The sequence below is a fragment of the Conyzicola sp. genome (assembly GCF_057073975.1).
Map to the genome: position 1 here is coordinate 1 of NZ_JBXMIS010000001.1, position 48,004 is coordinate 48,004.

44 protein-coding genes and 1 tRNA gene are annotated in these 48,004 nt (G+C 68.1%); 34 read left to right on the forward strand and 11 right to left on the reverse strand.

Going from position 1 to position 48,004, the window contains the following annotated elements; genetic code table 11:
- Window positions 1-75: 75 nt before the first annotated feature.
- Both AC14A7_RS00005 and AC14A7_RS00010 read right to left on the reverse strand, forming a co-directional pair.
- The gene (locus AC14A7_RS00005; RefSeq protein ID WP_484005763.1) at window positions 76-372 is read right to left on the reverse strand and encodes a hypothetical protein; all 297 of its coding nucleotides are present in this window, start codon (window positions 370-372) and stop codon (window positions 76-78) included.
- 3 nt (window positions 373-375) lie between these two features.
- Window positions 376-600, reverse strand: a complete 225-nt coding sequence (locus AC14A7_RS00010; RefSeq protein ID WP_484005764.1) for a DUF3107 domain-containing protein — start codon at window positions 598-600, stop codon at window positions 376-378.
- Between the two features lie 85 nt (window positions 601-685).
- Here AC14A7_RS00010 and AC14A7_RS00015 point away from each other — a divergent pair, with 85 nt between their 5' ends.
- A complete protein-coding gene (locus AC14A7_RS00015; RefSeq protein ID WP_484005766.1) occupies window positions 686-3,802 on the forward strand; it encodes a PD-(D/E)XK nuclease family protein in 3,117 nt (1,038 codons plus the stop codon).
- Window positions 3,795-6,971 (forward strand): ATP-dependent helicase, encoded by a 3,177-nt coding sequence (locus AC14A7_RS00020; RefSeq protein ID WP_484005767.1) that lies wholly within the window; start codon window positions 3,795-3,797, stop codon window positions 6,969-6,971. The genes AC14A7_RS00015 and AC14A7_RS00020 overlap by 8 nt, the downstream gene beginning before the upstream one ends.
- Window positions 6,972-6,982: 11 nt before the next feature.
- Here AC14A7_RS00020 and AC14A7_RS00025 read toward each other — a convergent pair whose 3' ends face one another.
- Window positions 6,983-7,933 (reverse strand): phosphotransferase, encoded by a 951-nt coding sequence (locus AC14A7_RS00025; protein ID WP_484005769.1) that lies wholly within the window; start codon window positions 7,931-7,933, stop codon window positions 6,983-6,985.
- Between the two features lie 67 nt (window positions 7,934-8,000).
- On the opposite strand from AC14A7_RS00025, the gene nudC reads away from it, so the two are divergent.
- Together nudC and AC14A7_RS00035 are read left to right on the forward strand one after the other, a co-directional pair.
- Complete coding sequence (gene nudC / locus AC14A7_RS00030) at window positions 8,001-8,891, forward strand: NAD(+) diphosphatase (protein WP_484005771.1); 891 nt, start codon at window positions 8,001-8,003, stop codon at window positions 8,889-8,891.
- Window positions 8,888-10,573, forward strand: a complete 1,686-nt coding sequence (locus AC14A7_RS00035) for an ATP-dependent helicase (RefSeq protein WP_484005772.1) — start codon at window positions 8,888-8,890, stop codon at window positions 10,571-10,573. Before nudC ends, AC14A7_RS00035 begins: the two co-directional genes overlap by 4 nt.
- On the opposite strand, the gene AC14A7_RS00040 is transcribed toward AC14A7_RS00035, so the two are convergent.
- Both AC14A7_RS00040 and AC14A7_RS00045 read right to left on the reverse strand, forming a co-directional pair.
- A complete protein-coding gene (locus AC14A7_RS00040) occupies window positions 10,570-11,394 on the reverse strand; it encodes a TOMM precursor leader peptide-binding protein (protein ID WP_484005774.1) in 825 nt (274 codons plus the stop codon). The two genes, AC14A7_RS00035 and AC14A7_RS00040, sit on opposite strands and share 4 nt — an antisense overlap.
- Before the next feature lie 52 nt (window positions 11,395-11,446).
- Complete coding sequence (locus tag AC14A7_RS00045) at window positions 11,447-12,793, reverse strand: zinc-dependent metalloprotease (RefSeq protein ID WP_484005775.1); 1,347 nt, start codon at window positions 12,791-12,793, stop codon at window positions 11,447-11,449.
- A gap of 147 nt (window positions 12,794-12,940) precedes the next feature.
- On the opposite strand from AC14A7_RS00045, the gene AC14A7_RS00050 reads away from it, so the two are divergent.
- The 3 genes from AC14A7_RS00050 to AC14A7_RS00060 all read left to right on the forward strand — a co-directional run bounded on the left by AC14A7_RS00050 (window position 12,941) and on the right by AC14A7_RS00060 (window position 17,872).
- Window positions 12,941-14,050, forward strand: a complete 1,110-nt coding sequence (locus tag AC14A7_RS00050; protein ID WP_484005777.1) for a YlbL family protein — start codon at window positions 12,941-12,943, stop codon at window positions 14,048-14,050.
- Window positions 14,051-14,138: 88 nt separating this feature from the next.
- The gene (locus AC14A7_RS00055) at window positions 14,139-17,009 is read left to right on the forward strand and encodes a UPF0182 family membrane protein (protein WP_484005778.1); all 2,871 of its coding nucleotides are present in this window, start codon (window positions 14,139-14,141) and stop codon (window positions 17,007-17,009) included.
- Window positions 17,010-17,011: 2 nt separating this feature from the next.
- Window positions 17,012-17,872 carry a class I SAM-dependent methyltransferase gene (locus tag AC14A7_RS00060; RefSeq protein WP_484005780.1) on the forward strand — a complete coding sequence of 287 codons (861 nt, stop codon included), beginning with the start codon at window positions 17,012-17,014 and terminating at the stop codon, window positions 17,870-17,872.
- Here AC14A7_RS00060 and AC14A7_RS00065 read toward each other — a convergent pair.
- Window positions 17,869-18,336: a VOC family protein gene (locus AC14A7_RS00065; RefSeq protein WP_484005782.1), complete on the reverse strand. Its 468-nt coding sequence runs from the start codon at window positions 18,334-18,336 to the stop codon at window positions 17,869-17,871. The genes AC14A7_RS00060 and AC14A7_RS00065 overlap by 4 nt on opposite strands.
- Before the next feature lie 37 nt (window positions 18,337-18,373).
- Here AC14A7_RS00065 and AC14A7_RS00070 point away from each other — a divergent pair.
- Window positions 18,374-18,447, forward strand: a tRNA-Met gene (locus tag AC14A7_RS00070).
- Between the two features lie 70 nt (window positions 18,448-18,517).
- Here the strand turns inward: AC14A7_RS00070 and AC14A7_RS00075 are convergent.
- Window positions 18,518-18,811 carry a MerR family transcriptional regulator gene (locus tag AC14A7_RS00075; RefSeq protein ID WP_484005783.1) on the reverse strand — a complete coding sequence of 98 codons (294 nt, stop codon included), beginning with the start codon at window positions 18,809-18,811 and terminating at the stop codon, window positions 18,518-18,520.
- 125 nt (window positions 18,812-18,936) lie between these two features.
- Here AC14A7_RS00075 and AC14A7_RS00080 point away from each other — a divergent pair, with 125 nt between their 5' ends.
- From AC14A7_RS00080 to AC14A7_RS00095, 4 genes are all read left to right on the forward strand, one after another.
- Window positions 18,937-19,377: an Hsp20/alpha crystallin family protein gene (locus AC14A7_RS00080; protein WP_484005785.1), complete on the forward strand. Its 441-nt coding sequence runs from the start codon at window positions 18,937-18,939 to the stop codon at window positions 19,375-19,377.
- A 105-nt stretch (window positions 19,378-19,482) separates the two neighbouring features.
- Window positions 19,483-19,710: a hypothetical protein gene (locus tag AC14A7_RS00085; RefSeq protein ID WP_484005786.1), complete on the forward strand. Its 228-nt coding sequence runs from the start codon at window positions 19,483-19,485 to the stop codon at window positions 19,708-19,710.
- A 52-nt stretch (window positions 19,711-19,762) separates the two neighbouring features.
- Window positions 19,763-20,221 (forward strand): hypothetical protein, encoded by a 459-nt coding sequence (locus AC14A7_RS00090; RefSeq protein WP_484005787.1) that lies wholly within the window; start codon window positions 19,763-19,765, stop codon window positions 20,219-20,221.
- Window positions 20,221-20,442 carry a helix-turn-helix transcriptional regulator gene (locus AC14A7_RS00095; RefSeq protein ID WP_484005789.1) on the forward strand — a complete coding sequence of 74 codons (222 nt, stop codon included), beginning with the start codon at window positions 20,221-20,223 and terminating at the stop codon, window positions 20,440-20,442. The genes AC14A7_RS00090 and AC14A7_RS00095 overlap by 1 nt, the downstream gene beginning before the upstream one ends.
- Before the next feature lie 15 nt (window positions 20,443-20,457).
- Here AC14A7_RS00095 and AC14A7_RS00100 read toward each other — a convergent pair whose 3' ends face one another.
- Window positions 20,458-22,371, reverse strand: a complete 1,914-nt coding sequence (locus tag AC14A7_RS00100; protein WP_484005791.1) for a BglG family transcription antiterminator — start codon at window positions 22,369-22,371, stop codon at window positions 20,458-20,460.
- A 142-nt stretch (window positions 22,372-22,513) separates the two neighbouring features.
- On the opposite strand from AC14A7_RS00100, the gene AC14A7_RS00105 reads away from it, so the two are divergent.
- The 8 genes from AC14A7_RS00105 (at window position 22,514) to AC14A7_RS00140 (ending at window position 29,796) form a co-directional block, all read left to right on the forward strand.
- Window positions 22,514-22,861 (forward strand): PTS sugar transporter subunit IIB, encoded by a 348-nt coding sequence (locus AC14A7_RS00105; protein WP_484005792.1) that lies wholly within the window; start codon window positions 22,514-22,516, stop codon window positions 22,859-22,861.
- 13 nt (window positions 22,862-22,874) lie between these two features.
- Window positions 22,875-23,138, forward strand: a complete 264-nt coding sequence (locus tag AC14A7_RS00110) for an HPr family phosphocarrier protein (RefSeq protein WP_484005794.1) — start codon at window positions 22,875-22,877, stop codon at window positions 23,136-23,138.
- Between the two features lie 62 nt (window positions 23,139-23,200).
- Complete coding sequence (ptsP, locus tag AC14A7_RS00115) at window positions 23,201-24,805, forward strand: phosphoenolpyruvate--protein phosphotransferase (protein ID WP_484005829.1); 1,605 nt, start codon at window positions 23,201-23,203, stop codon at window positions 24,803-24,805.
- A gap of 28 nt (window positions 24,806-24,833) precedes the next feature.
- A complete protein-coding gene (locus AC14A7_RS00120) occupies window positions 24,834-26,366 on the forward strand; it encodes a PTS mannitol transporter subunit IIBC (protein WP_484005795.1) in 1,533 nt (510 codons plus the stop codon).
- A gap of 3 nt (window positions 26,367-26,369) precedes the next feature.
- Window positions 26,370-26,834, forward strand: coding sequence for a PTS mannitol transporter subunit IIA (locus AC14A7_RS00125; RefSeq protein ID WP_484005797.1), 465 nt, complete (start codon window positions 26,370-26,372; stop codon window positions 26,832-26,834).
- Entirely contained in the window at window positions 26,831-27,967 is a 1,137-nt protein-coding gene (locus AC14A7_RS00130) for a mannitol-1-phosphate 5-dehydrogenase (RefSeq protein ID WP_484005798.1), read from the forward strand. Before AC14A7_RS00125 ends, AC14A7_RS00130 begins: the two co-directional genes overlap by 4 nt.
- Before the next feature lie 76 nt (window positions 27,968-28,043).
- The gene (locus AC14A7_RS00135) at window positions 28,044-29,498 is read left to right on the forward strand and encodes an LLM class flavin-dependent oxidoreductase (RefSeq protein ID WP_484005800.1); all 1,455 of its coding nucleotides are present in this window, start codon (window positions 28,044-28,046) and stop codon (window positions 29,496-29,498) included.
- Between the two features lie 40 nt (window positions 29,499-29,538).
- Window positions 29,539-29,796, forward strand: coding sequence for a hypothetical protein (locus AC14A7_RS00140; RefSeq protein WP_484005802.1), 258 nt, complete (start codon window positions 29,539-29,541; stop codon window positions 29,794-29,796).
- Here the strand turns inward: AC14A7_RS00140 and ku are convergent.
- Window positions 29,793-30,653, reverse strand: a complete 861-nt coding sequence (ku, locus tag AC14A7_RS00145) for a non-homologous end joining protein Ku (RefSeq protein WP_484005804.1) — start codon at window positions 30,651-30,653, stop codon at window positions 29,793-29,795. The two genes, AC14A7_RS00140 and ku, sit on opposite strands and share 4 nt — an antisense overlap.
- Window positions 30,654-30,721: 68 nt before the next feature.
- On the opposite strand from ku, the gene AC14A7_RS00150 reads away from it, so the two are divergent.
- The 10 genes from AC14A7_RS00150 to AC14A7_RS00195 are packed head-to-tail and all read left to right on the forward strand — an operon-like array spanning window position 30,722 to window position 41,039.
- Window positions 30,722-33,163, forward strand: coding sequence for an ATP-dependent DNA ligase (locus AC14A7_RS00150; RefSeq protein WP_484005805.1), 2,442 nt, complete (start codon window positions 30,722-30,724; stop codon window positions 33,161-33,163).
- A 17-nt stretch (window positions 33,164-33,180) separates the two neighbouring features.
- Window positions 33,181-33,972 carry a carbon-nitrogen hydrolase family protein gene (locus AC14A7_RS00155; protein ID WP_484005806.1) on the forward strand — a complete coding sequence of 264 codons (792 nt, stop codon included), beginning with the start codon at window positions 33,181-33,183 and terminating at the stop codon, window positions 33,970-33,972.
- Between the two features lie 51 nt (window positions 33,973-34,023).
- Window positions 34,024-35,085 carry a response regulator gene (locus tag AC14A7_RS00160; protein WP_484005807.1) on the forward strand — a complete coding sequence of 354 codons (1,062 nt, stop codon included), beginning with the start codon at window positions 34,024-34,026 and terminating at the stop codon, window positions 35,083-35,085.
- A complete protein-coding gene (locus AC14A7_RS00165; protein WP_484005809.1) occupies window positions 35,082-36,080 on the forward strand; it encodes an ATP-grasp domain-containing protein in 999 nt (332 codons plus the stop codon). The genes AC14A7_RS00160 and AC14A7_RS00165 overlap by 4 nt, the downstream gene beginning before the upstream one ends.
- Entirely contained in the window at window positions 36,080-36,811 is a 732-nt protein-coding gene (locus tag AC14A7_RS00170) for a PHP domain-containing protein (protein WP_484005810.1), read from the forward strand. The genes AC14A7_RS00165 and AC14A7_RS00170 overlap by 1 nt, the downstream gene beginning before the upstream one ends.
- Window positions 36,808-38,307, forward strand: coding sequence for a glycosyltransferase family 2 protein (locus AC14A7_RS00175; protein ID WP_484005812.1), 1,500 nt, complete (start codon window positions 36,808-36,810; stop codon window positions 38,305-38,307). The genes AC14A7_RS00170 and AC14A7_RS00175 overlap by 4 nt, the downstream gene beginning before the upstream one ends.
- Complete coding sequence (locus tag AC14A7_RS00180; RefSeq protein ID WP_484005814.1) at window positions 38,304-38,519, forward strand: hypothetical protein; 216 nt, start codon at window positions 38,304-38,306, stop codon at window positions 38,517-38,519. The genes AC14A7_RS00175 and AC14A7_RS00180 overlap by 4 nt, the downstream gene beginning before the upstream one ends.
- Window positions 38,516-38,884 (forward strand): response regulator, encoded by a 369-nt coding sequence (locus AC14A7_RS00185; RefSeq protein WP_484005815.1) that lies wholly within the window; start codon window positions 38,516-38,518, stop codon window positions 38,882-38,884. The genes AC14A7_RS00180 and AC14A7_RS00185 overlap by 4 nt, the downstream gene beginning before the upstream one ends.
- Complete coding sequence (locus AC14A7_RS00190; protein ID WP_484005816.1) at window positions 38,881-39,291, forward strand: response regulator; 411 nt, start codon at window positions 38,881-38,883, stop codon at window positions 39,289-39,291. Before AC14A7_RS00185 ends, AC14A7_RS00190 begins: the two co-directional genes overlap by 4 nt.
- Complete coding sequence (locus tag AC14A7_RS00195; RefSeq protein WP_484005817.1) at window positions 39,288-41,039, forward strand: sensor histidine kinase; 1,752 nt, start codon at window positions 39,288-39,290, stop codon at window positions 41,037-41,039. The genes AC14A7_RS00190 and AC14A7_RS00195 overlap by 4 nt, the downstream gene beginning before the upstream one ends.
- A gap of 23 nt (window positions 41,040-41,062) precedes the next feature.
- On the opposite strand, the gene AC14A7_RS00200 is transcribed toward AC14A7_RS00195, so the two are convergent.
- Complete coding sequence (locus tag AC14A7_RS00200; protein WP_484005819.1) at window positions 41,063-42,259, reverse strand: pyridoxal phosphate-dependent aminotransferase; 1,197 nt, start codon at window positions 42,257-42,259, stop codon at window positions 41,063-41,065.
- A 36-nt stretch (window positions 42,260-42,295) separates the two neighbouring features.
- Between AC14A7_RS00200 and AC14A7_RS00205 the strand changes: the two genes are divergently transcribed.
- The 4 genes from AC14A7_RS00205 (at window position 42,296) to AC14A7_RS00220 (ending at window position 46,407) form a co-directional block, all read left to right on the forward strand.
- Window positions 42,296-42,880, forward strand: coding sequence for a hypothetical protein (locus tag AC14A7_RS00205; RefSeq protein ID WP_484005821.1), 585 nt, complete (start codon window positions 42,296-42,298; stop codon window positions 42,878-42,880).
- Window positions 42,881-43,023: 143 nt separating this feature from the next.
- Window positions 43,024-43,668 (forward strand): PKD domain-containing protein, encoded by a 645-nt coding sequence (locus tag AC14A7_RS00210; RefSeq protein ID WP_484005823.1) that lies wholly within the window; start codon window positions 43,024-43,026, stop codon window positions 43,666-43,668.
- 97 nt (window positions 43,669-43,765) lie between these two features.
- Complete coding sequence (locus AC14A7_RS00215) at window positions 43,766-45,361, forward strand: S1C family serine protease (RefSeq protein WP_484005824.1); 1,596 nt, start codon at window positions 43,766-43,768, stop codon at window positions 45,359-45,361.
- Window positions 45,358-46,407, forward strand: coding sequence for a glycosyltransferase family 2 protein (locus AC14A7_RS00220; RefSeq protein ID WP_484005826.1), 1,050 nt, complete (start codon window positions 45,358-45,360; stop codon window positions 46,405-46,407). The genes AC14A7_RS00215 and AC14A7_RS00220 overlap by 4 nt, the downstream gene beginning before the upstream one ends.
- A gap of 44 nt (window positions 46,408-46,451) precedes the next feature.
- On the opposite strand, the gene AC14A7_RS00225 is transcribed toward AC14A7_RS00220, so the two are convergent.
- Window positions 46,452-48,004, reverse strand: a 1,553-nt coding sequence (locus tag AC14A7_RS00225) for a CDP-glycerol glycerophosphotransferase family protein (RefSeq protein WP_484005828.1), incomplete at its 5' end; no start/stop codon positions are given.

Here is a 48,004-nt window from a genome sequence, read left to right on the forward strand (position 1 = left end):
CCCCGCCTCCCCCCCCCCCCCCCCCCCCCCCGATGCGCAGGAGTCGGCTGGCGATCCTGCCGAGCGGATCGGAGGCTACGCCTTGCCGCCGGAGAGCCTGGTCAGCAGCGCGCGGTCGTTGGCGCGACGGCGCGGCGGAAGGGCGAGGGCGACGACGAGCGCCGCGGTGCCGGCAGCCACGAGGCTGATGACCCAGATCCAGCCGCCGTCGAAGGTGAAGCCGAGCCACAGCAGCGAGACCCAGATGACGGATGCGACGATGGCGGCGATGGCGCCGAGCAGCAGGGATCCGCGGGTCTCACGACCAGGCAGCGCGTAGTGCGCGAGGAATCCGAGGCCCGCGGCGATGAGGACGACGAAGAGGAGCTCCATGGTCTACGCCACGAACCCGACGCGACGCGACGACTCGGAGCCGATCTCGATGTAGCCGAAGCTGGCGGTCGGCACGATGAAGACCTTGCCCTTGTTGTCGCTCAGCTTGATGAACGCGCTCGACGCCTCGAAGGCTGCGGCGACGAGCGCCTCGACCTCCGCGGCCGTCTGGCCCGACTCGAAGGTGATCTCACGGGGGCTGTTGGTGATGCCGATGCGAATGTCCACGAGGCAAGATTACGACACCGCGAGGATGCCGCATCGCCCCGTTCACCGTGGGCGTACTGTCTGCCCCTCCCGCTAGCTTGTACTCGTGGCAATCAAGGGATTCGAGCGAGCGGCGTCTGGCGCCGTCGCGGTCCCGGTGCTCGATGACTCGCAGCGCGCGGTGCTCACCCTCGCCGACACGCAGTCGGCGGCGGTGATCGGGGCTCCCGGCTCTGGCAAGTCGACGGTGGTGGTCGAGCTCGTCGCCGATCGGGTGCTCGGCCGCGGCTGGGGCGCCGACGAGATCGTCGTGCTCACGCAGGGTCGCGCTGGGGCATCCCGATTGCGCGACCAGCTCGCGCTGCGACTGAATGCCGCGACCAACGGCCCTCTTGCCCGCACGGTCAACTCGCTCGCCTTCGAGATCGTCACAGAGGCAGCGCGTGCCGCCGGAGCGCCGCTGCCCCGGCTCGCGACGGGCGGCGATCAGGACAGCGACATCGCCCAGCTGCTCGAGGGGCACCTCGAGGAGGGCACCGGCCCGGCGTGGCCGGATCCGCTGAACGACGACGTGCGGCGCCTGCGGGTGTTCCGCACCGAGCTGCGCGAGCTCATGGGGCGAGCCACGGAGTACGGCGTGACCCCGGCGGCTCTCGCCTCGCTCGGGGCGTCGAGCGGGCATCCGGAGTGGGTGGCCGCCGCGGCTTTCATCGACGAGTACCTCGAGGTCGTGGCGAGCGCGCGGGAGTACCAGCTCGACGCGGCAGAGCTCGTGCGCTTCGCGATTGCCGCTATCGAGTCGTCGGATCGCGTCTCTCGACTGCGGCTCGTCGTCGTCGACGACCTACAGGAGGCAACGGAGTCGACCGTCGCCTTTCTTCGCGCCCTCGCCGCCAGAGGCGTAGCGATCATCGCCCTCGGCGATCCGGATGTCGCGGCGAACGCCTTCCGCGGCGGCGAGCCCGACGTGCTCGGCCGGCTCTCGAGTGTTCTCGCCATTCCCGCACTGACGACCATCGTGCTCTCCGCTGTGCACCGCCAGCCCTCTGCCCTTCGCGAGCTCACCACCCGGGTCACAGAGCGCATCGGCACAGCGGCCGCGGGGCCGCAGCGCGCCGCGCCGGGGGTGCGAGAGCCGCAGCTCGAGCTGCCCGCCATCCTCACGGTCGAGGCGCCGAGTGCCGGCCGGGTCTGGTCGTCGGTCGCACGGGTGCTGCGAGAGCACCATCTCGTGCGCGGGGTTCCGTGGTCGCGCATGGCCGTCGTTCTCCGCTCCGGCGCATCCGTGGCGCCGGCGGCGCGGGCCCTCGCCCTCGCCGAGGTGCCGAGCCGCACCGCCGTCGGCGGGCGACCGCTGCGCGACCTTCCAGCCGCGCGGGCCCTGCTCCTCGTCGTCGACGCGGGTGCCGGCCGCACCCCGCTGTCTCCCGCGCTCGCGACCGAGCTGCTGCTCGGACCCATCGGCGGGCTCGATCCGCTCGCGCTGCGACGGCTGCGGCTCGCCCTCCGGGCAGAGGAGCTCGCGGGCGGGGGCTCCCGCCCGAGCGACGAGCTGCTCGTCGAGGCGCTGGGCGCGCGCGACCGGCTGGCAACGATCGACCACCGGGTGGCGCGAAGCGCTGACAGGCTCGCCGGCATCCTGTCGGATCTCGGCGACCTGGCCGCGGCTGGCGCGACGATCGAGGAGCTGCTGTGGCTCGCCTGGGAGAAGAGCGGGCTGGCCAAGCCGTGGTTCGACGCCGCGCTCGCGAACGGCATCGTCGCCGACGAGTCCAACCGCAACCTCGACGGCATCGTTGCCCTCTTCAGCGCGGCGAAGCGCTTCGTCGAGCGGGAGCCTGCCGCCGGGTACTCCGTGTTCCTCGCCAACGTGCTCGATGCCGAGGTGCCGGAAGACACCCTGTCGCCCCAGCCGGCGACCGACGCGGTCTTCGTCTCGACACCGCCAGGCGTGGTCGGCGCGGAGTACGACATCGTCGTGGTCGCTGGGCTGCAAGACGGCGCGTGGCCGAACCTGCGCCTCCGCGGCTCCCTGCTGAACCCGCAGGAGCTCGTGCGGGTAGTCACGGGGGTCGACTCCTCGACGGTCAACGAACGGGCCCTCGTGCTCGGCGACGAGCTGCGCATGTTCGCGCTCGCGGTCTCGCGCGCGACCACCCAGGTGGTCGTCGCTGCGGTCGCCAACGACGACGAGGCGCGCAGCGTGTTCTTCAGCCTGCTGCCCGCCAGTGCTGTTGCGGCCGACGTGTCGAATCGTCCGCCACTGTCGCTGCGCGGGCTCACCGGCAGGCTGCGACGGGAGCTCATCGCCCCTGGTCGTTCGCTGCGCGAGCGGGCGGCCGCCGCATCCGCGCTGTCCCGTCTTGCCGCCGAGCGGGTGCCCGGTGCCGACCCGACCGAGTGGCACGGGCTGCTCGAGCCCTCGACGGTCGACCCGCTGTTCGGACCAGATGACACTGTACCGGTCTCGCCATCCCAGCTCTCCCGCTTCGAGGAGAGCCCGCTCGACTGGTTCGTCGAGTCGATCTCTGGCTCGCAGTCGTCGACGGCCATGGCCGTCGGCACGCTCGTGCACTGGGCCATGGAGACGGCAACCGACCCGAGCGTGGATGCCGTGTGGGCCGCGATCGAGGCACGCTGGGGAGAGCTCGCCTTCGAGTCCGCGTGGATGGCGGAGCACCAGCGACGAGCGACGCGCGTTCTCGCGGCCGGCGTCGCGGAGTACCTCGGCGACTTCCAGCGCGATGGCAAGCTGCTCGTGGCGGCCGAGGGCAGGTTCTCGCTCGATGTGCCCCCCGCGAAGGTCAACGGCTCGATCGACCGCGTCGAGCGCCACCCCGACGGCTCCGTCGTCATCGTCGACCTCAAGACCGGCTCGCCGGTCACCAGGCAGGACGAGATCGACGCACACCCGCAGCTCGGCGCCTACCAGCTCGCCTATGCAGAGGGCGTGCTCGACGAGTTCCTCGCCGAGCACGGGGAGCACGCGAGCGGGGGAGCGAAGCTCCTGTTCGTCAAGCAGGGGGTGCGCAGCAAGCTCTACCGCGAGGCGGCCCAGGCACCGCTCACCGAGGAGCAGCTCGATGGCTTCCGCACCCGCATCCGCCAGGCCGCCTCGCTCATGGCGGCCGCGTCGTTCGACGGTGTCATCGAGCTGCCGACCCGAGGCCCCAGTGTCGCGTCGCGGTCGCTGCACCGGGTGAGGGCGGTGTCGAGTGACTAGCTCCGTCGAGATCGCCGACGCCCTCGAGCGCCCCCGCCCCACTGCCCAGCAGCAGGCCGTCATCGAGGCGCCCCTCGCCCCTGCCCTCGTGATCGCCGGCGCGGGCAGCGGCAAGACAGAGACGATGGCCAACCGGGTGCTGTGGCTGCTCGCGAACGGCCACGTCTCGGCGAGCGAGGTGCTCGGCCTCACCTTCACGCGCAAGGCCGCCGGCGAGCTCGCCGCCCGCGTGCGGGAGCGCATCGAGCAGCTGGCAGCGGTCGGGCTCATCGCCGAGGGGCGGGGCTATGACGCCTTCGACCCGCCCAGCATCTCGACCTACAACTCCTTCGCCAACACGATCTACCGCGACCACGCCGCCCTGCTCGGCCGGGAGAGCGATGGCACCGTGCTCGGCGAGGCGTCGGCGTGGCAGCTCATGCGCGGCATCGTCGTCGCGAGCACCGACGACCGGCTGCCCGACCTCGACCGCAACGCCGACACTGTGACGAAGGCGGCGCTGCAGCTCAGCCACGCGGTGAGTGAGAACGTCGTCGATGTCACGGCGGTCGCATCCATGGCAGAGCAGTTCGCCGCTCTCGCCGACCTTCCCCCCGGAGGCCGCGGGGAGTACGCGGAGGCCGCGATGCTCGCGCAGCGGGTCGGGGCGCTTCCCGTGCTGCTCGGTCTCGCCGCGGAGTTCGAGCGGGCGAAGGCCAGTCGTGGCTTCGTCGAGTACTCCGACCAGGTGGCGCTCGCACTCGAGATCGTGCGGCGAACCCCCGGTGTGGTCGCCGACTTCCGCGAGCGGTTCCGGGTGGTGCTGCTCGACGAGTACCAGGACACGAGCGTCGTGCAGTCGTGGCTGCTCTCCGAGCTGTTCGCGCACCATCCGGTCATGGCGGTCGGCGATCCGAACCAGTCGATCTACGGATGGCGCGGAGCGAGCGCCGCAAACCTCGAATCCTTCCCGTCGCAGTTCGCCTCGAACCGGGCGGCCACGTTCTCGCTGTCGACGAGCTGGCGCAACGGGCAGCACATCCTCGACGTGGCCAACGGCCTCGTCGAGCCGCTCGTGGCGACCACCCGGGTGCGGGTCGAGCGGTTGCAGCCGGGCCCGTCGGCCAGTGCCATCGCGGTCGACGTTGCCGTCGAGGAGACGGTGCGCGACGAGGCGAACGCCGCCGCTGTCTGGCTCAAGCAGCGCATCGTCGCGAACGAGGCGGGAGAGCTGCCGAGTGCCGCGATGCTCTTCCGCACCCGATCGAGCCAGCGCTTCTTCATCGACGCCCTTCGCGCGCACGAGGTGCCGTTCCACGTGCTCGGCATCGGCGGGCTCATGATCGAGCCGGAGATCGCCGACCTCGTCTCCGCCCTCACCGTGGTCAACGACCCGACGGCCGGCTCAGAGCTCGTGCGCCTGCTCGCGGGCTCGCGCTGGCGGCTCGGTGTGCGCGACCTGCACGCCCTCAGCCGAGTCGCCTCCTGGCTTCGCGACCGCGACTACCGCCACCAGATGCTCGACGAGGAGATCAGGGAGAAGCTGCGCAACTCTGTTGCAGAGGGGGAAGGCGGCTCGATCGTCGACGCCCTCGACTTCGTGGCGACCGCGAAGCCGGGCCACGTCGCGCTCGAGAACTTCAGTGAGGCTGGCCTGGAGCGGCTGCGGCACGCCGGTGCCCTGTTCGCGCGGCTGCGCGCGCGCTCCGGTCTTGAACTGCTCGACTTCGTCACCTTCGTCGAGCAGGAGCTGCTGCTCGACATCGAGGTCGCCGCCAACGAGGCGCGCCCTCTCGGCGGAGCGACGATGGAGGCCTTCTTCGACGCCCTCGGGGGCTACCTCTCGGTCGGTGCGTACAACCACGACGACTCGGCGAGCCTCGGCGGGTTCCTCGGCTGGCTGCGGGAGGCGGAGAACCGCGAAGGGCTCTCCCCGCGCACCGAGGATGCCGAGCCGGGCACCGTGCAGCTGCTCACCATCCACGGCTCGAAGGGCCTCGAGTGGGACCACGTGGTCGTGCCTCGCCTCACCGACGGCGAGCTGCCCGGCACTCCCAACGAGGGCTTCACGGGGTGGCTGAGCTTCGGCACCCTTCCCTACGAGTTCCGCGGCGATGCGGCAGAGCTGCCGGAGTTCGAGTGGCGCACCGCGACGACCCGCAAGGAGCTGATCGACGCCAAGGGTCGCTTCAGCGATGCCGTGCGGGCGCGCAACGAGCAGGAGGAGCGCCGCCTCGCCTATGTCGCAGTGACGAGGGCGCGGCACGGGCTTCTCGTCTCCAGCTCGTTCTGGTCGACGCAGTCGCGGCAGCGGCCGCCGAGCCCGTTCCTGCGCGAGCTCTCTGATGCCGGCGTGATCGGCCCGCTGCCGACGGCGAGCGAGCACGAGGAGAACCCACTCGGCGACGACGCGACGATCATCACCTGGCCGCTCGACCCGCTCGGCGGCCGACGGGCCGCCGTCGAATGGGCTGCGGCCGAGGTGCGCGCGAGCGCGCCGGGGGCGGGTGGGGCGTGGGATCGCGATCTCGACCTGCTGCTCGAGGAGCGGCGACGCCGCATCGAGGGAAGCGAGCGGGTCGCGGTGCCTGCTCGGGTACCGGCATCCCGCTTCAAGGACTTCGTCGACGCCCCAGCAGAGGTCGCCGCCTCGCTGCGGCGCCCGATGCCGCAGCGGCCATACCGCGCGACCCGGCTCGGCACGGTGTTCCACTCCTGGGTCGAGAACCGCTTCGGGGTGCACGGTGGCACCGAGACGATCGACGCGCTGGAGACAGAGCTGGATGACGCAGAGGGCACCCTCGATCTCGAACGTCTCGCAGAGCTGCAGCGCACCTTCGAGCACTCGGAGTGGGCGACCCGCAAGCCGGTGGAGGTGGAGCGCGAGATCCACCTCCCGCTCGACGGCCACATCGTCATCTGCAAGATCGACGCGATCTACGCCCTGCCGGGCGACCGGTTCGAGGTCGTCGACTGGAAGACGGGAAAGGCGCCCGTCGACGACGACGACCTCGAACGCAAGCAGCTGCAGCTCGCGCTGTATCGGCTCGCCTATGCGAAGTGGCGCGGCATCGACCCGGCCCGCATCGACGCTGTCTTCTACTTTGTGGCCGACGACAGGGTGGTGCGTCCTGCGCGCATCTTCGACGAGGACGAGCTCGTCACGGAGTGGCGGCGGGTGTACGCCTAGGCGACGAGCAGCTAGGCAGACAGGTTGCGGGCGCCGAGAGGGGCCATGACGTCGTTCTCGACGTCGTCGACGATCGCGCTGAGCATGCTGACAGCGTCGTCGACGATCTCGGTGCTGCGCACCTGGGTGCCGTGCAGCAGCCACTTGGCCACCTCGAGCTCCGCATAGAGCGTCGCTCTCGTTCCGACCTGGCGGTCGAGCGTGCCGCGCGCGGAGTGGTACGCGTCGAGGGCTGCCTGCGAGGCATCCGCGTCGTGTGCAGCCAGCAGCCAGCACAGGTCGCGTGCCGGGTCGGCCACCCGAAGCTCATGCCAGCCGAGGAGGCCGGTGACCGCCTCGCCCTGGACGAGGAAGGAGTCAGCGCTCAGCGTGTTGTTGACGACGGTCGGCTGGTACTGCCACATCGCGGTGTCCTCGGTGGCGCGCTCCCACCGGCCGAGCAGCGATGCGGGAACCATGCCTGTCGCGGCAGCGCGGTCCATGATGCTGACGGCGCTGCGCAGGCTCTCGATCGGGGTGAGCACGGGAAGCCCTGCGTCGGCGACGAAGCTCGTGGGAAGCGAGTGGATGGCGGCGATCGCGCGCCCGATCGATGCCGCGAGCCCGTCGGTGCCCGGCTGCAGGTCGTCGAGGTGGGCCTTCTCGCCATAGACGAACTCGTAGACGATGCCGCGCGTGCCGTCGACGGGAACCTGCCCGACGTAGGTCGAGACGGCGAAGGGGAGGCGGGCGCGCACGCCACTGCTCAGCGCGCGAAGGGCAACGAGGTCGGCGGACTGCTGTGCCTCCGCTGCCTCGTTGCGCGGCACGCGCATGATCCAGTGCCGTCCGTCGCGCCCGGTGAGCAGCGCGGAGTCGAAATCATTGTCACCGTGCGCGCCGAAGCTTGCCGTCGAGGCGAGGTCGAGGCCCGCCACGGCCGCCGTGGCGAGCGCGGCTAGAGTGAGGTTGGATCTGGCCATGCCACTCAGGGTAGGTCGAGAATCCTCCGCATCCCTTGCACGCCACGCACTTCCGATGGGTCTGAACATGTCACGGTCGTTCCTCGCGCGACTGCCGCTCGCGCGCAGCGGACTCGACCGGGACCACCTCGGTCGCGGCGATGCGGGCCTGCTGCAGCATCCGGAGGCCAGGTTCGTCGTCATCGCCGACGGTCTCGCGCTGCTGAGCGGCGAGGCGCGCCTTGCACTCCTGACGGCAGCGCAGGCGCCCCCGTCAGAGCTCGTGGTCTACCTCGGCCGCACAGAGACCGGCGCCCCGCGCTTCTGCGTCGTGCTCGACGAGCCCGGCGACCTCGGCCCATGGGGCAGCCTTCGCACCCTCGGCGCCCAGCTGGACGACCTGGATGCCGCCCTCTTCGTCGAGTCCCTCGCGATCTCGAACTGGCACCTCGCGCACCGCTTCTCGCCGCTCAGCGGGGCGGCGACGGTGGCGACCACGGGTGGGTGGGTGCTGCGCGATCCGGAGGCCGGCCGCGATCTGTTCCCGCGCACCGACATGGCGATCATCGTCGGGGTGACGGATGCCGCCGACCGCATCCTGCTCGGATCCAACGCCGCGTGGGAGTCGAACCGCTACTCGCTCCTCGCAGGCTTCGTCGAGCCGGGCGAGTCGCTCGAGGCGGCCGTGGCGCGCGAGGTGTTCGAGGAGTCGGGCATCCGCGTCACCGACCCCGTCTACCTCGGCAGCCAGCCGTGGCCTTTTCCCGCCTCGCTCATGGTCGGCTTCACGGCGCGCGTCGACGAGTCGGTCGAGAGCACGCTCACGCCCGACGGCGAGGAGATCCTCGACCTTCGGTGGTTCAGCCGCGACGAGCTTGCGGCGTCGGTCGGCGAGATCCGCCTGCCCGGTGCGACCTCGATCGCCCTCGCCATCATCGAGGAGTGGTTCGGCGGCCCGCTGCCGGAGGCTGCGCCATGAGCAGCCCGGAGTCGCTGCTCGACGGGCTCGACGAGCAGCAGCGCCAGGCGGCCGAGGCGCTGCTCGGTCCGGTGTGCATGCTCGCCGGTGCTGGCACGGGAAAGACTCGGGCCATCACGCACCGCATCGCCTACGGGGTGGCGAGCGGCGTGTACCCTCCCGGCCGGGTCTCTGCCCTCACCTTCACGACCCGTGCCGCAGGGGAGCTGCGTGGCCGGCTTCGAGCACTCGGCGCCGGCGGTGTGGCGGCCCGAACCTTCCACTCCGCCGCGCTGTCGCAGCTCAACTACTTCTGGCCGCAGGTGGTCGGCGGCAGCATGCCGCGGCTCATCGAGAGCAAGGCCCGACTGCTCGCGCACGCGGCCGACTCGATCCGGCTGAAGCTCGACACGGCGACCCTTCGCGATGCAGCGGCAGAGATCGAGTGGCGCAAGGTCTCGCGACTGAGCATCGAGCAGTATGCGCACTCCGGCCGCATCCTTCCCTCCACCCTGACGATGGAGACGGCTGCGTCGCTGCAGCAGGCATACGAGAACCTCAAAGACGAGCGCCGGCAGCTCGACTTCGAAGACGTGCTGCTCGCCGCCGCCGGCATGATCGAGGCGGAGCCACGCGTCGCCCAGCAGGTGCGGGAGCAGTACCGCTTCTTCGTCGTCGATGAGTACCAGGACGTCTCGCCGCTGCAGCACGACCTGCTGACGCTCTGGCTCGGCGAGCGCAGCGACGTCTGCGTCGTCGGGGATGCGAGCCAGACCATCTACTCGTTCGCAGGGGCATCGCCGGCGTACCTCCTCGGTTTTCCGGCGAAGTACCAGGAGTCGGTCGTCGTGCGCCTTGAGCAGAACTACCGGTCGACACCGGAGATCGTCGCCTCGGCGAACCGGCTCATGCACGGCAGAACCGGCGCACTGTCGCTGCACGCTGTCGCGCCGAGCGGGCCGGCCCCGACGGTCAACGTCGCGCCCAATGACAGCGCAGAGGCCCGCTCGATCGCGAATGCCATTGCCGCGGAGATCGCCGGGGGAGCGGCCCCGCAGGACATCGCGGTGCTGTACCGCATCAACGTGCAGTCGACCGCGCTCGAGGCGGCGCTCTCTGATGCCGGTGTGCCGTACCTGCTGCGCGGTGCGACCCGGTTCTTCGAGCTGCGCGAGGTCAAGGAGGCACTCATGCTCCTCAAGGGCGCGACGGTGACAACGGCGATCGCCGAGCCGCTGTTCAAGACGGTCAGCGACGTGCTGCGCTCCCTCGGCTGGACGCAGGACGCCCCAGAGGTGCGCGGCGCCGTTCGCGACCGCTGGGAGTCGCTCAACGCGCTCATGGGCCTGGCCGAGGAGGCGGCACCAGGCACGACCCTTCGCCAGTTCGTCGAGGAGCTGCTCGAACGCCAGCAGGGGCAGCACGACCCGACGCGCGCGGCCGTCACCCTCGCGACGATGCACGCGGCGAAGGGACTCGAGTGGGAGTCCGTGCACATCGCTGGCCTGAGCGAGGGGCTGCTGCCCATCAGCTACGCACGAACGGAGGCGGCGGTCGAGGAGGAGCGTCGGCTGCTCTACGTGGGGGTCACCCGTGCCCGGCGGCGACTGAGCCTGTCGTGGTCGCGGGAGGGATCCGCTGGGTCGCCGAGCCGTGGCGGCCAGCGCAACCCCAGCCGTTTTCTCGCCGAGTTGCAGCGCTAGCGAACGGCGGCGACGGCCTCGCCGTTCGTGAAGCCCGGTTCGAGGCAGCCGCAGGCGGGGTGCGGGTCGACGGCCGATGTAGTCACGGTGCCGGTCGCGGCATCCAGGTGAATCTGGCCGGATGCCGAGGCGGCCCCCAGCGCGAACCAGCCCCCAACGACGCGGGCTGCGATCGCGGCCGCCTCGCTCGCGACGAGGGGGGTGTCTGCTGCGGCCGTGCGGCCCCACAGCTGGGACGCGATAGCCGGCCACGCGGCGTCGGCCTCGGTGGCGTGCAGCTGAAGGCAGTACAGGCATGCAGAGCGGCCGGGTTCGACGAGCGGGCCGATGGTGACGTCGGCGTCGCCGACCAGCACGGCAAGGTGGGGAATGTCGCGCCGCAGCCAGAGACCGTGCAGCGCTGGCTCGAGCACGAAGTGCCCGACGGCAACGGCGAGGTCGCACGACTCGCCCTCTGCTGCGGCCACCGTGCGCGCAATGCGCACGGTGAAGCCCTCGGCGGCGAGCAGCCGGGCGACGGCCTCGGCCGTCGGGCCTTCGCCGGTGACAACCACCACCCGCTCGGCACTGCCCCCGCCCTCACGCACGAGCGCGGGCGCAACCTGCGCGAGAAACCCCTCGACCTCGTCGCCGCGCAAGCCAGCCGACCGCCCGATCATCGCGAGCCCTGCGTGCGGAACGCCGCCGCTGAGCGCCGCGAGCATGCGCTCTGTGCCGACAGTGACGCCGTCGAGGGTGACGACGGCGCGAGAGACGCCGATCTGCAGGCTCGTCGGGCTGCGCCAGACGAGGGGGAGTCGTGGGTCGAGTCGCAGCACCATGCGCCGATAGTGCCAGCAGGGCCGGATGCCGCGTCGGCGGCATCCACACGCGTCAGTCCTCTGTCGGCCGCTCGGTCGTGTCGTCGTTCAGGAGGTCCTCGATGGCCTGGTCGACGTCGTCGAGACTAGTGAAGCCTCCCGTCAGTCGGGAGAGCAGGGCGGACGGGTCGGTGATGTCGTCTGCCGTTGGGACGACGTCGGGATGCGACCACAGGGCGTCACGCGCATCGGCGCCCACCGCATCCGAGACCTTCTGCCACATGGCGGCGGCCTCGCGAAGGCGCCGTGGTCGCAGCTCGAGGCCGACGAGTGTCGCGAACGCGGATTCGGCGGGGCCTCCCGACGCACGGCGGCGGCGCACAGTCTCGGCGATCGCGTCACGCTTGGGCAGGCGGGCGGTCGCCTCGGCCGTCACGACGTCGACCCAGCCCTCGACGAGGGCGAGCATCGTCTCGAGTCGCGCGAGCGCGGCGAGCTGCTCATCGGACTTCGGCGGTATCAGGGCACCGCTCGTCAGCGCGTCCCGCAGCTCCTCTGGGTTGCTCGGATCGAGGTCGGTCGCCAGCTCCTCTAGTCGATCGGTGTCGATGCGGATGCCGTGGGCGAACTCCGTGATCGACGACAGCAGCTGCAGCCGCAGCCACTTGGCGTGCCGGAACAGGCGGGCGTGGGCGAGCTCGCGCACCGCGAGGTAGAGCTGCACCTGGTCGACGGGGATGTCGAGTCCGGTCGCGAAGGCCGCGACGTTCTGCGGGATCATGACCGCCTGGCTGTCGGAGCCGGAGGAGCCGAGCAACGGGATGCCGATGTCGCCGCCCGACACCACCTCGCTCGCGAGCTGGCCGACCACCTGGCCCAGCTGCATGGCGAAGAGGGTGCCGCCGACGTTGCGCATGAGCTGGCTCGCATTGGCCATCATGCCCTCGAGCTCATCGGGAGCCTGGTCCTGCAGCACGCCCGTCAGCGCATCGGCGATGCTCGTCGCAACCGGCTCGGCCAGCTGCGTCCAGATCGGCATCGTCGTCGTGACCCACTCGGTGCGGCTGATGAGCCGCGGGGTGGCGGTGAGCTCGGTGATCGACGTTGCCTCGGCAAGCCACAGCGAGGCGACATGGAACGCCTGCTCCAGTTGCGATCGCTCTGCGGGAAGCGAGACGACGCTCGACCGGGACGCGAGGCCGGTGGCCTGCTCGAGGGCGAGTCCCCAGTTGACGCCGTCCTCACTCGACTGCAGTGCATTCTGCAGCTGGCTGATGAGCTGCGACACGAGCTCAGGGTCGTTGGGCAGCCCGGCGGCGCTCGCGAGTCTCGCTGGGTCGATCTCGCCGTTGCCGGAGAGGAACTCCCTCAGCATGTCCTTGAATTCGTCTTCCGGCTCTCGGCTCGGCTCGTCGTCCATGCCGTCAACGCTAGCCTCTGCCACTCGTGGGGGAAGGGATTTCGCCTAAGCTTGGGCTTCCCGGCAGTGCGCCCTCGGCGAACAGTCGAGCAACCCGAATCAGTCGAGGACACGGCGGCGAAGAGCACAGTGGCGAATAACGCAGTGGTGAGCAGATCAGCGGCCGACTACGCCGAGTACGAGGAGGAGCGCGCTGCGCCCTTCGGTGGCGGATGGGTCACCTGGTTCATCGGCGCCCTGGTCGTCGCAGCCCTCGTGGCCTTCGGCTCGACGCCGTCCGGCTTCGTTGTCGAGGCCCCGGGAGAGGTGCACGACACCCTCGGCACCGTCGAGATCGACGGCGACACGGTGCCCCTCGTCGACATCCCGATGGAGGAGACCTACCCGACGACGGGGTCCCTTTCGATGCTGACCGTCTCGACCATTGGCGACCGCGAGCGACCGGCCCTCTGGTCGACGGTTCTGACCGGGTGGCTCACGAAGAGCCAGGATGTGGTTCCGGTCGACGAGGTGTTCCCGCCCGACGTCACCTCGGAGGAGCGGAACGAGTACAACGCAGCCCAGATGGCCGAATCGCAGAAGACGGCCGTCGCCGCGGCGCTCACTGTGCTCGGTCGCGACTACACCAAGAAAGTCAGCGTCTTCGACACCCTCGACGGCGGTCCGTCCGACGAGCTCCTCGTCGCGGGCGACGTGATCACCGCCGTCAACGGGGTCGCGATTGCCGATGTCGCAGCGCTGCGATCAGAGCTCGACGCCAACGGCGTCGATACGACGGCGGTCGTCACCATCCTCCGCGCAGGAGCGAGCCAGGATGTCAGCGTCACCCCGATCGCCGGCGACGACGGCCCCATCATCGGCATCAACACCCTTGAGGAGTACGTCTTCCCCTTCGACGTCGCGATCCAGCTCGAGGGCATCGGCGGGCCGAGCGCCGGGCAGATCTTCGCACTCGCGATCATCGACAAGCTCACCCCTGGTCCGCTCACCGGCGGCACCGACGTCGCAGGAACAGGAACGATCTCTGAGGACGGCACGATCGGTGCCATCGGGGGCATCCGCCAGAAGATGTACGGCGCGCTCGACAGCGGGGCGGATTTCTTCCTCGCGCCAGCGGCGAACTGCGACGAGGTGGTCGGCGAGATTCCCGACGGCTTGTCGGTGTTCGCAGTCGCAACCCTGGCCGACTCGCTCGCCGTGCTCAACACGCTCTCCACCGGGGCGAGCACCGCGCTGCTTCCCCGGTGCGAAAGCTGATTGCAGCTTGCAGCGAACGCTGGCATTTCCCCAGTCCGGCTCACTTAAGATGTGAGCTGACCGCCTACGAGAGCCAGGAGCGACTCGAGTGACCGCAACAGCACCCCTTCCACCCAGCAGAACGAGGGTCGCCCTCACGATCACCGCCGTGATCGTCGCCGCGCTTGTCGTGGTCTTCTTCATCTTCTCCGGGCTGTACACCGACATCCTGTGGTTCGACCAGCTCGGCTTCCTTCCCGTGCTGACGACGCAGTGGCTCGGCACCGCCGTCATGTTCGGCGTCGGGTTCGTCGGCATGGCCCTGCCGGTCTGGATCGCCGTCGAGGTTGCCTTCCGCGCCCGGCCCGTCTACGCCAAGCTCAATTCTCAGCTCGACCGCTACCAGCAGGTCATCGAGCCCCTTCGCCGTCTTGCGATGATCGGCATTCCGCTGGTCCTCGGGGTCTTCGCCGGTGTCTCGGCGAGCACGCGCTGGGAGACCGTCTGGCAGTACTTCAACCGCACGAGCTTCGGAACGGTCGACCCGCAGTTCGGGCTCGATATCTCGTTCTACGTGTTCGAGCTGCCGTTCTACGTCGGTGTCGTTGGCTTCGCCTCCGCCGTCGTGCTCATCGCCGGCATTGCGACGATCGCCACCACCTACCTCTATGGCGCCATCCGTGTCACGGGCCGTGAGGTGCTCATCTCGCGCTCCGCGCGCGTGCAGCTCGCCATCATCGCGGCGCTCTATCTCGCCCTGTGGGCCGTGACCATCTGGCTCGACCAGTACACGACCCTGATCAACGAGAGCTCAGGGTTCCTGTCCACGGGAGCCGGCTATTCCGAGGCCAATGCGCTCATTCCCGGGCGCGCGATCCTCGCTGGCATCGCCGCCCTCGTCGCGGTGCTCTTCCTCGTGACCGCGGTCATCGGTCGCTGGCGCATCTCGATCATCGGCACGGCGCTGCTCATCATCAGCGGCATCATCGTCGGCGGCATCTACCCGTGGGTGATCCAGCGCTTCCAGGTGGAGCCGAACGCGCGAACGCTCGAATCGGAGTACATCGATCGCAGCATCCAGTCGACGCGTGATGCCTACGGCGTCTCGGATGTCGAGGTGCAGTCGTACAACGCGACGACCGATGCAGAGGCTGGCGCCCTTCGCGCCGACGCAGAGACCACGGCGAACATCCGCATCATCGACCCCGCGCTGGTCTCCGACTCATTCGCGCAGCTCGAGCGCTTCAAGCAGTACTACCAGTTCGTCGACCACCTCGACGTCGACCGCTACGTGATCGACGGCAAGACGCAGGACACCGTGATCGCGGTGCGCGAGCTCGACCAGGCAGGCCTCGGCGACTCCCGCAGCTGGTACAACGACACCCTCGTCTACACCCACGGCTACGGCGTGGTGGCTGCCTACGGCAACCAGCGCACGGCCGACGGCCAGCCGGAGTTCCTGCAGGCTGGTATCCCGACCTCCGGCGCACTCGGCGACTTCGAGCCGCGCGTGTACTTCGGCGAGGCGTCGCCCGCCTACTCCATCGTCGGCGCTGCCGAGGGTGCGAAGGCCATCGAGCTCGACTACCCGGCTGGTGACGACAACGAGGAGAACAGCAAGACGACGACGTTCTCCGGCAACGGCGGACCCGCCCTCGACAATGCCTTCAACCGCCTCGTCTACGCGATCAAGTTCCAGTCGGAGCAGATCTTCCTCTCGGAGGACATCACCGACAACTCGCAGATCCTCTACAACCGCGACCCGATCCAGCGCGTCAAGACCGTGGCGCCGTACCTCACGATCGACAGCGACACCTACCCGGCCGTTGTCGACGGCCGCACGGTGTGGATCGTCGACGGCTACACGACGACCGCGAACTACCCCTACTCGCACGTCGAACAGCTGAGCAGCGCGATCGCCGACACCTACACCGAGGCGCCGCAGTACGCGCTGGATGACATCAACTACATCCGCAACTCGGTCAAGGCCACCGTCGACGCATACGACGGCAGCGTGACGCTCTACGCGTGGGACGACAAGGACCCGATCCTCACCACCTGGCAGAAGATCTACCCGTCGACCCTCAAGCCGGCGTCGGAGATGAGCGAGGGACTGCTCAGCCACATCCGCTACCCCGCCGACCTGTTCAAGGTGCAGCGCGCGATCCTCGGGTCGTACCACGTCGAGGATGCGAACACCTTCTACTCCGCCGACGACCAGTGGGTGACGCCGAACGACCCAGCCGACTCCACGGATCCCGCACTGCAGCCGCCGTACTACCTGACGATGCAGGTGCCGGGCACCGACAAGCCGGCGTTCACGCTGTACTCCACGTACATCCCACGCGGCAGCGCGACCTCGAGCTCCAGCGTGCTCACGGGCTACCTCGCCGTCAACTCCGACCCGGGTGAGGACTACGGCAAGCTCACGCTGCTCACCCTTCCGAGCCAGGACACCGTGCCGGGCCCTGGTCAGGTCGAGAACAGCTTCACGACGGATACAGAGGTCGCCAACCAGCTTGCCCTGCTGCAGCGCGGTGAGACCGAGGTCAGCCTCGGCAACCTGCTCACACTGCCGGTCGGCGGCGGCCTGCTCTATGTGCAGCCCGTCTACGTGCAGTCGACGAGTGGAACGAGCTACCCGCTGCTGCGCAAGATCCTCGTGGCCTTCGGCGACCAGCTCGCCTTCGAGGACACCCTCGACCTCGCGCTCGACTCGCTCTTCGGCGGCGACTCCGGGGCCGACACTCCGGATGGCGAGATTCCGGCGACGCCAGACGAGCCGGGCGCAGAGGAGCCGGGAGCGGGCACCCCTGACACCGGCGGCACCAACGCCGCGCTGCAGGCAGCCCTTGCCGACGCCAAGGAGGCCCTCGACGAGCGCACGGCGGCGTACGCTGCCAACGACCTCGTGGCGGCCGCAGAGGCCGACGAGAAGCTCACCGCAGCCCTGGAGCGGGCGCTGGCCGCGAGCAAGTAACGATGAACGACGTCGACCTGCGGGGCGGCGATTGGCTCGACGCCAATCGCGCCTCGTGGGACGAACGCGTGCCCATTCACCTCGCGAGCGAGTTCTACGACCAGTCGCGGCTGCGGTCGGGCAACGGCGTGCTCTACGCGATCGAGGAGGAGGAGCTCGCCTCCGTCTTTCCCGAGGGTCTCGACGGGCTCCGGGTGCTGCACCTGCAGTGCCACTTCGGTGCCGATACCCTCGTGCTCGCTCAGCGCGGGGCGACCGTGGTCGGCATCGACTTCTCGAAGCCGGCGGTGGGTGCCGCGCGCGCGCTCGCCCGTGAGGTCGGGCTTGACGGCCGCGCCAGGTTCATCGAGGCGAACGTGTACGACGCCCGGCACATCCTGCCGGAACCGGAGTCGTTCGACGTGGTCTTCACGACGTGGGGCACGATCGGCTGGCTGCCCGATGTCGCAGAGTGGGCGCGGATCGTGGCGTGGTTCCTCAAGCCCGGCGGTCGCCTCTACTTCGCCGATGGGCATCCCGCCGCCTTCGTCTTCGACGGGCTCGACGACCGCGGCATGCCCGCGTGGGGCTATCCGTACGACTCCGACGGCGTCGGAGATGTCGTCGACCAGGCAGGGGACTACGCCGACGAGTCGGCATCCCTCGCCAACACGCGCACGGTGGAGTGGATGCACCCCCTGGGCGAGACGGTGACCGCGCTGATCGACGCCGGCCTGACCATCGACTTCCTGCACGAGCACTACGAGGTGCCGTGGCGCATCTTCCCCTCCGTCGTGCCGACGCGGGACGGCCTGTTCGGGTGGCCAGACAAGAAGTGGCTGCCCCTCGGGGTCAGCATCGCCGCAACGCGGTCGAGCGCCTAGATCGGCGAGCCGATGCGGATGAGGTTGTTGTCTGGGTCGAAGAGCGCGATCTCGCGCTTGTTCCACACCTGGTCGATGGGGCGGGTCACGCGGGCGATCGACTGGCCGAGCGACCAGCGCTCGCGCAGGTCGTTCATGGAATAGCGGAAGAGCCCGTCGTCGGTGATCGAGTCGAAGGCGACCCCGGAGGCCATGATCGACGCATACACGGCGTCGACATCGGGAACCGTGAGATATGCCATGCCGGAGTGCATGAACGGGTCGAGCTCCTCGTTGAGCGTGTAGTCCATCGAGATGCCGCCGACCGGCCCGGGCCGCACCCACGCGTAGCCGTCGTCGTCTGGCCAGATGGCCGTCGTGAAGCCGAGAGCCGACCAGAACGCGACGATGCGTGGGATCGAGGCAGTGGGAAGAATCGGATCGGCTCGGCCGGCCCAGAGGGCGGGGACATCCACGGCAGTCATGCACGCCAATCTAACGTGCTAGTGTTGATTCTTGTGCCGCGGGGTGGAGCAGTTCGGTAGCTCGCTGGGCTCATAACCCAGAGGTCGCAGGTTCAAATCCTGTCCCCGCAACGATGTGTTGACTACACACACGAAAGGCCCGGTCTCTGACCGGGCCTTTCGTATGTGTGCGAGGAGACGCTCAGCCGTTGTCGCTCAGCCGGTCGAGCTGCGCCTTCAGCGATTCGTTCGCCGTCTCAAGCTCGAGGATCCGCCGCGCGCCGGCGAGGTTGACCCCATCGTCGAGCAGCACGATCACACGACGGAGCACCTCGAGATCGTCGTTGCTGTAGCGCCGGGTGCCGCCCTCTGTGCGCTGTGGCTCGAGGATTCCCCTCCGCTCGTAGAGGCGAAGCGTCTGCTCGCGCAGCCCGACGAGTTCGGCGGCCACAGTGATGCCGTAGAGGCCCCGTGGGCTCTCTGGGATGTCGCTCATCATCCTCCATAAATCTGACCTATGACCCTTGCATTATATGAGTCGACAGAGTTATAAAACCTATATCGAGCGAAGCAGATTCGACTCGAGCCATCAACACACAGTGAAGCGGAGGAGATTCAGAAATGCTGTTGCAACACGACCCTTTCCGAGAATTCGACCGGCTCACACAGCAGGTGTTCGGCACCGCGGCCAGGCCGTCGAGCATGCCGATGGACGCCTGGCGCGAGGGGGATGAGTTCGTCGTCGAGCTCGACCTCCCCGGCATCGACCCGACCAGGCTCGATATCGATGTGGAGCGCAATGTGCTCACCATCCGCGCCGAGCGGTACAGCACGATGCCAGACGCGGCCAACGTCGTGGCATCGGAGCGCTCGTGGGGAACCTTCACGCGCCAGCTCGTGCTCGGGGAGTCCCTCGACACAGAGAAGGTCGACGCCGACTACACGGCCGGGGTCCTTCGCCTGAGGATTCCCATCGCAGAGCAGGCGAAGCCGCGCAAGATCGAGGTGTCGAGCCGCGACGCACTGAGCGGCGCGAAGGGCAAGAAGAGCATCAACGCCTGATAGTCCCGAGTGCGTGAGGGCACGCACCCAGACCGGCCCGGAGCCCCGGCGGAGGGCTCCGGGCGGGGCCGCGGGGTGATCGGGGCGCAACCGAAGGAGGAGCGGATGACTGACACGACTGCATCGACGGTCGGCTCGGTGCCGAGCGCGGTGACGTGGAGCGTTCCCCGTGCAGGCGTCTGGGTGGCAGAGCGAGACGGGGCCTTTGCCGGACTCGTCACGGCTCGCTGGGGTCACGGCTTCACCGCGACCACCCCGCTGGGCAAGGAACTCGGCACGTTTGCGACCGTGCGCGACGCCCAGTCCGCGCTGGAGCAAGAGGTGGTGCTCTAGCGAGGTCACGGCGCCGCGTTTGACGACCGCAGCGGCATCCAGTAGATTCAACATGTCAATAATATTTGACATGGAGTCGAGGGGTGCCGCTGTGTCATATGAGGAGAAGGGCGTCTGGACCTCACTGGTCGTCAGCGTCGCGGTGTTCTGCTGGTACGCCGTCGTCATGCTCGGCCAGCTGCAGGGTGCCGATGCCGCCGCGATCGACTTCGCGCCGACCCTTCTCATTGCCATCGCAATCAGCATCGGCGCGTCGATCGTCGTTCGCATCCTCGTCGAGATCCTCACCCCGAGCGACAGCTACAAGGTCGACGACCGCGACAAGGAGATCCGCAGGCGCGGTGCCCGTGCCATGGGCAGCGTCGTGGCCATCGGAATGCTCGGCCCGCTGCTGCTGGCCGTCGTCAGGGCAGAGCCGTTCTGGATTGCCAACGCCATGTTCGCGATCTACTTCGCTGCGTCTATCGTCGGCAGCACCGTGCAACTGCTCGCCTATCGTCGGGGATTCTGATGGTGAAGCCGACGAGCGTCACCAACTCGATTCGCGCACTGCGCAATGCCCATGGCGAGATGACCCAGGCCGAGCTGGCCGAGCGGGTCGACGTCACTCGCCAGACGATCATCGCAATCGAGCAGGGTAAGTACTCACCGTCGCTCGAGATGGCGTTCCGCATCGCCCAGGTCTTCGGCGTTCCGCTCGACGACGTGTTCCAGTACCCGAGGCAGCAGTAGAGCTACTCGCTTCGCCTACTCGTCAATGAGGTGCACGAGCTCCTCGATGAACGACCCGAAGTCGTCGGACTTGCGGATAAGCTCCAGCACCCGGGCGCGCTCGGAGAACACGTCGACGATCTGGTCGAACACGGTCTGGAACGACGCCCGGCCGCTCGCGCTGAACGCGATGAGCGCGATCACGTTGACGCGGTTCTCGCCCCACGGCATCGGCGACTCGTTGACCGCGATCGAGATCGACGTGCTCGATGCCGTCATGGCCATCGCGTGCGGAACGGCGATGGTGTCGGTGAAGGCGGTCGATGACAGGAGCTCCCGCTCGATCGCGCCGTCGATGTAGGTCTGGTCGATGATGCCGCGTTCGACCATCAGGGCGCCGAGGTCGCGGATCATGCCGGCCTCGTCATCCGCGTCATGGTTGCGGAGGAAGAGCGCTGGATCGAAGTAGCGCAGCAGGTCGTCCTTGATCTGCGCGCGTCGGCGCTGGCGCCGCAGTCGCGAGATCGCCTTGCGCACGTTCTCGACGTCGGTGTCGGTGAGGAACGGCTGGATGACGACGACGTTCTCTGCGAACGGCCGGTCGGCGATCGTCGTGAGCACCAGATCGGTCGAGAAGTCGTTCCAGTCGACGTCGGTGCGTGTGACCACGACCTCGACTGAGAGCTCGCTGCCGAGCTGCGCCTCGATCTTCTCCCGCAGCACCTGGTGCACGTCGTAGTAGCCGGGAATGACGATGGCGCACGTCACCCGCTCCTCTCGGCGCGACTGCCGCTCGAGGTAGCTGCCGAGATGGAGGGCGATGTAGCTGATCTCGTCATCGTTGATGAGGATGCCGCGCTCGCGCTGGATGAGGCTCGCCATGAACACGGCGACGTCGTAGATCATCGGGTAGCTCGTCTTGATCGAGCGACCAAGCGGATTGCGCGAGTACGAGTTGTCGCGGGCCCTGGCCATGAGGTTGCCGAGGTGAAGCGAGAGGCGCACCATGAATGCCTCGTCGTCGAGGTCGACGAGGTACTCCTGGGCCACCTGCTCGACGATTCGGCGCACCGTCGCCAGATCCTCCGGAACCACGTAGTTGTCGACGACCGCCTGCACCGGCTCGTTCTGGCCCGGCGTGATGACCCGCGTCGTCAGGAGCTTCGCGAGGTACTCGAGGTCTCCGGCGTCGAGGGTGACGCCGAAGTGCTTCTGGATGAGCGTCGACAGCGAAGGCGCGATCGCGTCGTCGACGTCATTCGGGTTGTCGAGGGTCAGCCGGTGCTCGATACCGACGCGTTCGACGGCGATCGCCACGTGCAGCAGCACGGAGTTCACGCCGTACTCGTTGACGAAGTAGCCCTGCGAGGAGAGCATGGCCAGCAGGTCGGTCTTGAACTCGCCGAGGCCGGTGTGGGCGCCGTCGCTGCGCACGTACTCGAGCTCGAGGAATCCCTGCGCACTCTCGCTGCGAAACAGCCGGCTCAGCAGTCGGCGGTAGTCGGACTCGGTGCCGGCGAGCGTCACGAGACTGCCCTTGCGGCTCAGGGTGAGCCCGGCATCCTCGGCGAGCGACTTCACCTTGCGCAGGTCTGTCTCGATCGTCGACTCGCTGACGTAGAGGCTGTCGGCCAGGGAGTGGATGTCGAGACCGGCCGGCGCCTCGGTGAGTCGGCGGGCCAGGTGGTGCACCCGATCGCGCGGGGTGTCGGCAAGGCCGTCGCGCGCGTGGGCGTCGCTGGAGAAGCTCGCGTAGGCCTCGCGGTTGAGGCGGTAGCCGCTCGTCGACGCCGTGATGATGGGCAGGGGGTGTGCCGCTGCCTTCGCCGCCGTCACATAGCTGCGCACACTGCGCGTCGTCACGCCCAGCTGGTCGGCGAGCTCGCCAGCTGTCACCCATCCGTCGTTCTGCGACAGGTAGTCGAGCAGACGCTCATACTTATCGCTCATATCGAGAGCCACTTTGCCACGTTCGGAGGGGAAGTGGGCATTTCCGCTCCCGCGGAAGAAGGTCTGTTGGCGATCGACCTGCTGCACTCGTGACCATGGACTCAGCACAGTTCGGCCAGCACGCGATCGCAAGGAGGCGACCATGGAGACAGTCCTGATCGTTTGCGGCGCGGGTGCATCCTCCACCTTTCTCGCCAGCCGCCTTCGCGCGCTGGCAAAGGCACGCGGATTCGAGCTCAGTGCGACGGCCGCCAGCACGAGCGACCTTCGGCCGCACCTGCACACGAGCACCGTGCTTCTCGTCGGCCCGCACCTCGCCGACAGCTTCGACACCCTCTCCGCCGAGGCGGCGGAGTTCGGCGTGCCAGCGGCTCTTCTGCCGCCAACCGCGTTCGGTCCGAGCGGAGCCGAGCAGGCACTCGACCTTGTCGAGTCTCTGGTGACCCTCGGGCCGAGCCTTAACTCTTCCCCCATCGAAGCAACGAAGTAAGGATCAGCGCCCCATGTCCGAAAGAACCGTCACCGTCGCATCCGCCCACGGCCTCCACGCGCGCCCCGCGTCTCTCTTCGTGCAGGCGGTGGCCGCCTCCGGGCTGGCGGTTCAGCTGGTCAAGGGCGACAAGTCGATCAACGCCGCGAGCATCCTCGGGGTCATCTCCCTCGGCATCAACCACGGCGACGAGGTCACCCTGACGGCGGAGGGCGATGGGGCAGACGAACTGCTCGACGGCCTGACCGAGATCCTCACGACCGACCAGGACGCCTGATCTTGCAGAATCTCACTGGAGTCGGCATCGGTCGCGGCATCGCGATCGGCACCATCCTGCGCATGCCAGACCCGCTTCCAGAGCCGTCGGATGCCGCCTCCACCATCACCACGGACGCAGAGAAGGTGCGCGCGGCCGCCTCGCTCGCGGCCACCGCGGCAGACATCCGTCTGCGCGGCGAGCGCGCGGGTGGGGCCGCAAAGGACGTGCTCGAGGCCCAGGCCTTCATGGCAGAGGACCCGACCCTTCGCGACGACGTGAACGCCCGCATCGACGGCGGCACGACGGCGGAGCGCGCCGTGTTCGCGGCGTTCGCGGCCTTCCGCGACCTGCTCGTGAGCATGGGCGGCTACATGGGGGAGCGCGCGACCGACCTCAACGACGTCTCCCAGCGTGTCGTTGCCCACCTGCAGGGTGTGCCGGCTCCCGGTGTTCCGAACCCCGGTCACCCGTTCATCCTGGTGGCGCGCGACCTCGCGCCGGCCGACACGGCGCTCCTCGACCTCGACAAGGTGCAGGCCCTTATCACCACCGACGGTGGTCCAACATCACACACCGCGATCCTGGCGCGGGAGAAGTCGATCGTCGCGATCGTGGGCGTTCGTGGCGCCCTCGACCTCACCGACGGCGACACCGTGATCGTCGATGCGGCAGCCGGTCTCGTGACCGTCTCTCCCTCCGCCGACGAGCGCGAGGCAGCAGAGACCACCCTGGCCGACCGGAATGGGGCAAAGGACGTACCGGTCGGCCCGGGTGCACTCGCTGACGGCACAAAGGTGCCGCTCCTGGCCAACCTCGGCTCCGTCGACAAGCTCGACGAGGCGCTGGAGAAGGGCGCGGAGGGCGTCGGGCTGTTCCGCACCGAGTTCCTCTTCCTCGACTCGGAGAAGGCACCGACGATCGCAGAGCAGCAGGCGAAGTACGCGGCGCTGTTCGAGGCCTTCCCAGAGAAGAAGGTCGTCGTGCGCGCGCTCGATGCGGGAGCAGACAAGCCGCTGAGCTTTCTCAACGACGACCGGGAGGAGAACCCGGCACTCGGACTCCGGGGGCTTCGCGCTCTGCGGGCCAACGAGCCCATTCTGCGCGACCAGCTGACGGTGATCGCGAGTGCGGCATCCATCAGCACCGCGGATGTCTGGGTCATGGCCCCGATGGTCTCCACCGTCGAGGAGGCCCGCTACTTCACCCACCTCGCCAAAGAGCTCGGCATCAAGACCGCCGGCGTCATGGTCGAGGTGCCGGCGGCCGCGCTGCTGGCCGACCGCATCCTCGCCGACACCGACTTCGCGTCGATCGGCACCAACGACCTCACCCAGTACACGCTCGCCGCCGACCGGCTGCTCGGCTCCGTCGCCTCCTTCCAGGACCCGTGGCACCCCGCCGTGCTGCGTCTCGTCGGCGAGGTCGGCAAGGCCGGGGCAGCCGCTGGCAAGCCGGTCGGCATCTGCGGCGAGGCCGCGGCCGACCCGCTGCTCGCGGTCGTGCTCGTCGGGCTCGGCGCGACGAGCCTCTCGATGTCGCCGTCGGCCCTTGCCGACGTGCGGGCAGAGCTTGCGCAGTACACGCTCGCGCAGGCACAGGAATTCGCCGAGGTTGCACTCTCGGCTAATAGCGCCGTGGAGGCCCGCTCTGCGGTGCTCGCCGCGGCAACCCCCTCACCCAAGTAACACCCACCCACAGAAAACGGAGAAACACATGACAGCGACGTCAGCGCCGAGCCGAGCAGGCTCGGCCCGTGTCGGGGTGCAGAAGTTCGGCACCTTCATCAGCAATATGGTGTTGCCCAACATCGCGGCATTCATCGCGTGGGGCTTCATCACGGCCCTCTTCATCCCGACCGGCTGGCTGCCCAACCTCGGCATCGACGCCGAGTGGGTGAAGCTGCTCGGCGGTTGGACGGGAAACCCTGACGATCGGGGCCTCGTCGGACCGATGATCACGTACCTGCTACCGCTCCTCATCGCCAACACCGGTGGTCGCATGGTCTACGGCGTCCGTGGTGGCGTTATCGGAACCATCGCGACGATGGGTGTCATCATCGGCGCCGGTATCCCGATGTTCCTCGGTGCCATGATCATGGGACCGCTCGCGGCGTGGGTCATGAAGCAGATCGACAAGCTCTGGGCTGGCAAGATCAAGGCCGGCTTCGAGATGCTCGTCGACAACTTCTCCGGAGGCATCGTCGGCATGCTGCTGGCGATCATCGGATTCTTCGCGATCGCACCCGCGGTCACCGCGCTCAGCAACTTCCTCGAGGGTGTCGTCAACTCGCTGGTCGAGGCCGGCCTGCTGCCTCTCGCGAGCCTGTTCGTCGAACCGGGCAAGATCCTGTTCCTCAACAACGCGATCAACCACGGTGTCTTCACCCCGCTGGGAACGCAGGAGGCTGCCGAGAGCGGCAAGTCGATCCTGTTCCTCATCGAGGCGAACCCCGGCCCCGGCCTCGGCCTGCTGCTCGCCTTCGCCGTGTTCGGTGTCGGCCTGCTGCGTGCCTCGGCTCCCGGTGCGATCATCATCCAGTTCTTCGGTGGCATCCACGAGATCTACTTCCCGTACGTTCTCGCCAAGCCGCTGCTCGTGCTGGCCGTCATTGCCGGTGGCGCGACGGGTGTTGCGACCAACGCGATCTTCCAGTCCGGTCTTCGTGCTCCCGCGTCGCCCGGATCGATCTTCGCGATCATCGCGCAGACCGCGAACGACAGCTTCGTCGGCGTGATCCTCTCGGTGATTCTCTCGGCAGCTGTCTCGTTCCTTGTGGCCTCTGTCATCATCCGGTCGAGCCGCAAGCGCGACCTCGATGCGATTGCATCTGGCGAGGACACCGCTCTCGCGGACGCCGTCGCCAAGAACGCTGCCAACAAGGGCCGCGACTCCCAGGTGGGCGACCTCCTCGGTGCAGCCGCTGCGACGAAGACGGCAACCGCAACCGCAACAACGACGAGCACGGTCAACTCGATCGTCTTCGCCTGCGACGCGGGAATGGGCTCGAGCGCCATGGGCGCAACGGTGCTTCGCGAGAAGCTGAAGAAGGCTGGCATCGTCGGGGTGAAGGTCGAGAACAAGGCGATCACCAACCTCACCGACGATGTCGACATCGTCATCACCCAGGAGAAGCTCACGGCTCGCGCCGAGGAGAAGACCCCAGGGGCCAAGCACTACTCCGTCGACAACTTCATGGGCAGCCCGAAGTACGACGAGGTCGTCGAGTTCGTGAAGTCGCAGCAGTAGATCATGTGGTGGCAGCGGAAGAAACCAGGCAAGCCGGGCAACGTGCTCGAACTCGACCAGATCGATCTGAACGGCACGGCGGCGACGCCAGCCGAGGCGATCGAGACGGCGGGGCAGATTCTCGTGAGAGCGGGAGCTGTCGACGCGGAGTACGTGGCCTTCATGCACCAGCGTGAAGAGCTCATGTCGACGTACATGGGCAACTACCTGGCAATTCCGCACGGCACGAACGAGGGCAAGGACACGATCCTTGCGTCCGGGCTCTCGTTCGTGCGCTACGGCACCCCCATCGACTGGGACGGCAACGAGGTTCGCTTCGTCGTCGGGATCGCGGGAAAGGATGGCGGCCACATGGATGTGCTGTCGAAGATCGCGGTCGTCTTCAGCGACGACGAGAAGGTGAACGCCCTCCTCGCGGCGAAGACTCCACAGGAGATCCTGAACCTCCTGGGGGACGTCAACTCATGAAGGCGGTGCATTTCGGGGCCGGAAACATCGGTCGGGGCTTCGTGGGGCTGATCCTGCACGATGCCGGCTACGAAGTGGTGTTCGCCGACGTGAACGCCGAACTGATCGACGCGCTCAGCGCGAGCACCAGCTACCTCGTTCGCGAGGTCGGCGCTGGCGCGTCGGTCAGGACGGTCGACAACTACCGTGCGATGAACAGCGGAACGCACGAGTTCGACGTGATCGAGGAGATCGCGTCTGCAGAGATCGTGACGACAGCGGTTGGCCCCAATATCCTTCGCTTCGTCGCTCCGCTGATCGCGAAGGCGATCGCGCAGCGCTCGAGCGACCTCGCTCCGCTCGCCGTCATGGCGTGCGAGAACGCGATCAACGCGACCGACGTGCTGCGCGCCGAGGTCGAGAAGGCGGGCCTCGGAGGGTTGGCGAAGGCCGTCTTCGCCAACACCGCGGTCGACCGCATCGTTCCGATGCAGGATGCCGACGCCGGACTGGATGTCACGGTCGAGACCTTCTTCGAGTGGGCCATCGAGAGCGCGCCCTTCGGCTCTGACGCCCCGGTGATTCCCGCTGCGCACTTCGTGGACGACCTCGCCCCCTACATCGAGCGCAAGCTCTTCACCGTCAATACGGGACACGCCACGACGGCGTACCACGGCTTCCGCGCCGGGGCGGTCTCGATCGCCGAGGCTATCGCGATTCCCGAGGTGCTCGCCGAGGTGCGTGCCGTGCTGGGCGAGACCTCCGCGCTGCTCGTCGCCAAGCACGGCTTCGACCCGGCGGTGCAGGCGGCCTACCTCGAGAAGAACCTCGAGCGCTTCGCCAACCCGCATCTGACCGACACGGTCGAGCGGGTCGGCCGCCAGCCGATGCGCAAGCTCAGCAGGCACGAGCGGTTCGTCGGCCCGGCCGCAGAGCTCATCGAGTCTGGCACCCTGCCGGAGGCGCTGCTGCGCACCATGGGTGCCGCTCTGCATTTCGACGTTGCGAGCGACCCGGAGAGCGTCGCGCTGCTCGAGAAGCTGCGCACCCTCGAGGCCGTCGACTTCGTCGTCGAGGTGACCGGCCTCGAGCCGGCGCATCCATTGTTCTCTCGCTTCGTATCAGAGGTGGAGGCGGCCAGAGCCGCTGTGTGACCGCGTGTGTCGGCGAGTTTCGCCGTGTGTCGGCCGCGCTGGAGACCGGCACAGCCGCTGACGCATGATCGAGCGCATGAGCCGCCAGATCCGCTTCAACGCCTTCGACATGAACTGCGTCGCCCACCAGTCCTCTGGCATGTGGCGCCACCCCGACGACCGGTCCGACACCTACAAGGACATCTCGTACTGGACGGAGCTCGCCCAGCTGCTGGAGCGCGGCACCTTCGACGGCATCTTCATCGCCGATGTGCTCGGCACCTACGACGTCTACGGAGGCTCCAACGAGGCGGCGATCCGCCACGGCGCCCAGGTGCCGGTCGGCGACCCCGTTCTCCTCGTCTCGGCCATGGCAGCGGTCACCAAGCACCTCGGCTTCGGCGTCACCGCCGGCACCGCCTACGAGCACCCGTACCCATTCGCGCGCCGCATGTCGACGCTCGACCACCTGACCAAGGGCCGCGTCGGCTGGAACGTCGTCACCGGCTACCTGCCCTCGGCCGCCCGCAACATGGGCAACAAAGACCAGCTGGAGCACGACGAGCGCTACGACCACGCCGACGAGTACCTCGAGGTGCTCTACAAGCTCTGGGAGGGCTCGTGGGAGGATGACGCCGTCGTGCGCAACCGCGAGACCGGCGTCTTCACCGACCCGTCGAAGGTGCACGAGATCGGCCACACGGGCAAGCACTTCACGGTGCCGGGCATCCACATCTCCGAGCCGAGCCCGCAGCGCACCCCGGTGATCTACCAGGCGGGCGCATCCGGTCGCGGCATCGCCTTCGCGGCGGGCAACGCCGAGGCGATCTTCGTCGCCGCTCCGACCAAGGCGGTGCTGAAGTCGACCGTGACGAAGGTGCGCGATGCGCTCGAGGCCGCCGGTCGCGATCGCTACTCCGCCAAGATCTACACGCTCCTGACGGTCATCACCGACGCGACCCCGGAGAAGGCACAGGCGAAGTACCAGGACTTCCTGCAGTACGCCAGCGAGGAGGGCGCGCTCGTCTTCATGTCGGGATGGATGGGCGTCGACCTCTCGCAGTACGACCTCGACGAGCCGGTCGGCAACGTGGAGAGCAACGCGATCAAGTCGGTCATCGCCAACTACGAGGAGTCCGCAGCCAATGGCGAGACCTTCACCGTGCGCGACATCGCCCGTGGTGGCGCCATCGGCGGCCTCGGCCCGACGATCATCGGCTCTGGCGAGGAGATCGCCGACCAGCTGCAGGAGTGGGTCGCCGAGACCGACGTCGACGGATTCAACCTCGCCTACGCGATCACACCCGGCACCTTCGAGGACATCGTCGAGTTCGTCATCCCGGTGCTGCGCGAGCGTGGCGTGTACCCGACGGAGTACGCCGATGGCACCCTTCGCCACAAGCTGCACGGCAAAGGCGACCGGCTGCCCGATGACCACACGGGCGCTGGATTCCGGGTCGGCAGGCATCCACTGTCGGCTAGGCGAATTCACAGTCGCTTAACCGCTTTCCCCCTTTTATCGGAGGCTCCCTCAGCAGTAACGTTTCGATAACGCGAGGCGTTCGGCCCGCAGCACTATCGGGGGAGTCGACATGGAGAAGCACAGCCGAATCATCTCGGTCTCTGGCCGCACCTACCGAGCCACGCCGACCATGTGCGACATCTTCCTCGCGCACGCGAGTGACATCCGGGCGCGCGGGGAGATGGAGCTCGTTCCCCTGCTGCACGATGGGGGAGTAGAGATGCTGCTCATCGGCGAGTCGACGAAGATCGCCGTGGCGAGCCTCGAGGCAGTGCCGAGCGACCCGACCACCGGACCGGTCGCCGGGCTTCCCAGCGTCGCGGCCTAGCCGGCCTTCGTCTTCGCGGCAGTCGCCTTCTTAGCGGGCGACTTCTTCGCTGCTGGCTTCTTCGCAGCGGCCCGGTTCTTCTCGACACTGCGCTGCAGGGCCGCCATGAGGTCGAGCACCTCGCCTCCCTCGCCCTCGTCGTCGTCACTGACGCCGAAGGTCTCCTCCGTGCTCACGTCGTCGCCCTTGGCGATCTTCGCCTCGATGAGCTCGCGCAGTTGCTCCTGGTACTCGTCGGTGAACTTCGACGGGTCGAAGTCGGCGGCAAACGATTCGACGAGAGACGACGACATCTTCAGCTCCTGCGGCGAGATGCGCACTGTCTCGTCAAGGGCGGGGAACGACGCCTCGCGCACCTCGTCATCCCACAGCAGACCCTGCAGCATGAGCACGTCGCCACGCACGCGCAGCGCGCCAAGGCGCGTCTTCTGCCGCAGCGCGAACTGCACGATCGCGGTGCGCTCCGTCTCCTCGAGGGTCTTGCGCAGCAGCACATAGGCCTTGGTCGACGCGGAGTCGGGCTCGAGAAAGTAGCTGCGCTCGAACATGATCGGGTCGAGCTGGTCGCTCGGCACGAACTCGACAACCTCGATCTCGCGGCTCTTCTCGACGGGAAGCTTCTCGAAGTCCTTCTCGTCGAGGATGACGGTGCGCTCGCCGTCGTCGTACGCCTTGTCGATGTGCTCGAAGCTGATGACCTTGCCGCAGACCTCGCAGCGGCGCTGGTACTTGATGCGCCCGCCATCGGCATCGTGCACCTGGTGCAGCGAGATGTCGTGGTCTTCAGTGGCGCTGTAGACCTTCACAGGCACGTTGACCAGCCCGAACGCGATCGCGCCCTTCCAGATGGATCTCATGATTCATCCTGCTCCGACATTGCTGGGAATCTGAGAAGAATCCGAGCGAGCGCTGGTAGCCATGAAGCATGGCGACGTCAGAAACGGTGTCGGTGGAGGGCCACCGTCTCAAGCTCACCAACCTCGACAAGGTGCTCTACCCGGTGACGGGTACGACGAAGGGCGACGTGATCGCCTACCTTGCCGAGATCGCCCCCGTGCTGATCCCGCACGCGGCCAACCGTCCCGCGACGCGAAAGCGCTGGGTCAACGGCGTTGGCACTGCAGAGGCTCCCGGCGAGATGTTCTTCCAGAAGAACCTCGATGACTCGACACCGAGCTGGGTGAAACGGCGCACGATCCAGCACAAGGGACACGCGAACGAGTACCCCCTCGTGAATGATCTCGCTACTCTCACCTGGCTCGGCCAGATCGGCGCGCTCGAGATTCATGTGCCGCAGTGGCAGTTCGGCCGAACCGGCGTGCAGAAGAATCCCGACCGGCTCGTGCTCGACCTCGACCCGGGGCCGGGCGTCGGTCTCCAGGAGTGCGCGGAGGTCGCCCGGTGGGCTCGCGCGATCCTTCTCGACATGGGGCTCGACGCGATGCCCGTCACGAGCGGGAGCAAGGGCATCCACCTATATGCGGCCCTCGATGGCAAACAGGATTCCGAGGCCGTCAGCGCGGTCGCCCATGAGCTCGCGAGAGCGCTGGAGGCCGATCATGCCGACCTCGTCGTCAGCGACATGAAGAAGAGCCTGCGCGATGGCAAGGTGCTCGTGGACTGGAGCCAGAACAACGCCAACAAGACCACGATCGCGCCATACTCGCTGCGGGGCCGGGAGCGGCCGATGGTCGCGGCTCCGCGCACGTGGAAGGAGCTGTCGTCGAGCAGCCTCGCGCAGCTCGACTACACGGAGGTGCTCGCGAGGGTGAGGAAGAACGGCGACCCGCTGGCGGGCCTTACCGCCGGGCACCTCGCCTCCCTCGAGCCGACCCCAGAGCACCAGGCGTCGTTCACGGCAACCCCGGCGGCACGCGACCGGCTGGAGAAGTACCGCAGCATGCGCGATGCGGCCAAGACACCGGAGCCCGTTCCAGCGGGGCCGAGTGGTGCATCGACCGGCATGGGCTTCGTCATCCAGGAGCACCACGCGAGCCGCCTGCACTGGGACTTCCGCCTTGAGCACGACGGCGTGCTCGTCAGCTGGGCACTGCCGAAGGGCGTGCCCACCGACACCAAGCAGAACCACCTCGCCGTGCAGACCGAGGACCACCCGCTCGAGTACGGCACGTTCGAGGGCGAGATCCCGAAGGGGGAGTACGGCGCGGGTCGCGTTGAGATCTGGGACGCCGGCACCTACGAGGTGGAGAAGTGGCGGGAGGGCGAGGAGGTCATTGTCACCCTGCACGGGGAGAAGCACGGGTCCCATCGCTATGCGCTCATCCACACCGGCGGATTCGGTGCAGGCAGCAAAGCAGAGAACACCTGGCTCATCCACCTCATGAAAGACGATGCGAAGCCGGAGGGGCGGGCGAGGAGGCCACGCACGGTGGTCGGCTCCGGCCGGGGAAGGAAGGCCGGCCATGCCCCCATGCTGGCCACCCTCGGGTCGGAGGGGAGCCTCGGCACAGAGGACGACTGGGCGTTCGAGATGAAGTGGGACGGCATCCGGGCGATCGTCGAGGTGCGGGATGGCGAGGTGGCACTCACGAGCCGCAACGGCAACGACCTCACTGCGACCTACCCGGAGCTCGCCGTGATCGCGCGGTCGATAGACACGGATGCCGTGCTCGATGGCGAGATCGTCGCCTTCGACTCGACGGGCCGCCCCGACTTCGGCCGCCTCCAGCAGCGCATGAACCTCTCGAACGCGGCAGAGATCGAGGCGGCGCAGAAGAAGGTCGAGGTCAGCATCGTGCTCTTCGACGCGCTGGAACTCGACGGTGCCTCACTCCTGAAGCGGCCGTACACGCAGCGACGGGAAGCGCTGCAGGCGGCAGTCCGGGAGTCGAGGCTCGTGCGGGTGCCCGGAGCGTTCGAGGGGGATGAGGCCGCTGCGATGCGCGCGAGCAGAGAGCTCGGCCTTGAGGGAGTCGTCGCCAAGAAGACAGACAGCACCTACCTGCAGGGCACGCGCGGCAGCGCCTGGGTCAAGCTCAAGCACCACAGAACGCAGGAGGTCGTCGTGGCGGGCTGGAAGCCGGGGTCGGGTCGGCGTGCCGGCACCGTCGGGTCGTTGCTGCTCGGCATCCCAGAAGGCGACGGGCTTCGCTTCGTCGGAAAGGTCGGCACCGGATTCCGCGATGCAGAGCTCGACGCGATCGGGCGGCGGCTGGCCGCCCTCGAGCGAAAGACCAGCCCGTTCGAAACGGTTCCCGCCGCCGATGCGCGTGATGCGCGCTGGGTTCGCCCGTCGCTCGTCGGGGAGGTCGAGTTCGCCGAGTGGACCGCGACGGGGCGCCTGCGGCAGCCCAGCTGGCGAGGATGGCGCGCCGACAAGAAACCCGGTGACGTTCGAGTCGAATGAGTGCGTAGGCTGCAGTCATGGATGCCATAGCCGTCGCCCAGTTCGCGCCCGGATCCGACCGGGGCGACAACCTCGCCGTCATGCGGCAACTTGCGACCACCGCTGCAGACCGAGGCGCCGGCCTCGTCGTCTTTCCGGAGTACTCGTCGTACTTCACGCCAACCATGGGCAACGACTGGATCGACGCTGCAGAAGACCTCGACGGCGACTTCGCGACGGGAGTCGCCGCCATCGCCTCCGACCTCGGCATCACGGTCGTGGCCGGCATGCTCGAGCGCGCGGGGTCGAAGGCATCGAACACCGTCATCGCCATCGCCCCCGACGGCGAGAGGCTGGCCACCTACCGCAAGCTCCACCTCTACGATGCCTTCGGTGCCCTCGAGTCCGACTACATCGAGCCCGGTCCGCACGGGGAGTTCGAGACCTTCTCCTGGGGCGGGTTCACCGTTGGAATCCAGACCTGCTACGACATCCGCTTTCCTGAGGTCACTCGAGCCCTCGTCGACGCTGGCGTCGACCTCGTGCTCGTGCCAGCGGAGTGGGTGCGCGGCCCGCTCAAGGAGCACCACTGGCGCACGCTGCTCACGGCGAGGGCAATCGAGAACACGGTCTACGTCGCTGCCGCCGACCAGGCGCCGCCGATCGGAGCCGGCAACAGCATGGTGCTCGATCCCATGGGTGTCGAGCTCGTCACGATCGGCGACTCGCAGGGCCTCGCCATCGCCTGGCCAGACCCAGAGCGCCTCGCCGAGGTTCGTGAGCACAACCCCGCCCTCCGGCTTCGGCGCTTCGGTGTCGCGCCGGTTTAGCCACGGGTCTGGCTTAGAATTGCGGCACAGGAGCCTGGGGGAGGGTGCACCGTGACCGACGCCTACCGCGTGGTCGTCGTCGAGGATGATCTCGATGTGGCCGAGTACACGCGTACCGTGCTGGAGAAGCGCGGCGAGTGTGTCGTGCGGGTGACCGCAGATCCATTTGCTGCCCGCGCGCTCGTCGCCGAGTTCAAGCCCGATGTCGTCGTCACCGACATCGAGATGCCTGGCATGACCGGCCTCCAGCTCATGGAGCAGATCAGGGCAGAGCAGCCAGACCTTCCCATCGTGGTGATGACGGCCCACGTCTCGGTCGACTACGCAGTGGCCGCGCTCCGCGCCCAGGCCGACGAGTTTCTCACCAAGCCGGTTGGCGCGGTCGAGCTCGTCAAAGTCGTGCACCGCCTTGCCGCCGACGGGCGCGCCAGTCGTGCCCTCGCCGGAGCGCGAGAGCACGTGCTCGCGGTCGGGGCGCACCCTGATGACGTGGAGATCGGCGTCGGCGGAATACTCGCCGCCCACCGAGCGGCCGGAGACAGCGTCACGGTGCTCACCCTGTCTCGCGGCGGCCGTGGCGGAGAGCCAGACGACCGGCAGGGCGAGTCCCTCGCCTCCGCAGAGCTGCTGGGCGCACGCCTCTTCCTCGAAGACCTCGTCGACACGGAGATCGCCAACACGGGCCCGACAGTGTCGATCATCGAGCGCATTGTCAGCGAGGTGAACCCCACCATCGTGTACACCCACAGCATCCACGACCGCCATCAGGATCACCGTGCGGTGCACGAGGCCACCCTCGTCGCCACGCGCACCGTTCGCACCGTCGCGTGCTTCCAGAGCCCGTCGTCGACCGTCGACTTCCGCCCGACGCGGTTCGTGTCGATCGACGGATTCACCGATGCCAAGCTGGCCCTCATCGACTGCTTCCGCTCGCAGGCCGAGATCCGCGGCTATCTCGACCCGGAGTTCGTGCTCGCCACGGCGCGGTACTGGGGCCGCTACGGCGGCGGCACGAGCGTCGAGCCGCTCGAGATCCTCCGCGAGACGGCCGACATGTCGTCTCCGGTGCGACCGGTGGCCACCTCGGCCGCAGCGCAGGGGTCGTCGGCATGACCGGCAGCGGCGCCACGCGCGTTCTCGTGACGGGGGCAGGAGGACCAGCAGGCGTCGCCGTCATCCGGTCGCTGCTCGCTCGCGACGGCGTCGAGGTGTACGCCGCCGACATGGACGGCTGGGCAAGCGGCCTCTACCTCGTTGCTGCCGAGCGCCGCCGCATCGTGCCGCCCGGCAAGGCCCCGGAATTCGTGGACGAGCTCATCGCGCTCTGCGCGAGCGACGCCATCGACGTGCTCTTCTCCACCGTCGACGTAGAACTGCCGCCACTCGCGCGCCGTCGCGACGAGCTCGGTGCCGTGCTTGCCGCTCCGAGCCTCGACACCCTCGAGACCTGCCTCGACAAGTTCGCCCTCGTCGTTCGCTGCTCCCCGCTGCTGCGCACCCCCATGACGCACCTCGTCGGCCCGGCCGCCCTCGCAGAGGAGTGGTCGTTCCCCATCATCGTGAAGCCCCGCAGCGGAGCCGGATCGCGCGGAGTACGCCTCGTGCACTCCCACGACGAGCTCGCCGCCCTCGGCGACGACCAGAGCCTCATCGCGCAGGAGCACCTGCCCGGCGAGGAGTACTCCGTCGACGTCATCGCCAACGCCGACGGGCACGTCATGGCGGCGGTGCCACGAACCCGCACCCGCGTCGACTCCGGTGTGTCCATCGCTGGTCGCACCGTTCGCGACTCAGTGCTCGAGTCAACCGCCGCAGCCGTCGCCAGCGCGATCGGCCTCACCGGGGTCGCCAACGTGCAGCTGCGCCGCGATACCGCAGGCACGCCGGCACTGCTCGAGGTGAACCCCCGGTTCCCCGGCGCGATGCCGCTGACGATCGCCGCTGGCGTCGACATGCCCTCTCTCGCCCTCGACCTCGCCCTCGGACTGGACGTACCCGACACCGTCCCGTTCCGCGAACTCGCCAATGTGCGCTACCTCGAAGACGTCTTCGTGGAGCCGAGCGAGATACTCCTGTCGGAGAACGCGGCACACAGCGAGGAGGGCTGATGGTGTCGCTCTCTGAACTGCACGGCGACTACCACGTGCACTCGACCTTCTCCGATGACGCGGTGTCGACCATCGCAGAGAACATCGCCGCGGCAGCCTCCGCTGGCCTCACCACCATCCGGCTCATCGACCACGTGCGTGCCTCGACCACCTGGGTTCCGGAGTTCCTCGCCGCCGTCGCAGCCGAGCCCGTCCCAGCCGGCCTGACCGTGCTCACCGGGGTCGAGACCAAGATCATGGATGCCGCAGGCACCCTCGACCTGCCGCCCGACCTCGTCGTCGGCGATGGCGGCATCGACGCGGTCGTCATCGCCGACCACCAGTTTCCCGGTACCGACGGCCCATGGTCGCCGGAGTCCACGATGGAGCGGCTGCGGGCCGGACTCGCCGTTGCCGACGCCCTCGACCTGCTCATCGACGGCTACGTCGGGGCCGTGCGCGCCTTCCCCGGATCGCAGCTCGCGCATCCGTTCTCGATCCTTCCCAAGGTCGGCCTCGCCGAGGACGACCTCAGCCACGAGCAGCTCGTGCGGTGGGCTGCCGCCGTCGCGGAGTCATCGACGCTCGTCGAGGTCAACGAGAAGTGGGGGTGCCCGGGCGTTCGCGTCATCCGTGCCGCCCGTGCCGCCGGTGCCACGATCGTGGCGGCAACCGACAGCCACGTGGCCAGCGACGTCGGCCGCTATGACGCAGTCGCAGCACTGCTGCTCGACGAGGTGGCGGGGCGATGAACGAGCTCAACTGGGGCGAGATCGGCACCGGGGCGCTGCAGGTGTTCCTGCTCGTTCTCGTCGGCACGGGGGCCATCCCGGTGCTCTCTGCCGCTGTCGCCTTTCTTGCCATCCCGTTTCACGCGGTCAAGAACCACTACAAGCGTGCGGCACCATACTTCCCTCGCGTCGCCATCGTCGTGCCGGCGTGGAACGAGGGCGCGGTTATCGGGCAGTCGATCGAGCGGCTCATGGCGCTCGAGTACCCCCGCGAGAAGCTGCGGGTCTATGTGGTCGACGATGCGAGCACCGACGACACCCCCGACGTCGTGCTCGCGAAGGCGGCGCTCTACCCCGGCAACGTCTTCCACCTGCGCCGCGAGAAGGGCGGAGAGGGCAAGGCCCACACGCTCAACCACGGCATCGCGCGAGTGCTGGAGGAGGAGTGGATGGAGGCCCTCCTCATCATGGACGCCGACGTCATCTACGAGCCGAACTCGCTGCGCCGCATGACGCGCCACCTCGCCGACCCGAAGGTCGGATCCGTCTCCGCGTACATCCGCGAGGGAAGCCGCGACAAGAACTATCTGACGCGCTTCATCGGGCTGGAGTACATCCTCTCCCAGCCGGCCGCCCGGCGTGCCCAGAACGTGCTCGGGGCCCAGGCCTGTCTCGCCGGCGGCGCGCAGCTGCACACCCGCGAGAACCTCCTGGCGATCGGCGGGCGCATCGACACGTCCTCCCTCGCCGAGGACACCATCACCACCTTCGAGACGCAGCTGGGCGGGCGTGAGGTCGTCTTCGAGCCGCTGGCCGTCGTGCTGGCAGAGGAGCCGGGATCGGTCGACGCGCTGTGGAAGCAGCGCCTGCGCTGGGCCCGCGGCAACGTCACCGTGACCTCGCGGTACCGCAAGATCTGGTTCCGGCCGTCACGCGTGCACGGTCTCGGGTCGTTCTCGTTCGGAATCGTGTGGTTCAGCATCTGGCTGCTGCCCGTTGCGATGATCCTGTCGTCGATCGGCCTGCTCGGTCTGTTGTTCATGCGCAGCGAGCTGGCGGCGACGACCTTCCAGATCCTGTGGATCTCGGCGGCGGCGACCTTCATCTTCATCCTCGCGTATGGTGCGCAGCTCGATTCGCGGCTGGCGCTGAGCAGCTGGCGCGAACTGCTGACCTTCCCCGGCATCCTGTCGATGCTCGTCATGCTCACCGCGTTCTTCCCGAATCTCGTCATGGTCTACGTGCCCCACCTGTTCGGGCTCTCGCTGACAGAGAGCGGGGAGTTCGCGCTGACAGCCGCGATCTACATCTGGATCCCCTTCTCGATGGTGGGGGCATGGGCGGCCCGCCGGGTGGAGAAGACGTGGGCCGGACCAGTGCTCACTCCGGTACTTATCTACCTGTCGGGCTACGGTTCCCTGCTTTGCGCGATAACCTTCGATTCATACATCAAGGAGGCCCGCCACGCCGAGGCGAAGTGGGACAAGACGGAGAAGACGGGGAGGGTCACCCAGTGAGAACCAATGCGCTGCACGGTGGAGGCACCTCGCCGGCCCGACATTCCGGGGCTGCCGGAGTCGTCGACGACATCCGTGATCCAGGCGACGCCTTCATCCAGGCCGAGATCGACTCCAACCGCCGCTACGAGTACAGCCTCATTCCCAAGGCGCTCATCGCGTTCGCTGTCGTGGCCGCGCTCATCACCGTTAGGCAGCTGTTCTTCGTATGAGTGACCTGAATCCCGTGCGCGTGCTCATCGTCGATGACAGCGACGACCAACTGCAGCTGCTGCGCACCTACTTCGAGCGCGCCGGGTGCGCTGTCTCGGTCGCAGGAACGGCGAAGGATGCCATGCTCGCCTGGGACGACGCGGTGCCAGACCTCACCGTCATCGACCTTGTGCTCCCCGGCATGGACGGCTGGGAGCTCGCCGCCCACCTGCGCACCCAGCACCCGGGGTGCGCGATCGCGATCACCTCGGTGCTCGGCGAGGAGCACTACCCAGAAGGACACGTCGTCATGCCGAAACCGGTGACGAGCTCACACGTACGACAGGCGCTGGAGGCAACAGTACCGAGATGGAAGGCAGCATGAGCGACAGAAGCGCGGCAGGACTCACGGTTGTGATCGCAGATGACGACCCCGATATCCTCGCCCTCACCACGATTGCTGTCGGCAGAGCCGGCCTCGTGCTGCTCGCCTCCGAGGCGAACGGCACGAGTGCTCTGGCGAGCATCAAGGAGCACCGTCCAGACATCGCACTGCTCGATGTGTCGATGCCGGGCATGACGGGTCTCGAGATCACCCGCGCCATGCGCGAGGACGAGGAGCTGGCCGGCTCGACCATCTTCCTGCTGTCTGCCGCGGTCGACCAGACCGCCGTCGACGCTGGCTTCGCGGCCGGCGCCGACGCCTACATGACCAAGCCGTTCAGCCCCCGCACGCTGGCAGCCCAGATCGTGGCTCTCATTGAGGCGCCGGCGGCGCCGCCGCCCGCGTGAGCCGCCTCCGGGCGTTCTTCGACCGCCATGTGTTCGTCGACGCCCCGTCGCCCATCGTCAAGCAGGCACCGACGACGATCATCTTCGTCGCGGCTGTGCTCCTTGTGCTTCTCGTGCCGGGCGTCGACTTCACCGACGCCGGCCCGGCCTGGGCTGGCGTCGCGGGCGTCGGCTTCGCGACGGTGCTGTCGGTGCTGTTCACGTTCAACACCCGGCTGGCCGGCCTCGCCCTCATCATCCCCTTCGTCGACCTCTTCGCGATCGGCTTGTTCCGTCTCGGCACCGGCTCGGTCACGTCGCTGTTCGGCGGGCTTATCATCCTGCCGGTGCTGTGGATCGCGGTGCAGCCGGGCATCCGCTACGTCTTCTTCGCGGCCATCGGCACCTCCCTCGCCCTGACGCTGCCCTTCACTATCGGCGGCATCGTTCCGCAGACCCCGACCGACTGGCTTCGCGGCGTCGTCACCCCCGTGACCTTCGCCGTGGCCGCCGCAATCGTCAACACCATCTCCCGGCAGTCGGCCAGGCGCGTGCGCTCTATCAACGAGCTTGCGGAGGAACGCGACGTCATGCTCCGCGGCGCCGTCGACTACGCGGAGCGGCTCAGCGAGAACGAGGAGCGACTGCGCGCGGCCGACCGCCTCACCCGCAGCGTGCTGGATGCCGTCACAGAGCAGTCCGTCATCGGCAGCGACGTGACGGGCCTCATCGACGTCTGGAACCCCGGAGCAGAGAAGATGCTCGGCCTCAAGGCCAGCCAGGCCCAGGGCCGTCGATACGTGCACGAGTTCCACGTGCTCGACGAGCTGCTGTTGCGCTCCAAGGAGCTCAACTACCCTCCGGGGGAGACGGTGCTCAACCCCGGCTTCTCTGCCCTCGTCGAGTCGGCTCGCCTCGGCAAGCCCGAGGTGCGGCAGTGGACGTACGTGCGGGCCGACGAGACGAGTCTCACGGTCGAGGTGGCGGTCACCCGCCGTGTCGACGAGCATGGCGCAACGGTCGGCTACATCTTCGTGGCAACCGACGTCACCCAGGCGCTCGAGGTCTCCCGGCTCAAAGACGAGTTCGTCGGCCTCATCTCGCACGAGCTGCGCACGCCGCTCAGCTCGATCCTCGGCTACCTCGAGCTCATGCGCGACGACGAGGAGAACCCGCTCTCCGACGAGCAGGTGCAGTATCTCGGCGTCGCAGAGCGCAATGCGCACCGGTTGCTTCGCCTTGTCGGCGATCTTCTCTTCACGGCGCAGGTCGGGTCGAGCACGTTCAGCCTCGACACCTCGGCGATCGAGGTCGCACCGATTCTCGCGGCATCCGTCGAATCGGCACTGCCGAACGCCGCGACCGCCGATGTCACGCTCACCTGGCACGGCCCGAAGGCGCCGCTCCTGGTGCTCGGCGACGCCCAGCGACTCGGCCAGGCCTGCGACAACCTCATCTCGAACGCGATCAAGTTCACGCCGAGAGGCGGCTCCGTGACGGTGAGCCTCGAGGTCATCGACGGCAAGGCGGTCATCACTGTCTCCGACACCGGCATGGGCATTCCAGAGGACGAGCTCGACAAGCTCTTCGCCCGGTTCTTCCGTGCCTCGACGGCCACCCGCGCCGCCGTTCCCGGTGTCGGCCTCGGCCTCTCCATCACGCGCGCGATCGTTATCGCCCACCACGGCGAGCTGACCGTCGAGAGCGAGGTCGGCGTCGGAACGCACTTCATCATGAAGCTGCCCGTCGCGACCGCCATCCCGATCTAGGCCGCGCAGCGAGCGGATCGAGGCTAGCCGAGCTGCCCGAGGCGCTCGACGGCCTCCCGCAGCACCGACTCGCGCTTGCAGAATGCGAACCGAACGAGCGACGCCGTGTCGGCGCGGTGGTCGGGCAGGATGAACGCGCTGAGCGGAACGCCGACAACGCCAGCGAGGGCCGGCAGCCGGCGGCAGAGGTCGGCTGCGTCGTCGTAGCCGAGCGGTGCGGCGTCGGCGACAACAAAGTATCCGCCCTGCGGGGCTCCGACGGCGAAGCCCGCGGATCGAAGGCCGGCCGACAGCAGGTCGCGCTTTGCCTCGAGAGTGGCTGCGGCATCCGCGAAGAATGCGTCAGAGAGACCGAGTCCGACCGCGATCGCGGGTTGAAACGGTGCGCCGTTGACGAAGGTCAGAAACTGCTTGACCGCGAGGATCGGCTGGATGAGGCTCGCTGGCGCCGTGATCCATCCGATCTTCCAGCCGGTGGTGCTGAACGTCTTGCCGCCGCTCGAGATGGTGACGGTGCGCTCCCAGCCGCCGGGAAGGCTCGCGATCGGCGTGTGGCTCGCGCCGGAGAACACGAGATGCTCGTAGACCTCGTCGGTCACGATCGTCGCCCCGTGCTGCTGCGCGAGCTCGATGACCAGCCGGAGTGTCGATGGCGGCAGCACCGATCCCGTCGGGTTGTGGGGGTTGTTGATGAGGATGAGGCGGGTGTGATCGGTGATCGCGTCACGCAGCGCATCGAGGTCTGGCTGAAAGTCGGGGGCGAGCAGCGGCACGGTCACGTGCTTCGCCCCTGCCAGCGCGATGACCGCCGCGTAGGCGTCGTAGAACGGCTCGAGGGTGACCACCTCGTCGCCGGGCTCGGTGAGGGCGAGGATCGTCGCGGCGAGAGCCTCGGTGGCGCCCGCCGTGACGAGCACCTCGGTGGCGGCGTCGACCCGGATGCCGTAGAAGCGCTCCTGGTGCGTCGCGATCGCCTCGCGCAGCACCGGCATGCCGATGCCAGGCGGATACTGGTTGAGGCCGTCGCTGATCGCCTGGCGGGCTGCGTCGAGCACCTCTGCCGGGCCGTCTTCGTCAGGAAAGCCCTGCCCGAGGTTGATGGCGCCGGTCGAGATGGCGAGGGCAGACATCTCGGCGAAGATCGTCGGGCGAAGCTGCCCGTCGTCGCCGAGGAGCATCGCCCCGCGTGCGGTTCGCTGCCAGGATCCGGGGGTCGTCATGATTGGCAAGGGTAGCGACTGTGGAAAGGTCGTGCCGTGAGCACGGGCGTCCATTACCTTTTTCGAATGCGAATCTCTGCGCTGCTCCTTGCCGGTCTCGTCGTGCTGACCCTGACCGGATGCCAGCCAGACGACCCGATCGTCGTGCCCCAGCCGGAGCCAAGCTCCACCCCACTCTTCGCCTCGGAGGAGGAAGCACTGGCGGCGGCGGAGGAGGCCTTCAGCTCGTATCTTGCAGTGGCGGACCTCATCTTCTCCGAAGGAGGCAGTAATCCAGATCGACACGAGGAGGTTGCGACTGGCGTCGCTCTGAGAGACGACCTGACTGGATTCGCCAACTACGTCTCCGAGGGACGACACAGCGAGGGCGCGACCACTTTTGACTCGGCTTCACTCCAAAGCTCCGACCTGAGCGGGTATGCCGTTACCGCGGTGATCGTTATGTATGCCTGCGAGGACTTTGGGAATGTGCGGGTATTTGACTCGACAGGCGCGCTGGTTTCAGATCCAGCCCGTCGAACTAGATGGCCTGTGACCGTCACATTTGACCTAGGAGAGAGATCCCAGTTGCTCGTGTCTGAGATCGAGCAATGGACTGGAGAAGACTATTGCGCAAATTGACCGTCTTGGTCGTTGTCCTCCTCACGATCATTTGGCTCCCTTTGAGCCCAGCGCCGTCCGCGTGGGCGGCACGGAGCGCCTGTTCCCAGCAGGAACTTCGCGACGGCAATCCGTCTTGTTCTACGATCAACGGCGGCGAAGCAGTGCTCACCGGCAGCCAACCCGGCGGCAACGGCAACGGCAGCGGCAACAACGGGGGCGGTGGCAGCAACGGCTCCGGCGGGTCTTCCCAGCCAGCCGCACCCCCGGCACCCGTCTGCACGCTCCCGGCCCCGCGCTGCCAGGAGTGGGGCGTGGTCGTGCTCACGCCGACGCTCGACGACATCGCTGCATTTCGACCGGCGCCGGAGGTCGACCACATGGAGCCCAACGGCTGGTTCGTCGTCGGGCTCGACGCCAACTTCTACGCGACCGGGGCCCCGCAAGTTGTCGACGGCACCCTGCTCGGCCTTCCGGCATCCGTGCGGTTCACCCCCATCCGGTGGAACTGGCAGTACGGGGATGGCAGCTCGGTCACGCGGTCGACGCGGGGTGGCACGTGGGCCGCCCTCGGCATCCGCGAGTTCGATGCGACGCCGACGAGCCACGTCTACAACCGAGCAGGCACGTACTACATCGACCTCTCGGTCGGGTACCGCGTCGAGTACACGTTCAACGGCGGCAGCTGGGGCACGATCCCGGGCACGCTCTGGCTGCCAGCCAACCGCCTCGTGGCTACAGTTGGAGGAGCCAAAACGGTGCTCGTCGAGCGCGACTGCACCGTCAGCCCGGGCGGACCGGGATGTTAGGAGCCACGCTCCGGCCATGACAAAGCCTGCTCACAGCACGTCTGCATCGCACGCATAGATTTGCGGCAGAAGCTGTAGGAGCTGGAAGGAGCACCCATTGACCGAGACACCCGACACCTCCGCATCCCGCCCCACCGCGGCGGAGAAGCGAGCGGCCGCGCTGGCCGCGTCCGCAGCAAAAGCGGCCCCTGCAGCTGCCCCCACCGGCGCGCAGAGTGCCGTCGCAGCTGACGCCGCTCAGCCGACGACCACCGCGCCGACGACCACCACACCGCCGGCCGCGACGCCACAGACCGCCACGGCACCGTCCGCCCCGTCAGCAGCAGGTGCACCGCCGAGCGCCGGAGCGCCAGCCGCTGTGAAGACCGAGCCCGGCGCATCCCGTCGACCTGTCGGTGTCATCGCCGCTATCGCCGTCGCCGCCCTCGTGGGAGGCGCGTCTGGTGCCGGTGTGACCTACTTCGCCGTGTCGGCCAACCAGCAGGCGCCGAGCAGCGAGTCGGCGAGCCCGACCACCGTCACGGTGAACGACCCGGGCAACGCGACGAACACGACCGCGGTGGCGGTCAAGTCCGCGGCATCGGTCGTCACCATCTCAGTGCGCGACGGCCAGTCAGGCGGATCCGGGTCTGGCGTCATCCTCGACAAAGACGGCTACATCCTCACCAACACGCACGTCGTGACGCTCGAGGGGGCAACCTCCAACCCCGACGTGCAGGTGGCGACCAACGACGGTCGGCTCTTCGACGCGACCATCGTCGGCACCGACCCCATCGCCGACCTCGCCGTCATCAAGATCGACGCCGACAACCTGAGCCCGGTCGAGTTCGCCGACTCCGACAAGCTCAACGTCGGCGACACGGCGATCGCCATCGGTGCCCCGCTGGGTCTGGCGGGAACAGTCACCGACGGCATCATCAGCTCGCTCAACCGCAGCATCACGATCGCCTCGTCGGCGGTTCCCGACACCAACGACGGCGAGCAGGCACCCGACCAGAACGACCCGCAGAGCCCGTTCGACTTCTGGCAGTTCGACGTGCCAGGTCAGCCGCAGCAGACGCCGAGCTCGTCGAGCGCAACGATCAGCCTGGCCGTCATCCAGACCGACGCCGCCATCAACCCCGGCAACTCGGGTGGCGCGCTGCTCGATGGCGACGGTCGTCTCATCGGCATCAACGTCGCGATCGCCACCGCTGGTTCGAGCAGCGGCTCGAGCGGCAGCATCGGGGTCGGCTTCGCCATCCCGTCGAACCTCGCCAAGCGCATCGCCGGCGAGATCATCGACACCGGCGCTGCGACCCACGGCCTTCTCGGGGCGAGCGTCCTCGATGTCACCGACGACGAGGATGCCGCCGACAGCGGCGTCGTCGGCGCAAGCATCAAGGAGCTGGTCTCCGGTGGTGCTGCCGAGCAGGCGGGGCTTCGCGTCGGTGACGTAATCACCGAGGTCGACGGCATCCGCATCACCGGTGCCTCCGACCTCACCGCGCAGATTCGTGCTCATGCTGCAGGATCCAAGGCAACCGTCACCTACGTGCGCGGCGGCAAGAGCGACGAGGTGACGCTCACGCTGGGCACCCTCAAGTTCGAACAAACGCACCGAGCGAGAGGCCCCGGACCACACGCTCCGGGGCCTCTCGCATGTCGGCTGGTAGGCTCGGCACACCCTTTCTTCAAGCATTGGACAGCATGACCGCTTCTGCAGGCGCCCTTCCCCGTGTCTCATATGTCATGCCCGTGCTCAATGAGGCTCGGTACGTCGAAAGCGCGATCGTCACGGTTCTCGCACAGGACTACGCCGGGGCGAAAGAGGTCATTCTCGCCCTCGGCCCATCGACCGACGGCACGACAGAGCTCGTCGAGAGGCTTGCGGCAGCCGATCCGCGCATCACCGTCGTGCACAACCCGGCGACCGACATCCCGGTCGGCCTCAACCTGGCCATTCGCGCCAGCGGCCACCCCATCATCGTGCGGGTCGACGCTCACTCGGAGCTCGAGCTCGAGTACACCAGCCACGCCGTCGCGACCCTTCAGCGCACCGGCGCAGCGAACGTCGGCGGCATCATGCTCGCCCGTGGCAAGACGCCGTTCCAGTCGGCGGCGGCGCGGGGCTACAACAGCAAGTTCGGCCTCGGCGGCGCCCGTTACCACGGTGGCGCAGAGGAGAGCGAGGCCGAGTCGGCCTACCTCGGCGTGTTTCGTCGCTCCGTGCTCGATGAGGTCGGCCTGTTCGACGAGTCGCTCAAACGCGGAGAGGACTGGGAGCTCAACCTCCGCATTCGCGCTGCCGGCCACACCGTGTGGTTCGACCCGGCGCTGACCGTCACCTACTGGCCGCGCGAGAGCTGGACCAAGCTCGGCCGCCAGTTTCTCGCCACCGGCATCTGGCGCGGAGAGCTCGTGCGCCGCTACAAGGGCCGCAACCCCTGGCGCTTCTTCATCCCGCCCATGCTCGTCGGCTCGATCATCGGCAGCATCGTGCTCTTCGCGCTGCAGGTCTCACCGATCGTCAATGGATGGTGGACGATCGCCTTCTCGTTCTTCTACCTCGGCCCGATCAGCTACGTGCTGCTCGTGCTCTGGCTCGCCCTCGTTGCCGATCGGGCGCCCACCTGGGCAGAGCGACTCTCGTTCATCGTCGTGCTGCCCACCATGCACATCATGTGGGGCACCGGCTTCATCATCGGGCTGCTGCGCGGCGCGCGAGGCACCGTCGACACCAGTCGCACCGAGAACTAGCCACACCGAGAACTAGCCACACCGAGAACTAGCCGCGGCAGCCACTACGGCCGGATCGCCCCGCGGGCTACCAGCCGCTCGACGACGCGCTCTGCCGCGTGTCCGTCGTCGTGCGGGTTGAAGCGGGCGCGCCAGGCGGCGTAGCGCTCTGCGTACTCCGCGGCAGCGGCATCCCGGTTGAGAACCAGGTCGACGAGGTCGCCCGCCTGCGAGACGACGGGACCGGGTGCGACCTCGAGCAGGTCGAAGTAGAAGCCGCGCAGCTGCTCCCCGTAGTGCGAGAGATCCGGCGTGTAGAAGAAGATCGGCTTGCCGGTGACGGAGAAGTCGAACATGACGGAGGAGTAGTCGGTGATGAGCGCGTCGGCGATGAGGAAGAGGTCGGCGACGTCGGGATAGCCGGTGACGTCGATGACGTTGCTCGCGCGCACGTCGCGCCCGGGACGCAGCGTGCGGGAGTGTCCGCGGATGAGCGTGACGTGGCCGGGGCCGAGCGCGTCGGTGAAGGCCGCGACATCGAGGTGGTCGATGTGCTCGAGCCGGTCGTCGCGCCAGGTCGGCGCGTAGAGCACGATGGTGGTGTCGGCGGCGATGCCGAGTCGAGCGCGGATGGCGGCGCCATCGGGCAGCGCGAGCACGTCGTCGCGCGGGTAGCCGACCTCCCACACCGGTCCGCGGAACCCGTAGGACCGGCGGAAGATTCTGGTGCTGTGCTCGTTCTGGGCCAGCATGACGTCCCACCGGCGGCTCTCGAGCACGCTCGCCACGCGGGCGCGCAGCCCCTGTCCCGGCCGGTCGTTCGCGATCTTCTTGAGCATGGTGCCGTGCCACGTCTGCAGCACGGTCTGGTGTTTCCGTTTCTTCCAGCGCTTGCGAAGCCAGTCGTTGACAACGAGCAGGCGCGCGTCTCCGCGTGCGGCCCACCACTCCCGACTGCCCTCGACGATGGCGATCGCGCCGTCGGGCACAGCGACGGAGGCGTCGACGACGCTCCAGTAGCGCGTGGTCGATGGGTGCAGCCGTGCGAGCGCCGTGTCGATGGCTCGCGGGTTGCACGAGGCGTTCTGGCCGTAGAAGCTCTCGAAGAACACCGCATCGGCGGGCGCCGGGGTGCGAGAGCGATACTCCGACTCGAGCCGCGCCTGGTTGGCAGGGCCGACCTCGTCGTCACGCAGGGGAGGGGAGAGGGTGACGACCGCGCCATCCACCTCGACGCGCATCTGGCCGACCAGCAGTCGCGCGGTCGGGGCGAGAGTGGTGCGAAGCACGACACCCATGGCGTCGAGCAGCTCGAGCTCGTATCGCCCCGACGGCGCGGGCAGCGGGGCGCTGCCCCACCGCTCGGCTGTGAGCGGAACGCGCGCGCTCCAGCGCCCGTCGGCCACGGTGACAGGGGCGGTCAGCTCGACCCGGGCTCCGCGCAGCATGGCGATGACGGGCGTCGAATCGCCTATGGCACCGCCGATGGCTATGGTCGCGTCATCCTCGATGGAGGCGGTGTCATGGGGCGTCGCCGACGGCACAGGCGCGGCAGTATGAACGCTCATGCTCGCTCCTTTGCGTCGGGTGATGATCGCCTCGTACACTCTTGCAGCAT

What these genes read in the sequence shown, in the direction of transcription:
- AC14A7_RS00165 (WP_484005809.1), top strand. Translation starts at nt 35,082, where the DNA reads ATGACCGGCAGCGGCGCCACGCGCGTTCTCGTGACGGGGGCAGGAGGA.
- AC14A7_RS00075 (WP_484005783.1), bottom strand. Translation starts at nt 18,811, where the DNA reads ATGAGCGACATCCCAGAGAGCCCACGGGGCCTCTACGGCATCACTGTG.
- AC14A7_RS00035 (WP_484005772.1), top strand. Translation starts at nt 8,888, where the DNA reads ATGAGCAGCCCGGAGTCGCTGCTCGACGGGCTCGACGAGCAGCAGCGC.
- AC14A7_RS00190 (WP_484005816.1), top strand. Translation starts at nt 38,881, where the DNA reads ATGAGCGACAGAAGCGCGGCAGGACTCACGGTTGTGATCGCAGATGAC.
- AC14A7_RS00110 (WP_484005794.1), top strand. Translation starts at nt 22,875, where the DNA reads ATGTCCGAAAGAACCGTCACCGTCGCATCCGCCCACGGCCTCCACGCG.
- ku (WP_484005804.1), bottom strand. Translation starts at nt 30,653, where the DNA reads ATGAGATCCATCTGGAAGGGCGCGATCGCGTTCGGGCTGGTCAACGTG.
- AC14A7_RS00125 (WP_484005797.1), top strand. Translation starts at nt 26,370, where the DNA reads ATGTGGTGGCAGCGGAAGAAACCAGGCAAGCCGGGCAACGTGCTCGAA.
- AC14A7_RS00155 (WP_484005806.1), top strand. Translation starts at nt 33,181, where the DNA reads ATGGATGCCATAGCCGTCGCCCAGTTCGCGCCCGGATCCGACCGGGGC.
- AC14A7_RS00060 (WP_484005780.1), top strand. Translation starts at nt 17,012, where the DNA reads ATGAACGACGTCGACCTGCGGGGCGGCGATTGGCTCGACGCCAATCGC.
- AC14A7_RS00105 (WP_484005792.1), top strand. Translation starts at nt 22,514, where the DNA reads ATGGAGACAGTCCTGATCGTTTGCGGCGCGGGTGCATCCTCCACCTTT.
- AC14A7_RS00150 (WP_484005805.1), top strand. Translation starts at nt 30,722, where the DNA reads ATGGCGACGTCAGAAACGGTGTCGGTGGAGGGCCACCGTCTCAAGCTC.
- AC14A7_RS00220 (WP_484005826.1), top strand. Translation starts at nt 45,358, where the DNA reads ATGACCGCTTCTGCAGGCGCCCTTCCCCGTGTCTCATATGTCATGCCC.
- AC14A7_RS00135 (WP_484005800.1), top strand. Translation starts at nt 28,044, where the DNA reads ATGAGCCGCCAGATCCGCTTCAACGCCTTCGACATGAACTGCGTCGCC.
- AC14A7_RS00130 (WP_484005798.1), top strand. Translation starts at nt 26,831, where the DNA reads ATGAAGGCGGTGCATTTCGGGGCCGGAAACATCGGTCGGGGCTTCGTG.
- AC14A7_RS00090 (WP_484005787.1), top strand. Translation starts at nt 19,763, where the DNA reads ATGTCAATAATATTTGACATGGAGTCGAGGGGTGCCGCTGTGTCATAT.
- AC14A7_RS00005 (WP_484005763.1), bottom strand. Translation starts at nt 372, where the DNA reads ATGGAGCTCCTCTTCGTCGTCCTCATCGCCGCGGGCCTCGGATTCCTC.
- AC14A7_RS00085 (WP_484005786.1), top strand. Translation starts at nt 19,483, where the DNA reads ATGACTGACACGACTGCATCGACGGTCGGCTCGGTGCCGAGCGCGGTG.
- AC14A7_RS00200 (WP_484005819.1), bottom strand. Translation starts at nt 42,259, where the DNA reads ATGACGACCCCCGGATCCTGGCAGCGAACCGCACGCGGGGCGATGCTC.
- AC14A7_RS00185 (WP_484005815.1), top strand. Translation starts at nt 38,516, where the DNA reads ATGAGTGACCTGAATCCCGTGCGCGTGCTCATCGTCGATGACAGCGAC.
- AC14A7_RS00095 (WP_484005789.1), top strand. Translation starts at nt 20,221, where the DNA reads ATGGTGAAGCCGACGAGCGTCACCAACTCGATTCGCGCACTGCGCAAT.
- AC14A7_RS00140 (WP_484005802.1), top strand. Translation starts at nt 29,539, where the DNA reads ATGGAGAAGCACAGCCGAATCATCTCGGTCTCTGGCCGCACCTACCGA.
- nudC (WP_484005771.1), top strand. Translation starts at nt 8,001, where the DNA reads ATGTCACGGTCGTTCCTCGCGCGACTGCCGCTCGCGCGCAGCGGACTC.
- AC14A7_RS00040 (WP_484005774.1), bottom strand. Translation starts at nt 11,394, where the DNA reads ATGGTGCTGCGACTCGACCCACGACTCCCCCTCGTCTGGCGCAGCCCG.
- AC14A7_RS00045 (WP_484005775.1), bottom strand. Translation starts at nt 12,793, where the DNA reads ATGGACGACGAGCCGAGCCGAGAGCCGGAAGACGAATTCAAGGACATG.
- AC14A7_RS00065 (WP_484005782.1), bottom strand. Translation starts at nt 18,336, where the DNA reads ATGACTGCCGTGGATGTCCCCGCCCTCTGGGCCGGCCGAGCCGATCCG.
- AC14A7_RS00170 (WP_484005810.1), top strand. Translation starts at nt 36,080, where the DNA reads ATGGTGTCGCTCTCTGAACTGCACGGCGACTACCACGTGCACTCGACC.
- AC14A7_RS00120 (WP_484005795.1), top strand. Translation starts at nt 24,834, where the DNA reads ATGACAGCGACGTCAGCGCCGAGCCGAGCAGGCTCGGCCCGTGTCGGG.
- AC14A7_RS00025 (WP_484005769.1), bottom strand. Translation starts at nt 7,933, where the DNA reads ATGGCCAGATCCAACCTCACTCTAGCCGCGCTCGCCACGGCGGCCGTG.
- AC14A7_RS00100 (WP_484005791.1), bottom strand. Translation starts at nt 22,371, where the DNA reads ATGAGCGATAAGTATGAGCGTCTGCTCGACTACCTGTCGCAGAACGAC.
- AC14A7_RS00175 (WP_484005812.1), top strand. Translation starts at nt 36,808, where the DNA reads ATGAACGAGCTCAACTGGGGCGAGATCGGCACCGGGGCGCTGCAGGTG.
- AC14A7_RS00080 (WP_484005785.1), top strand. Translation starts at nt 18,937, where the DNA reads ATGCTGTTGCAACACGACCCTTTCCGAGAATTCGACCGGCTCACACAG.
- ptsP (WP_484005829.1), top strand. Translation starts at nt 23,201, where the DNA reads ATGCCAGACCCGCTTCCAGAGCCGTCGGATGCCGCCTCCACCATCACC.